Here is a 56,937-nt window from a genome sequence, read left to right as displayed (position 1 = left end):
GACGGAACGTCGGCGTGGTGGTCGATCCCGAGGGCCGTGGACGCGTTGCCCTGCGGGTCCAGGTCGATCACCAGCACCCGGGCACCGTGCAGAGCCAGCGAGGCGGCAAGATTGACGGTCGTCGTCGTCTTGCCCACGCCACCCTTCTGGTTGGCGACCACCATGACGCGGGTCTGCTCCGGTCGCGGCAGACCTTCGCCGGCACGGCCCAGAGCCTCCACGGCCAGTTGGGCCGCACGACCGATGGGGGTGTCGTCCATCGGGGGCGGTGTTTCACGTGAAACATCCGCACCCGTCGACTCGGTTCGGGGACCGGGGACCGGATCGGTCATCGGTCCCGCGATGTTGGCGTCGGACCGCAAGGATTCACTCTCCTCGACTTCAGGCTCGCAATGAACAGAGCCTCCCATGCCTTCGGGGTCGTGAACCAGCGAGGCCGGGTCTTCTGTGGAGAAATCCACCTCTGTGGACAACTCCGTGCCCCTTGCGGGGGCCGGAGCCGGTCTGACAGAAGAGCCCGAGCCTCCTCCGAGAGAACCGAGGGGCTTCCGGTCGCGGGGTTCGGCCGCGCGGCCGCGACTGATGATGCCGTGCAACAGTGAGCGACGTTTCACGTGAAACAACGATGCACAGCACCGGCGACCGGGTCCTCGCGACACTCCGTCGTACGTGGGCGGGCAGCTTGTGGGAGTACGGCCAGTCGGCTCAGCGGCGCCGGCGGGCCCGGCCCGTGCGCGCGGCCTTCGCCCGCTTGGCGGCGAAGCGCACCCCGCCGGGGCTCTCCCCGACCTCGACCCGGACCACCGTCGACAGCGGGTCCACGATGCCCTCGCCCACATGGAGGATCGAGGTCTCCACCGCACCGAGCTTGCTCAGCGCGGTGGCCGATGCCTTCAGCTCCTCCTCGGCGGTGTCGCCCTTGAGGGCCAGCATCTCGCCGTACGGGCGCAGCAGCGGGACCCCCCAGGTGGCCAGGCGGTCCAGCGGGGCCACGGCGCGGGCGGTCACCACATGGACCGGCGCCAGCGTGCCCAGGACCTCCTCGGCACGTCCCCGTACGACGGTGACATGGTCGAGGCCGAGCATCTCGACGACCTCGGTGAGGAAGTTGGTGCGCCGCAGCAGCGGCTCCAGCAGGGTGATGTTGAGGTCCTCACGGACCAGGGCCAGCGGGATGCCCGGCAGCCCGGCGCCGGAGCCGACGTCGCAGACCGTCACTCCCTCGGGAACGGCCTCGGAGAGCACCGCGCAGTTCAGGATGTGCCGCTCCCACAGGCGGGGTACTTCCCGCGGGCCGATCAGACCACGCTGCACACCCGCCTCCGCGAGCAGCTCCGCGTAGCGCACCGCATCGGCGAAGCGATCACCGAATACTTCGCGCGCCTGCTCGGGGGCGGGGGGAAGCGCCGCTGCCTCCGTCACGGGGACCGTCCTTCCGTACAGCGCCGGTGCTTCGCGCACCGGCCACCAGAACTACCAGGCTGACAAAGTTCGGCCCCGCCTGCTCAACAGACGGGGCCGGTGGAACAAAGGGGGGCCGATCAGGCGGGCAGCACGACGACGAACCGCTGCGGTTCCTCGCCCTCGGACTCGCTGCGCAGCCCGGCGGCCTTGACCGCGTCGTGCACGACCTTGCGCTCGAAGGGCGTCATCGGCCGCAGCTTCACGGGCTCGCCGGAGCTCTTCGCATCGGCGGCGGCCTTGGCGCCCAGCTCGGACAGCTCGGTCCGCTTCTGGGCCCGGTACCCGGCGATGTCCAGCATCAGCCGGCTGCGGTCACCGGTCTCCCGGTGCACGGCCAGACGCGTCAGCTCCTGAAGCGCCTCCAGCACCTCGCCGTCCCGGCCGACCAGCTTCTGCAGATCCCGGCCGCCGCTGTCGCTGATGATCGACACGGAGGCCCGATCGGCCTCGACATCCATGTCGATGTCGCCGTCGAGGTCGGCGATGTCCAGCAGACCCTCCAGGTAGTCCGCCGCGATCTCGCCCTCCTGCTCGAGGCGCGAGAGGGTGTCTGCACCCTCGGCAGCGGCGGAGGTGGTGCCTTCCGTCACGGGCTGGGCTCCTTCTTACTTCTTGGACGGGGACTTGGGCCGCTGCGAACCGCCCTTGCGCTGGCCGCTCTGGGCCTTGCTGCGGGCGCCCGAGCCGGGCTTCGAGCCCTGCTGGGCAGCGGCGGACTTGCTGTCCTGCGGCTGGTCGCTCTCCTCCGACGAGCCGGGCTGCTCGGAGGAATCGGAGGTCTCAGAGGAGTCGGACTTCTCCAGGGAGAGGGAGTCGCCCGTCTGCTTGGTCCCGCCGGACTGACGCTGGGCCTTGCTCTGGCGCTTGGGCTGCTGGCGACGCTGGACGGTACCGGCGGCGGTGGTCACACCCTCCTCGGTCCCTTCCTCGGTCTCGGTCGCCACGCTCTTCGCCACGGTGCCGTCCGCCTGAGCGGCGAGGCCGGCCTTGTGCAGGGAGTTGATGAACTTGCGCTCGAACTCGTTGCGCTCGCGGCCCTTGGCGACGATCGCCTTGATGATCGCCTTCTCGCTGCGGCGGCCGACCTTGCCGTGGTGCGTGACGTGCTTGGTCAGGCGCTCCAGGTACGCGGCCTGGGCCTTGGAACCCGGGGTCGGGTTGTTGCGGATGACGTACATCTGCTGGCCCATGGTCCACACGTTGGTGGTCAGCCAGTAGATGAGGACACCGACGGGGAAGCGGATACCGAAGAAGGCGAACATGATCGGGAAGACGTACATCAGCATCTTCTGCTGCTGCATGAACGGCGTCTTCACCGTGGTGTCGACGTTCTTCGTCATCAGCTGGCGCTGCGTGTAGAACTGCGACGCCGACATCAGGACGATCATGATCGCGGTGACGACGCGGACGTCGGTCAGCGAGGCGCCGAGCTTCGCCACCGTGTCGGCGCCGTCCAGGAACTTCGCGGCCAGCGGGGCCCCGAAGATGTGCGCCTGGCGGGCACTGGCGAGCAGATCGGAGTTGATGTAGCCGATCTTGGTGCCCGAGGCGATGCCGTTGAGCACGTGGTACAGGGCGAAGAAGAACGGGGACTGCGCCAGGATGGGAAGGCACGAGGAGAGCGGGTTGGTGCCCGCCTCCTTGTACAGCTTCATCATCTCTTCGGACTGACGCTGCTTGTCGTTCTTGTAGCGCTCCTGGATCTTCTTCATCTCAGGCTGGAGCGTCTGCATCGCACGCGTCGCCTTGATCTGCTTCACGAAGAGCGGGATCAGGCAGATGCGGATCAGGATCACCAGGGACACGATGGACAGGCCCCAGGCCCACCCGGTATCAGGTCCGAAGATCGCCCCGTACACCGTGTGGAACTGGACGATGACCCAGGAGACGGGCCAGGTGATGAAACTGAACAGGCTGGCAATCGTGTCCACTAATCATGCTCCTTGGGCATGGGACGAGTCTCTGCGGCCGGGCTCGGAGGAAGCTCGGAGACAAAGTCCTCGGGCTTCGCTTCGGTGGCCGGTTCGGCGGCGGAGGACCCGCCCCGGCGTGCGCGCCAGGCGTCGCGCAGCATTTCGTGCCACCGCGGACGCTTGCGCGGCGGGACATGGTCCACGCCGCCCAGCGACCACGGATTGCACCGGAGGATGCGCCAGGCGGTGAGTGCCGTGCCCTTGATCGCACCATGCCGGTCGATGGCCGTGTAGCCGTAGTGGGAGCACGACGGGTAGTACTTGCAGACCGGCCCGAGCAATGGACTGATCGTCCACTGGTACAGCTTGATCAGAGCCAGCAGCGGGTACTTCATCGCGTGCCCCCTCCCAGCAGCCGCCGTAGAGCGGCATCCAGGTCTTGGGCCAGCTGTGCATGGTCGGCGTCGCCCGCCCCGGGCAGCGCTCGTACCACTACCAGGCTACCGGGGGGAAAAAGTACGACGCGGTCCCGCATCAGATGACGCAGTCTGCGCTTCACTTTGTTGCGCACGACCGCGCCACCCACGGCCTTGCTGACGACGAAACCCGCACGCGTCGGAGGAGCGCTCTCCCCAGGCGCGTGCGGGTCCGTGGCACCGCTACGAAGGTGGACGACGAGGGTCGGACGACCGGCCCGGCGGCCTCGTCGTACAGCGGTCGCGAAGTCCTCGCGCCGCCTCAGCCGGTTCTCGGTGGGCAGCACGATGTCATGACCTGACCGGGATCAGGCGGACAGACGGGCGCGACCCTTGCTACGGCGGGACGCGAGAATCGCGCGGCCGGCACGGGTGCGCATACGCAGCCGGAAGCCGTGGGTCTTCGCGCGACGACGGTTGTTCGGCTGGAAGGTGCGCTTGCTCACTCGGGGGCTCCAGAAAGAATCGGTAGTGGCGGGGTGCCGTCCTGGCTGTCACCGTGCGCCCACGAGTAGCTCGCGTCACGCCCGATTGCACCGCTTCCCGATCACCTGACGCGATCTGTGCCCATCGGAGGCAGGCGGCAGCAGCCATCGACAACTCGACCTGGTTACGGTACGCGGGGCTACGCCATCCGGTCAAACCGAGTGTCGCTGGGAGACACTGTCCACAGGCTGGGGACAACAACTTGAACCCTACCGGCCGCGCTGACTACCGTGGCTGGACTCCGATTCGTTCTTTTGTCCCCCGCCCCGGCGGGTTTGCCCCGCCGACCACCCGACATTCACCCCCGTGAGAGAGCGTGCCCTGTGGCTGACGTACCTGCCGATCTTGCCGCAGTGTGGCCACGCGTACTGGACCAGCTCCTCGGGGAGGGCCGCGGACAGGGTGTCGAGGTCAAGGACGAGCACTGGATCCGCCGCTGCCAGCCGCTCGCGCTGGTCGCGGACACCGCCCTGCTCGCCGTACCGAACGAATTCGCGAAGAACGTCCTGGAGGGCCGTCTCGCCCCGATCGTCAGCGAGACGCTGAGCCGCGAGTGCGGCCGCCCCATCCGGATCGCGATCACCGTCGACGACTCCGCGGGCGAGCCCCCGGCGCCGAGCGCCCCGCAGCCGGCCCCCTCGCGCTACGAGGAGCCCGAGCTGCCCTCCGGCCCGTCGTACGAGGGCTACGGCCGCCACCGCGCGGACCAGCACCAGGGCGGCGAACCGGCCTCGCGCGGCGACCAGTTGCCCACGGCCCGCCCGGCCTACCCCGCCGAGTACCAGCGCCCGGAGCCCGGCGCCTGGCCGCGCGGCGGACAGGACGACTACGGCTGGCAGCAGCAGCGGCTCGGCTTCCCCGAGCGCGACCCGTACGCCTCGCCGTCCTCCCACGGACGCCCCCAGGACCCCTACGGGCCGCCGGTCCACGACTACCGCCAGCAGGGCATGGACCGGCCGTCGTACGAGCAGCGGGGCGGCGAGTACGACGGCCCGCGCGAGCGCGGGGACCGCAGTGAACGCGGTGAACGGGGCGACCGCAGTGAACGGGGCGAGCGTGGGGAGTACGAGTCCTCGCGCCCCGACTACGACAAGCAGCGCGCCGAGTACGACAAGCCGCGGCCCGACTACGACAAGCCGCGCTCCGAGTACGAGCGGTCCGAGTACGACCGCTCCGACTACGAGCCCTCGCGCACCGAGTACGACCAGCGCGACCCGGTCCGCCGTGAGCTGCCCGAGCAGCCGATGGGCGGCGGTCCCGCGCACCGCGGCGGCACCGGCCGGCCGGACGGCTCCCCGGCGGGGACGCCCGGGCCGCAGGCCGCCAAGCCCGGGCCCCCGAGCGGTCCCGGTGAGCCGACGGCACGGCTGAACCCGAAGTACCTCTTCGACACGTTCGTCATCGGCGCGTCCAACCGGTTCGCGCACGCGGCCGCGGTGGCGGTCGCGGAGGCGCCGGCGAAGGCGTACAACCCCCTGTTCATCTACGGGGAGTCGGGGCTCGGCAAGACCCATCTGCTGCACGCCATCGGGCATTACGCGCGCAGCCTCTACCCGGGCACGCGGGTGCGGTACGTCAGCTCGGAGGAGTTCACCAACGAGTTCATCAACTCCATCCGCGACGGCAAGGGCGACAGCTTCCGCAAGCGGTACCGCGAGATGGACATCCTGCTCGTGGACGACATCCAGTTCCTCGCGGACAAGGAGTCGACGCAGGAGGAGTTCTTCCACACCTTCAACACGCTCCACAACGCCAACAAGCAGATCGTCCTCTCCAGCGACCGGCCGCCCAAACAGCTCGTCACGCTGGAGGACCGGCTGCGCAACCGCTTCGAGTGGGGCCTGATCACCGACGTGCAGCCGCCCGAGCTGGAGACGCGGATCGCGATCCTGCGCAAGAAGGCGGTCCAGGAGCAGCTCAACGCGCCGCCGGAGGTGCTGGAGTTCATCGCGTCCCGGATCTCGCGGAACATCCGTGAGCTGGAGGGCGCGCTGATCCGGGTGACGGCGTTCGCCTCGCTCAACCGGCAGCCGGTGGACCTGGGGCTCACCGAGATCGTGCTCAAGGACCTGATCCCGGGCGGCGAGGACTCCGCGCCGGAGATCACGGCCACGGCGATCATGGGGGCGACCGCGGACTACTTCGGGCTGACCGTCGAGGACCTGTGCGGGACGTCGCGGGGGCGGGCGCTGGTGACGGCGCGGCAGATCGCGATGTACCTGTGCCGGGAGCTGACGGATCTGTCGCTGCCGAAGATCGGGGCGCAGTTCGGGGGCCGGGACCATACGACGGTCATGCACGCCGACCGGAAGATCAGGGCGCTGATGGCGGAGCGGCGGTCGATCTACAACCAGGTGACGGAACTGACGAACCGGATCAAGAACGGCTGACCGCCGCCGGGCCCCGCCGGCCGGCGGTCGAGGGCGTCTTCGGGACCGAGGGTCTCGGGGGCGCCCTTCGTGTGCGCGGGCTTCGTGTGGGCGCCCTTCGTGTGGGCTCCCTTGGTGTGGGCGGCTTCCGGGCGGACGAGGGGCCCCCGGGCCGGGCCCCGTGCGGCGGCGCCGGATCGCTCGGCCCCTCAGCACAGGCCCTGGTCGTCAGAGATCCTGGTCGTCAGAGATCCCGGTCGTCCGTCTCCCAGACGCCCTCGTGGCGGACGCAGCCGCCGTCGGCCACGACCCGTCCCTCGCCGGTGTGCCGGCCGGGGCTCAGCGACAGCGTGACGCCGTGGTCGTCGGTGGTGTGGATCACTTGCCGGCCGGTTGCCCGGCCGCTGACCGGGTCGGTCTCCGGCTCCGTGGTCACCTTCCATCCCCGCTCGGACCACCGTCCGCGGAGCGCGGCGATCGCCGCGCGATACCCGGCGTCGCCGTCCGGGAAGTCCGGGGCCCAGGAGACGGACGGCTGGTCCCGGCTGATCCCGCCGTCGTCGACGCCGAGGTCGTCCACACAGGACGCGGACGACCTGGTTTCGTCCAGGCTCACGGAGTCCGGGTCCGAGCCCAGGAAGCGGACCGTGTCCTCCCCGGCGGCCCGCGTATCGCGCACGTGGGCCAGGAAGTCCGCCTCGGAGCTGACCGGGCCGCCCGCCAGGGCCGTGCAGCCTGCGGCGAAGCACACGAGCAGGAGCGCCACGACGGCCCCGGCGGCGCTCAGCCCCACGGCCTTGGCCCAGGGGCGGGAAGCGGGAGCGGGAACGGCGGGCGGAGTCGGCGTCATGGAGCGATCCAAACGCCGCCGACAGGACCGTCGGCAGCGTCGCCCTACTCAGTTCTCGTACTCAGAACGGCCGGAGCCACCCGGTCACGGCCGCCTTGGTGGTCCGCCGAGCACCCCGCGGTCGTCGCCGGCTGTTCGATTTCTCGTCGGGTTACGGCCGCCCTCCACAGATTCGGCGACTTTCTTTCGTCCACACGGTGGGGATGGTGGAGTTGTCCCGAGGTGTGTCCACAGGCAGGGCGGCGAGATCGCGTCGGTGCAGCTCAGGTGGCTGTGGAATCGTGGACGAAGATGATCCACAGGCTGTGGACGAAGAAATGATCCACAGGGTGTGCATGAAGTTGTCCACCGGCAACCCACAGGCTGGGGGCGGTTGTCCCCAGTGTGACGGGGCTTCTCCACATCGCTGTCCACTGTTCGGCAACGCGACGCACCCTCTCACCGCGTCGAGTGAAAGGCGTCACACAAAGGTGCCGGGTTGGGGTGTGGGAAACCTGGGTATTCCTGGGGACACAGCTGGGGAGAACTGCCCTCGTCCTGTGGGCGAGGTGTGCAGAACTTTCCGTTCTCCACAGATACCCCGGGTTGTCCACCGCCTCCATGCACAGGCCCGGTGGACAAAAAACATGCGCTGAGCTGGGCAAACGTGGTTATCCACGGTATCCACAGGCCCTACTACTACTCCCAACTAGAGAGAGCTCGGCAATCGCTTTGAAGCGGGGGCTGTGCACAACTCGCTGTTTCGAGCCCGACTGCCGCTCGGACCGACTTGACCCCGACGGGCACCTACTGTCAGTGCGGTGCGTCAGACTGGTCCCCGGTGTCCTTCCCTCCGCAGTGGGCGGTGACACCGAGTCGGAGGACTCAGGAAGCAACAGCAGGAGGGCGGCTTACGGTGAAGATCCGGGTGGAACGCGACGTACTGGCGGAGGCAGTGGCCTGGGCGGCACGCAGCCTGCCTGCCCGTCCGCCGGCGCCTGTGCTCGCCGGCCTGCTGCTGAAGGCCGAGGACGGCCAGCTGAGCCTGTCGAGCTTCGACTACGAGGTGTCCGCTCGGGTGAGCGTCGACGCCGAGGTCGAGGAGGACGGCACCGTCCTGGTCTCCGGCCGGCTGCTCGCCGACATCTCGCGTGCGCTGCCCAACCGCCCGGTGGAGATTTCCACAGACGGTGTACGGGCGACCGTGGTCTGTGGATCGTCCCGGTTCACGCTGCACACCCTCCCGGTGGAGGAGTATCCGGCGCTGCCGCAGATGCCGAACGCGACCGGCACCGTGCCCGGCGAGGTCTTCGCCGCCGCCGTGTCCCAGGTGGCCATCGCCGCGGGCCGCGACGACACGCTGCCCGTGCTCACCGGTGTGCGCATCGAGATCGAGGGCGACACGGTGACGCTGGCGTCCACCGACCGCTACCGGTTCGCGGTCCGCGAGTTCCTGTGGAAGCCGGAGAACCCGGAGGCGTCCGCGGTCGCCCTGGTGCCCGCCAAGACGCTGCTGGACACCGCGAAGTCGCTCGGCGCGGGCGACAGCGTGACGCTGGCCCTGTCGGGCTCCGGCGCGGGCGAGGGCCTCATCGGTTTCGAGGGCGCGGGCCGGCGTACGACCACGCGACTGCTCGAGGGCGACCTGCCCAAGTACCGGACGCTGTTCCCGACGGAGTTCAACTCGGTCGCGGTGATCGAGACGGCGCCGTTCGTGGAGGCCGTCAAGCGTGTCGCGCTGGTGGCCGAGCGGAACACCCCGGTGCGGCTGAGCTTCGAGCAGGGCGTGCTGATCCTGGAGGCCGGTTCCAGCGACGACGCACAGGCTGTGGAGCGGGTCGACGCGCAGCTCGAGGGCGACGACATCTCGATCGCCTTCAACCCGACGTTCCTGCTGGACGGCCTGAGCGCGATCGACTCGCCGGTGGCGCAGCTGTCGTTCACCACGTCCACGAAGCCCGCGCTGCTCAGCGGCAGGCCGGCGCTGGACACGGAGGCCGACGAGGCATACAAGTACCTGATCATGCCGGTGCGGCTCAGCGGCTGACCGCAGCCGGCGTCGTCCACAGGTGTGCACAAAGCCGGGCATCCGTGAGGGCGTCCGGCACCTCCGCAGGGTGGCGCCGGATGAGCGCCGGAGCCCACAACTGTGCGTGAACGGGGCCGTCTAGGCTCGGGGCGGCACTCTCGTGCCCCAGACGCCAGCAGCGACCCTAAGGAACACAACTGATGGAGCTCGGTCTCGTCGGCCTCGGCAAAATGGGCGGCAACATGCGCGAGCGGATCCGCCGCGCGGGCCACACCGTCGTCGGATACGACCGCAACCCCGACATCGCGGATGTCCACAGCCTGGAAGAGCTTGTGGGCAAGCTCAGCGCTCCGCGCGTGGTGTGGGTGATGGTCCCGGCCGGCGAGGCCACCCAGTCGACCGTCGACCGGCTCGCCGAGCTGCTGGAGCCGGGCGACGTGGTCGTGGACGGCGGCAACTCCCGCTGGACGGACGACGAGAAGCACGCCGGGGAACTGGCCGCCAAGGGCATAGGTTTCGTGGACTGCGGCGTCTCCGGCGGCGTCTGGGGCCTGGAGAACGGGTACGCGCTGATGTACGGCGGCGACGCCGAGCACGTCGCCCGGGTGCGGCCGGTCTTCGACGCGCTCAAGCCGGAGGGCGACTTCGGCTCGGTGCACGCCGGCAAGGCGGGCGCGGGCCATTTCGCGAAGATGGTCCACAACGGCATCGAGTACGCCATGATGCAGGCGTACGCCGAGGGCTGGGAGCTGCTGGAGAAGGTCGACTCCGTCACGGACGTCCGTGAGGTCTTCCGCTCCTGGCAGGAGGGCACCGTCATCCGCTCCTGGCTGCTCGACCTCGCGGTGAACGCCCTGGACGACGACGAGCACCTGGACGGCCTGCGCGGTTACGCACAGGACTCCGGTGAGGGACGCTGGACGGTGGAGGCCGCGATCGACAACGCGGTGCCGCTGCCGGCGATCACCGCGTCGCTGTTCGCGCGGTTCGCCTCCCGTCAGGAGGACTCGCCGCAGATGAAGATGATCGCCGCGCTGCGCAACCAGTTCGGCGGCCACGCCGTAGAGAAGAAGTAGTCCGAAGCAGTCCGGGGGGCGCCCCGCGATCCACAGCCCGTTCGTCGCGCGGAAGCGGAAGGAGGCCGGCGTACCGCCCATGCACGTCACGCATCTCTCGCTGGCCGACTTCCGCTCGTACGAACGGGCCGAGGTCCCGCTCGACCCGGGCGTCACGGCCTTCGTCGGGCCCAACGGCCAGGGCAAGACCAACCTGGTGGAGGCGGTCGGCTACCTGGCGACCCTGGGCAGCCACCGCGTCGCCTCGGACGCGCCGCTGGTGCGCATGGGCGCCGAGCGGGCCGTGATCAGGGCACAGGTCCGCCAGGGCGACCGGCAGCAGCTGATCGAGCTGGAGCTGAACCCCGGCCGCGCCAACCGCGCCCGCGTCAACCGGTCCTCGCAGGTCAGGCCCCGGGACGTGCTGGGCATCGTACGGACCGTGCTGTTCGCGCCCGAGGACCTCGCCCTGGTGAAGGGGGACCCCGGGGAGCGGCGCAGGTTCCTGGACGAGCTGATCACCGCGCGCTCCCCGCGGATGGCCGGGGTGCGCTCCGACTACGAGCGGGTGCTCAAGCAGCGCAACACGCTCCTGAAGTCCGCGGCGCTCGCGCGCCGGCACGGCGGGCGGACCATGGACCTGTCCACCCTCGACGTGTGGGACCAGCACCTCGCGCACGCCGGTGCCGAGCTGCTCGCCCGGCGGCTCGACCTGATCGCCGCGCTGCGGCCGCTGGCCGACAAGGCGTACGAGCAGCTGGCCCCCGGCGGCGGCCCGCTCGGGCTGGAGTACAAGCCGTCCGCGCCCGGCGAGGCCCACACCCGTGAGGACCTGTACGCGCAGCTGCTCGCCGCCCTGGCCGAGGCGCGCAAGCAGGAGATCGAGCGGGGCGTCACGCTCGTCGGGCCCCATCGCGACGATCTGGTCCTGAAACTCGGCCAGTTGCCCGCCAAGGGGTACGCCTCGCACGGCGAGTCCTGGTCGTACGCCCTCGCCCTGCGCCTCGCCTCGTACGAGCTGCTGCGCGCCGAGGGCAACGAGCCCGTGCTCGTCCTGGACGACGTCTTCGCCGAGCTGGACGCGCGCCGCCGCGAGCGGCTGGCCGAGCTGGTCGCGCCCGGCGAGCAGGTGCTGGTCACCGCCGCCGTGGACGACGACGTCCCGCCCGTACTGGCCGGGGCGCGGTACTCCGTCTCGGGCGGGACGGTGGAACGCGTATGAGCGGCGGGAAGGACGGCGCCGAGAAGAGCGGCGAGCCCTCCGGGGTGGACCTCGCGCGCGTGGCGCTGCGCGCCGCGAAGGAGCAGGCCCGCGCGCGCGGCGACGCGGCCCGGCAGAAGAAGCAGGCCCGGCGGGGCGGCGGGCTGCGGTCCGGGGCGCGGGCCGACGGCCGCGACCCGATGGCACTCGGTTCGGCGATCAACCGGCTGATCACCGAGCGCGGCTGGGAGACCCCGGCGGCCGTGGGCGGCGTGATGGGCCGCTGGCCGCAGATCGTCGGCGAGGACCTGGCCAAGCACTGTGTGCCGCAGCGCTACGACGAGGACGAGCGGGTGCTCGTGGTGGCCTGCGACTCCACGGCCTGGGCGACCCAGCTGCGGCTGCTCGCGCCGGCCCTGGTCGCCCGGCTCAACGAGGATCTCGGCCATGGCACGGTCCGGCTGATCAAGGTGCACGGCCCCGGCGGCCCGGCCCGCCGCTACGGCCCGCTGCGGGCTCCGGGAAGCATGGGTCCGGGCGACACCTACGGGTGACGTACCTCACGTCGCGGCATCGCGTCACACCCCTCTGGCCTGCGGGTTCGCCCCGCGCACGGCCGTCGCCGCACGGGCGCGGGACGCGTACCGACCCTGGAGTAGCCAAGGGTTGACGGCCCGAAGCTCTGAGTGCCGCTGTGAGGCTCTTGGAGCCCCCTTCCGTATATCGGTACCCGGCGGAGACCGGTTCAGGGCGGCACATGGGGACTCAGGTACCCGCAAACCCCCATCGATGTCAGCGCTACCGGTAGACTGGAAGCCAATCCCGCCCCAACGTGGGGACCGCCCGGGAAAAGCTGAGCAACGCTGATTCAAGGCTTACCAACGCAACATGCCGCAGCCGCTCCGGCGACCTTCCCCCGAGGGGATGCCCCCAGGAGCCCGGCTCGTGCTGTGCCAGTGCCAGAAAGGGCGCTTCGTGGCCGATTCCGGCAACCCCAACGAGAACATCCCGTCCACCGACGCCGGCGTGAACGCCGAGGTCCCCGCCCCGACGGCCTCGTACGACGCCAGCGCCATCACCGTGCTCGAAGGGCTGGACGCGGTCCGCAAGCGGCCCGGCATGTACATCGGCTCCACGGGCGAGCGCGGACTGCACCACCTGGTGTACGAGGTCGTCGACAACTCGGTCGACGAGGCGCTGGCCGGTTACGCGACCCTCATCGACGTGACGATCCTCGCCGACGGCGGCGTCCGCGTCGTCGACAACGGCCGCGGCATCCCGGTCGGCATCGTGCCGTCCGAGGGCAAGCCGGCCCTGGAGGTCGTGCTGACCGTGCTGCACGCGGGCGGCAAGTTCGGCGGCGGCGGCTACGCCGTCTCCGGCGGTCTGCACGGTGTCGGCGTGTCCGTGGTGAACGCCCTGTCCGGCAAGGTCTCCGTCGAGGTCAAGACCGACGGGTACCGGTGGACGCAGGACTACAAGATGGGCGTGCCCACCGCCCCGCTGGCCCAGCACGAGGCCACCGAGGAGACCGGTACGTCGGTCACCTTCTGGGCCGACCCGGAGATCTTCGAGACCACCGAGTACTCCTTCGAGACGCTGTCCCGGCGCTTCCAGGAGATGGCCTTCCTCAACAAGGGCCTGAACATCAGGCTCACCGACGAGCGCGAGTCGGCGAAGGCGACCAGCGGTGCGGACGAGGCGGGCGCGGACGAGAAGGCCGAGGTCAAGTCGGTCACGTACCACTACGAGGGCGGCATCGTCGACTTCGTGAAGTACCTCAACTCCCGCAAGGGAGAGGCGGTGCACCCCACGATCATCGACCTGGAGGCGGAGGACAAGGACAAGAGCCTGTCCCTCGAGGTCGCGATGCAGTGGAACAGCGGCTACAGCGAGGGCGTGTACTCCTTCGCCAACATCATCCACACGCACGAGGGCGGCACCCACGAGGAGGGCTTCCGCGCCGCGCTGACGTCGCTGATCAACAAGTACGCGCGCGACAAGAAGCTGCTCCGGGAGAAGGACGACAACCTCACCGGTGACGACATCCGCGAGGGTCTGACCGCGATCATCTCGGTCAAGCTCAGCGAGCCGCAGTTCGAGGGCCAGACCAAGACCAAGCTGGGCAACACGGAGGCCAAGACCTTCGTGCAGAAGGCGGTCTACGAGCACCTGAACGACTGGCTGGACCGCAACCCGAACGAGGCCGCGGACATCATCCGCAAGGGCATCCAGGCCGCCACCGCGCGTGTCGCCGCCCGCAAGGCCCGTGACCTCACGCGGCGCAAGGGCCTGCTGGAGTCGGCCTCCCTGCCGGGCAAGCTGTCCGACTGCCAGTCGAACGACCCCATCAAGTGCGAGATCTTCATCGTCGAGGGTGACTCCGCCGGCGGTTCGGCCAAGTCCGGCCGCAACCCGCAGTACCAGGCGATCCTCCCGATCCGCGGCAAGATCCTCAACGTCGAGAAGGCCAGGATCGACAAGATCCTGCAGAACCAGGAGATCCAGGCGCTGATCTCCGCCTTCGGCACGGGTGTGCACGAGGACTTCGACATCGAGAAGCTCCGCTATCACAAGATCATCCTGATGGCGGACGCCGACGTCGACGGACAGCACATCAGCACCCTGCTGCTGACCTTCCTGTTCCGCTTCATGCGGCCGCTGGTCGAGGCCGGGCACGTGTACCTCTCCCGTCCGCCGCTGTACAAGATCAAGTGGGGCCGGGACGACATCGAGTACGCCTACTCGGACCGCGAGCGCGACGCGCTGCTGGAGATGGGGCGCCAGCGCGGCAAGCGCGTCCGCGAGGACTCCATCCAGCGCTTCAAGGGCCTCGGCGAGATGAACGCCGAGGAACTGCGGGTGACCACGATGGACCAGGAGCACCGCGTGCTCGGCCAGGTCACCCTGGACGACGCCGCCCAGGCCGACGACCTGTTCTCGGTGCTGATGGGCGAGGACGTCGAGGCGCGCCGCCAGTTCATCCAGCGCAACGCCAAGGACGTCCGCTTCCTCGACATCTGAGTCGGTCTCAGCTGACCGCACAGGGAAGGATCTTCACCAGCAATGGCCGACGAGAACACTCCAGTCACCCCCGAAGAGGGCGGCGAACTCGCCATGCGTGTCGAGCCCGTCGGGCTCGAGACCGAGATGCAGCGCTCGTACCTCGACTACGCGATGTCCGTCATCGTCTCCCGCGCGCTGCCCGACGTCCGGGACGGCCTCAAGCCCGTCCACCGGCGCGTGCTGTACGCGATGTACGACGGCGGCTACCGCCCCGAGCGCGGCTTCTACAAGTGCGCCCGTGTCGTCGGTGACGTCATGGGCAACTACCACCCGCACGGCGACTCCTCCATCTACGACGCCCTGGTGCGCCTCGCCCAGCCGTGGTCGATGCGGATGCCGCTGGTGGACTCCAACGGCAACTTCGGCTCCCCGGGCAACGACCCGGCCGCGGCGATGCGCTACACCGAGTGCAAGCTGGCGCAGCTGTCGATGGAGATGGTCCGCGACATCGACGAGGAGACCGTCGACTTCACGGACAACTACGACGGCCGCTCCCAGGAGCCGACCGTCCTGCCGTCCCGCTTCCCGAACCTGCTGATCAACGGCTCGGCCGGCATCGCGGTCGGCATGGCGACCAACATCCCGCCGCACAACCTGCGCGAGGTCGCGGCCGGCGCCCAGTGGAGCCTGGAGAACCCCGAGGCATCGCACGAGGAGCTGCTCGACGCGCTCATGGAGCGCATCAAGGGCCCCGACTTCCCGACCGGCGCCCTGGTGGTGGGCCGCAAGGGCATCGAGGAGGCGTACCGCACCGGGCGCGGCTCGATCACGATGCGCGCGGTGGTCGAGGTCGAGGAGATCCAGGGCCGGCAGTGCCTGGTGGTGACCGAGCTGCCGTACCAGGTGAACCCGGACAACCTGGCGCAGAAGATCGCCGACCTGGTGAAGGACGGCAAGATCGGCGGCATCGCGGACGTCCGTGACGAGACGTCCTCGCGCACCGGCCAGCGTCTGGTGATCGTCCTGAAGCGGGACGCGGTCGCCAAGGTCGTGCTGAACAACCTGTACAAGCACACCGACCTCCAGACGAACTTCGGCGCCAACATGCTGGCGCTGGTCGACGGTGTGCCGCGCACGCTGTCCCTGGACGCGTTCATCCGGCACTGGGTGACGCACCAGATCGAGGTCATCGTGCGCCGGACCCGGTTCCGGCTGCGCAAGGCCGAGGAGCGCGCGCACATCCTGCGCGGTCTGCTGAAGGCCCTGGACGCCATCGACGAGGTCATCGCGCTGATCCGGCGCAGCGAGACCGTCGATGTCGCGCGCACCGGCCTGATGGGCCTCCTGGAGATCGACGAGATCCAGGCCAACGCGATCCTGGAGATGCAGCTGCGGCGCCTGGCGGCCCTGGAGCGGCAGAAGATCGTCCAGGAGCACGACGAGCTCCAGGCGAAGATCCACGAGTACAACCAGATCCTGGCCTCCCCGGAGCGTCAGCGCGGCATCGTCAGCGAGGAGCTGGCCGCGATCGTCGAGAAGTACGGCGACGACCGCAAGACCAAGCTGATCCCGTACGAGGGCGACATGTCCATCGAGGACCTGATCGCCGAGGAGGACATCGTCGTCACCGTCTCGCGCGGCGGTTACGTCAAGCGGACCAAGACGGACGACTACCGGGCGCAGAAGCGCGGCGGGAAGGGCGTGCGGGGGACGAAGCTGAAGGAGGACGACATCGTCGACCACTTCTTCGTCTCCACCACGCACCACTGGCTGCTGTTCTTCACCAACAAGGGCCGGGTGTACCGGGCCAAGGCGTACGAGCTGCCCGAGGCGGGCCGGGAGGCGCGCGGCCAGCACGTGGCGAACCTGCTCGCCTTCCAGCCGGACGAGGCGATCGCCGAGATCCTCGCCATCCGGGACTACGAGGCGGCGCCGTACCTGGTGCTGGCCACCAAGTCCGGCCTGGTCAAGAAGACGCCTCTGAAGGATTACGATTCGCCCCGCTCCGGCGGCGTGATCGCGATCAATCTGCGGGAGCGCGAGGACGGCGGCGACGACGAGCTGATCGGCGCCGAGCTGGTCTCGGCCGACGACGACCTGCTGCTGATCAGCAAGAAGGCGCAGTCGATCCGCTTCACCGCCACGGACGAGTCCCTGCGCCCGATGGGCCGCGCCACCTCCGGCGTCAAGGGGATGAGTTTCCGCGAGGGCGACGAGCTTCTCTCGATGAATGTGGTGCGACCCGGTACGTTCGTGTTCACTGCCACCGACGGCGGGTACGCGAAGCGGACTCTCGTCGACGAGTACCGCGTCCAGGGCCGCGGCGGCCTCGGCATCAAGGCCGCCAAGATCGTGGAGGACCGCGGTTCGCTCGTCGGGGCGCTGGTCGTGGAGGAGACCGACGAGATCCTCGCGATCACTTTGTCCGGTGGTGTGATTCGCACGCGAGTCAACGAGGTCAGGGAGACGGGCCGTGACACCATGGGCGTCCAACTGATCAACCTGGGCAAGCGCGATGCCGTGGTAGGTATCGCACGTAACGCCGAGGCGGGGCGCGAGGCGGAGGAGGTCGACGGCGGGGACGCCGACGACATCACCGCCGAGGAGACCCAGGCCACCGGCACGGACGAGGGTGAGGCGCCCTCGGCCGAGTAGCACGAGGAGTGAGTCATCGTGAGCGGAGCCACGGGCGCCGGATCGGCCGGTACCTCCACGGGTACGGAGACGGACGGCGGCGGCCGTGGCTCCGCCGCGCATGCGGGGACGGCCACCGACCCGCAGACGACCAACCTGAAGCCGGTGCGGCCGTCCGCGGCGGACGCACCCGGCACGTCTGCACCCCAGGGGGGAACTGTGACGGACACCCGAGGCCCGGCCGCGGCCGGCGAGGCGCAGTCGGCGTCCCCGCTGCCCGGGGAGCGGCGCCCCGAGCAGCCCGGCGGTCCGTACCACCCGCCGCAGGCGTACCCGGCGCAGCAGGCGTCCGGCGGGGTACGGCGTCCCCGCACCGGGGTGCGCACCGCGCCGCGCACCCGTAAGGCGCGGCTGCGGGTGGCCAAGGCCGACCCGTGGTCGGTGATGAAGGTCAGCTTCCTGCTCTCCATCGCGCTCGGCATCTGCACCATCGTCGCCTCGGCGGTGCTGTGGATGGTCATGGACGCGATGGGGGTGTTCTCCACGGTCGGCGGGACGATCTCGGAGGCGACCGGCTCGAACGAGGCGAACGGCTTCGACCTCCAGTCCTTCCTCTCGCTGCCGCACGTCCTGATGTTCACGACGATCATCGCGGCCATCGACGTCGTCCTGGCCACCGCGCTGGCCACGCTCGCGGCCTTCATCTACAACCTCTCCGCGGGCTTCGTCGGCGGCGTCGAGCTGACCCTCGCCGAGGACGAGTGACGCTCTCCGGCAACCGATTTTGGGACTGACGTGGTCGTGCGCTAATCTTCAGGAGTCAGCGCGCGGGACATACACCGCACAGCGCGGCGGGGCTATAGCTCAGTTGGTTAGAGCGCATCCCTGATAAGGATGAGGCCACAGGTTCAAATCCTGTTAGCCCCACCAGCACGAAAACCCCCAGCTCTCAACGGCTGGGGGTTTTCGGCATGTCAGGGTGGTCCATCGGGGGTCCTGTGGAGATCGTGGAGCGGGAGCTGGCCGAGCCCTGGGAGGGGTTGCTGGTCTCGCCCGTCGGGGGCGGTGCGGCCGGGGTGCTGGTGCTGGCCGGGTCCAGTGGGCGGATCATGCGGGAGCGGGCCCGCCTGCTCGCCCGGCAGGGGATCACCGCGCTCGCCATCCGCTGGTTCGGGGGGAGCGGGCAGCCGCCCGGGATCTGCGAGGTCCCGCTGGAGACCTTCACCGACGCCGTCGGTCTGCTGCGCGACACGGGGGCCCGGCGGATCGGCGTGCTCGGGGTGTCCAAGGGGGCCGAGGCGGCCCTGCTCACGGCCGTCCGCGACGACCGGGTGGACGTGGTGGCCGCCCTCTCGCCCAGCTCGCTGGTCTGGTGCAATGTCGGGCCCGGCCGGGACGGCGCCGACCGCCCGTACCGCTCGTGCTGGACGTGGCGGGGCCGGCCGCTGCCCTTCGTGCCGATGGACGGCTCCTGGACGCGGGCCGAGCCGGAGGGCGAACCCGTCGCCGTCCGGGGCTGGTACGAGCGCAGCGAGCGGACCTTCGCCGGTCTGCTCCCGGCGGCGGAGATCCCCGTCGAGGCGGCGCGGGCCGAACTGATCCTGGTCGCGGGCGGCGACGACGCGATGTGGCCCTCGGAGCCCTACGCCGAGCGGCTGGCCGAGCGCCGGCGCGCGGCCGGGGCGGGCGTCCGCCTGATCACCCGCGCCGACGCCGGCCACCGCCCCTTCTTTCCCGGTGAACTCCCCTCGCCGCCGTCCCCGGTCTTCCGGTACGGCGGTACACCGGAGGCCGACGCGCTGCTCGGCGCGGCCGCCTGGCCGCACCTCTTGGACGCGCTGCGGGGCTGAGGGGTTACTCGGTCACCTCCGCGGACTCGTAGGCGGTCTGGCCGGGGGCCGCGCAGACGAACCAGTTGGCGGTGGGGAAGCCGCGGACGGACCGGATGACCGAGTCCGAGGAGCGGACCGGGGTATCGGCGGGCGCGAGACCGGCCGTGGTCGCGCTGCCGTCCTTCCAGTGGCAGGTGACCTGGCGTGCCGTGGTGGCCACCATGCCGACGACCAGGTTCTGGGTGCCGGAGCCGGGGGTGAGGGCCTTGGTGAAGACGTGGATCTCGGTGCCCTTCGGGTGGGGCAGGCCGGCGACGGTGTCGGAGGCCACCAGCCCGAAGGTGGGGGCGCCGGCGCCCTTCTGGAAGCTGCGGAAGATGAAGTAGCTCGTCCTGCCGATCAGGTCGGAGGGGCTGCCCGAGGTCACCGGCGTGAGGCCCCAGTCCGCCATGGCCCTCATCTGCCGGACGGCCTCGCTCCGGTCGCGGGGCGCCGGCCACACCTTGGCGTTCACGTTCCATGTCGTGCCGTCGCGGGTGCCCTCACCCACCGTCGACATCACCGGCTCGTCCACCAGTTGCCCGCCGACCCCGGTATCCGCCGGTGAGGCCGACCCACGGTCGGGCAGCACCCGCACCGCCCCCGCCGTGCCCCCCGCCACCACCGCGGCCGCGACCGCCGTCACCGCCCACCGCCGTGCCCGGAGCCGCCGGCCGCCCTGTACGACCGCCGCGACGGGCGCCGGGCCGGTCTCGATCTCCCGCGCCGCGTCCGCGAGGAGGAGGGCGATCCTGTCCTGTGCCATGCCGTGCCCGTTCCCGTCCGTGTGCGTCATGCCCGCCCTCCCTGCGGGACCGCGTCGGCCAGCGCCGGGATCAGGCGCAGCTTCGCTATCCCCTTGGCCGTGTTGCTCTTGACCGTGCCGACGGAGCAGCCCATCGCCTGTGCGGTCTGGGTCTCCGTCAGGTCCTCCCAGTAGCGCAGGACCACCGCCTGGCGCTGTCGCGCGGGCAGCTGGGCGAGCGCCCGGAGCAGCACCTCGCGGTCGACGGCCTGGGTGATCCGGTCGCCGCGGTCGGCCTCCTCCCGCACCAGGCCGGAATCGTCCTTCGGCGCCAGGAACTCCTTGAGCCTGCGCCGGTGCCTGCGGGCGTGCAGGTTGATCATCACGCGCCGGACATAGGCGTCCGGGTCGTCCGCCGTGCCGACCCTGCGCCAGGCCGTGTAGGCCCGCTCCAGCGTGGACTGGGCGAGATCCTCGGCGGAGTGCCGTTCCCCGGTGAGGAGAAAGGCCGTGCGCAGCAGCCGTGACCAGCGGGCGGTCATGAATCTGCCGAACTCTTCGTCCCGGTCCTGTTTTCCGTCCTCCATGGACACCTCCTGAACACCCGGAGGAGTCCATGGGCGGGGCAGACCGTTGCCTCGGGCCTCGCGCACGAAAAGACCCGATCGCTGGCGACGGGGGATGCACCAGCGATCGGGCTATGGCCAAGGGTAACAAGGTTGTCGGTCGTGTGGAGCCAAGTCGGAGGGAAAAAAAGGAAGTTGGCCGATCAGTGGTCACACGGCGGGTCGTAGGACAGGCGCGGGAGGTACTCCTGCCACTTGGCGGGGGTCAGGACGTCCCGGGTGACGGAGCAGATGTGGTCGATGGCCGTGGCGGCGTCCAGGTCCCACAGGCGGACCGTGTCGGGGCCGCTGGAGACGCCGAGGACGCGGCTGCCGGGGCTGAAGGACAGGAAGGTGCCGGTCTTGGCGTTGGGCGTCATGGACTGGCCGATCGGCCGCGCGGCGGTGGGGTCGGTGACGTTCCACAGCCGGACCGTGTTGTCGTCGCCGCCGCTGGCCAGCGTGTTGCCGTCCGCGTCGAAGGTCAGCGAGGTGACCGCCTCGGTGTGGCCGGTGAGCGGGTCGCCCAGCGGTCTGGCCGAGGCCGGGTCGGCGACGTCCCACAGCCGGACCGTGTCGTCGTCGCTGCCGCTGGCCAGTGCCTTGCCGTCCGGGGTGTAGGCCAGCGCGTTGACCGGGCCGGTGTGCCGGGTGAGCGGGGCGCCCAGCGGTTCTACGGCGCCGGGGCCGGTGAGGTTCCACAGCCGGATGGTGCTGTCCGCGCTGCCGCTGGCCAGGGTGTGCCCGTCCGGGCTGAAGACGAGCGCGTTGATGTAGCCGTGGTGGCCGGCGAGCGGCGCGCCCAGCGGGGCGGGGCGGGCCGGGTCGGACACGTTCCACAGCCGTATGGTCCGGTCGTCGTTGGCCGTGGCCAGGGTCTTCCCGTCGGGGCTGAAGGCGAGGGCGTTGGGCCCCATGAAGCGGGTCCGCAGCGGCAGCGGCGGGCCGGGCAGGAAGGGGTGGGACGGGTCGGAGACGTTCCACAGGTACACCTTCTGCTCGCCCGTGAGGACGGCCAGGGTGCGGCCGTTGGGCGAGAAGACGAGGGTGTCGGCGCCGTTGCCGCTCATGAACGGCGGGCCCAGCCGCACCGGCCGCCCCGGGTGCGCCACGTTCCACAGCCGCACCCGCCCGTCGCGCGCGGTCGTGGCCAGTATCCGCCCGTTGGGGCCGAACGCCCCGCTGCGGCCGATCATGTCCGAGGTGGGGATCGACCACAGGCGCACCTTGGCGTCCCCGCTGCCGGTGGCGAGGGTGCGCCCGTCCGGGCTGAAGCCCAGCGCGTACATCTCGCCGCTGCTGCCCGCGAGGGGCTCGCCGATCTGCGAGGGGGAGTCCGGGTCGCTGACGTTCCACAGGCTGGCCGTGCTGTCCGCGCTCGCGGCGGCGAGCCGCCCGCCGTCGGGGCTGAACGCCACCGACCAGACGGGCCCGGTGTGCCCGGTCAGGGGCGCGCCGAGCGGTTTCGCCGCGGCCGGGTCGGCGATGTCCCACAGCCGTACGGTGTCGTCCGCGCTGCCGCTGGCCAGGGTGTGCCCGTCCGGGCTGAACGCGACCGAGTGCACGATGTCGGTGTGGCCGCGCAGCACGCCGAGCGGGGCCGGCCGGCGCGGGTCGGTCACCTTCCACAGCCGGATCGTCCGGTCGTCGCCGCCCGCCGCGAGGGTGTGCCCGTCGGGGCTGAAGGCGACGCTGCGCACGGCCGCGGTGGGCCCGTGCAGCACGGCGAGCGCGGTGGGGTGCGCGGGATCGGCGACGTTCCACAGCCGTACCGTGCCGTCCTCGCCCGCGGAGGCGAGGGTGCGTCCGTCGGAGCTGAAGGCGACCAGGTAGATGGTGCCCGAGTGGCCGGCCAGGGGCGCGCCGAGCGTGGTCGGGCGGGCGGGGTCGGCGACGTTCCACAGCCGGATCGTGCCGTCGTCGCCCGCGCTGGCCAGCACCCGTCCGTCGGGGCGGAACACCGCGCTGCTCACCCAGCTGGAGTGCCCGGTCAGGGGCCCGCCGAGGGGGCGCGGCCGGGTCGGGTCGGATACGTTCCACAGCCGTACGGTCCGGTCGTAGCTGGCCGTGGCCAGGGTGTGGCCGTCGGGGCTGAAGGAGGTCAGGTAGACGGCGCCGGTGTGGCCGGACAGCGGGGTGGCCAGCGGCGCGTTCACGATGGAGATCAGCCTGCTGTACGTCCCCTTGTCGTCGGGGCGCAGCTGATGGGCGACCAGGTCCAGCTGGGCGGCGAGGGAGGGGTCGGTGCGCTGCACCCGGTCCGCCTCGGCGAGCACCTGTTCGAACACGGCGTCGTCGCGCTGCTGCCAGGCGATCACCGCGGAGCCGCCCGCGACCAGCGCGAGCACCACCAGGGCGGCCACCGCCGCCCGGCTCAGCCACACCGTGCGCTTGCGCAGCCGTACCGAGGCGGCCAGGAACTCCACCGCGCTGCGGGTCAGATACGTGTCACCCGCCGAGCGCGCCCAGGCACGGGCCTGTTCGAGCCGGGAGCCCCGGTACAGCAGCGAGCTGTCCCGCTCCGAGTCCTCCCAGGACCGGCCGTCCTCCTCCAGGCGCTGGCGCAGCAGATGGTCGTTGCGGTTGTCGTCGATCCAGTGCCGCAGCCGGGGCCAGGCGTGCAGCAGCGCCTCGTGGGTGATCTCCACGGTCTCCGCGTCCAGCGTCACCAGCCGGGCCCGGACCAGCGCCTCCAGGGACTCCTCGGTCTTGCCGGGGTCCGCCGATTCCTGGGCCAGCTGCCGCCGGGTGCCGCGCCGCCGGGTGGCCACGGTGTCCTCGCCGAGCCGCACCAGGCGCAGCAGGAGCAGCCGGGCGGCCGTACGGGCGGCGGGATCGAGCCCCGACCAGGCGCGTTCGGCGGTCGCGGCGACGGCGCCCTGGATGCCGCCCGCCGCGCGGTAGCCGGCCAGCGTCAGCTTCCCGGCCTTGCGGCGCTGCCAGGTGGCCAGCAGGGCGTGCGAGAGCAGCGGGAGCACGCCCGCGTCGTGCGCCCCGCGCGGGCCGTCGGCGCTCACCTCGCGCACGATCAGCTCGGCGAGGCCGGGCTCCAGTTCCAGGCCGACCGCCTTGGCCGGACCGGTCACCGCGTCCCGCAGCTCGCCGCTGGTCAGCGGGGAGAGCACCATGTGCCGGTGCTGGAGCGCGTCGGCCAGTTCCGGGTAGCCGAGGCACTGTTCGTAGAAGTCGGCGCGTATGCCGAGCACGACCAGGACCGGGGCGGGCCCGGACGCGCCGAAGGGCGGGGTGCAGGAGGCGTGCAGCAACTGGATGAAGGTACGGCGGTCCGCCTCGTCCGGGCAGAGGGTGAACGCCTCCTCGAACTGGTCCACGATGATCACCGGCCGGACCCCCGGCGGCGCCTCCCGGCGCGCCCACTCCGTGACCGCGGCCCGGGCGCCGCGCACGATCCGGGGTGTCTCGGCCCCCATCGTCACGGCGCCCTCGGCGGCCTCCTGCCGGGCCGTGGCCGCCCGCTCGGCCGCGCGCGCCTCGGCGGCCACGGGCGCGAGATCGGGGATACGGCGGATCAGCTCGGCGAGCGGATCGGCTCCGGGCACCAGCTGGACGACGAGGGCGCGCTGCCCGGGCTCGCCGTCCGGCCGCGGGGGGTGATCCGCGTCGGCCAGGGCGCCGCCCGCGATCGCCGGGACCAGGCCGGCGTTCAGCAGCGAGGACTTGCCCGCGCCCGAGGCGCCGACGAGCATCACCAGGCCGCCGGTACCGCCCGCCGTGCGCAGCTGGGCGATGATCGCGTCGGTGCTGCGCTCCCGGCCGAAGAACCAGCGCGCGTCCTCCTGCCGGTAGGGCGCGAGACCCCGGTAGGGGCACACCCCGCCGGTGATGGGCGGGGCCTGGGCGGGCGGGCGGCCGTTCTCCTCGGCGGGCGAGGCGGCCGGCGCGGCGCGGTCGCCCACCGGGTCGGCCAGCGCGCGCTCCCACTGGCGCTGCCAGTGGGCGAGGTCGTACAGGCCCGTGGAGACCGGATGCGGACGGGCGCGGCGCGCCTCCGGGATCAGGATCTGGAGCACCGCGGCGAGGGCGGTGAACTGGGCCGGCACGTTCTTGGCCCGTCGCCAGTCGCTGATCCGCTGCGCGGACACGCGGACCGGACGGCCGCGTTCGTCGACCCGCTGTAGCCGGCCGACCGCCTCGGCGACGCTTTTCAGGGGCGGGTTTCCGGCCTCCTTGTAGAGCAGCGCGAGGCGCTCGGCGAAAGCTGTGCGTGCCCCTGAGTCGGAACCCAAGGTCCCACCCCTCACTTCCCCCCGCCTGCGTACGTCCGGACCGGAAAACTCACCTTATACGGCTGACCTGCGGAGAAGCCGCGCTCCGGAGACCAGGATCTCCTCCCCGGTGGCCACAACTGGCAGGATCGCAACCCCGGTAGCGGAACCGTCACACACCGTCCGGACAGGCCAACGGCCCGGCGCTCGGAGAGACACCCCATGGCGTTGCACATTTTCGGTCGACTTCCATCGAAACCCGCGAGCGGTCAACGATCCCGCGTCTGATCCGCCCGCCCCCGGCCGACCTACCCCCACCCCCCACTCCCACACCCCCACGACCTTCCCGCTCGCGCCGCTTCCCGCCTCTTCGTCGTCTGTCATCACCTTTCATGCTTCGATCCGCGCCCTCACGCCGACGAGGCGCGGATCGACGTCCCGCACCGCCCGGCACCGGTCCCCACGAGGGGAGGGACCGGTGCCGGCGGGCAGGGGACATTTCCGTCGCGGTACACCTGGATAACTGACGGGCCGTCAGTTACGGTCGCGGGCACCGGCTCTTCCCGAAGGGGTGCGCGCCATGCCCGAACCTTCCCCGTGCCCGCCTCCGTCCGGCGCTCCGCGCTGGGTCGCGATGGTCCGCGGCACCGCCCGGGACTCCTGGGTCCCGGCCGCTCAGTCCCCGTACCGGACACCCGTGCTGTACGCCGTCGGCGAGATGACCCGGACCGTCCGGGCCCGCGGCGAGGAGCTGACGCTCGCGCTGTGGGGGCCGGACGGCGGGGGCTGGCGGCTGTACGACGCCCCGGAGGAGAAGGCGGCGGCCGTCGTGCGGCCGGCCGCACGGGAGGAACCGGCCGAACCGGCCGAGTCACGCGAGTCGCACGAGCCGTCTGGGTCGCGCGCAGCACCGGAAACCCCCGAACCGGACAAGCTCGCCGAACGCATGACGAACCGTCGTCACCAGGTGCTCACCGCCGCGCTGAGCCGGGCCGGCCTGTACGACCTCGCGCCCGAGGACGGCGCGGCCGTGCGGGCGCTGGCCGCCCGGCTGGACGAGCCCACGGTCCGCCGGGTCGCCCACTGGCTCACGGCCGCGGCCGGTGCCGGGGCCGCCGGTTGAGCGCCCGCCCGGCCGGGCAGTGACGTCCTGGAACTCGAAGTGCCCAGGGCTGGAGGACGTATGAAGGTCACCGTCGACCGCGCCGCGTGTTACGGCTCCGCGGAGTGCGCGTTCCGGGCACCGGCCGTGTTCGCCTTCGAGGACGGCTACGGCGTGGTGCTCCCCGGCAAGGAGGACGCCGCCGGCGAACCGGGGGTCCGCGAGGCGGCGGAGCGGTGCCCCTCGCAGGCGATCGTGCTCGGGGAGTAGGCGGGCCCCGCAGGCGTACGACGGCTACGGCGCCGGATACGTCCAGCCGAGGCCGGCCAGCGCGCGCGCCCTGGCCTCCGCGACCGCCGCGCGGGCCGTGCGCTCGGCGGGCTCGGTGTGCGAGGACTGGCCGGTGACCTGCCCCTCCCACTTGCGGTAGAGCAGCCCGGCCTCGGCCGAGAACCAGCCGCGGCTCACCGCGTCCAGCGCCAGCAGCAGCCCCGTGTCCTCGGAGGCGGGCAGCGCCATCCAGCCGCCGAGCGCGGTCAGCAGCTCCCGGCGCACGCACAGGGTCGCCGGATGGACCGGGGGCCGGAAGTCGTTCGCCTTCCAGTGCCGCAGCACGGTGCCGCGCTCCAGCGGACCCTCGGCCGGGTCGCCGGGGAAACCGGCCGTGGAGCCGTCGGGCAGCAGGTCGAGGACCCGGCAGGTGGTCCAGCCGAGGCCGGGACGCGCCTCCAGCACGGCGAGATCGCGGGCGAGCGCGCCCGGGGTGAGCCGGTCGTCGGCGTCCAGGACCTTCACGTACGCGCCCCGCGCGTGCGCCAGCGCGATCGTGCGGGCGACCCCCGGACCACCGGGTCTGCCCTGGTGGAAGACGACGCGCGGGTCCTCGGGGACGTACGGGCGGACCTCGTCCGTCGTGCCGTCCTCCTGGATCACCCACTCCCAGCGCGCGCCGCCGGGCAGCTCCTGCTCGCGCAGGGACGCCCATGCCTCCGGCAGGAACCGGGCCGAGGGGGCGTGCACGGCGGTGACGACGGTGACAACGGTGGCGCGCCGGGTCACGGCAGCACTCACCACCTCTCCAAGACCTCTCCGGGATGTCGCGGCCATCGTCTCAGGCCCCGCCGGGGGTGGTTTCGGCACCCGGGAGAACGCGCGAGACCCCCGGCCGTGTGGCCGGGGGTCCTTCCGTGTCGACCGTGCGTACGCAAGTCGCCGAGTTGTCGAGACGTCGCGGTGCCGAGGGGGAGAGGAGGGGCGGTTCAGCAGTCGAGCGACGCGGAGGGCTCTCTGGCCTCTGTCTCCTGTGTGCGTTCCGTCTCCTGCGCCTCGCGGGCCTTCTGTGTCTCGCGGCCCTCCGGTGTCGCCTCGCTGTCATCGAGGGCTCGGTGCCGGCAGCTGGGGGATTTCCCGTGGGCCTCGGCCCGGATCCGCTGTTTCATCGTGGGGGGCAGGGCCTTGGTGGAGGACCAGGACCAATGCCGTGGTGCCGGGATCGCCGGGGCCGTGCGGTGCGCGGTCTCGGTGCGGGGGCTCTCGGTGTGCGGCGCGGCGGCCGCGGGGGCGGTGGCGGCGCTCACGAGTCCGAGCGTCGTGCACAGCGCGAGAAAGGCGGTGACGATGGCAGTCCACAGCTTCATGACCTTGTTCCGGTCCATGGCCCCTCACTTTCGGGTTGGGCGATTTGCGTACTTTCCTCATGATGTGTATGTGGACCGCGAAGTGGTGGACCGACGCCCGTGGCGCGGCATTGTTCTGATGAACACCACCCGGATGGCCGTAAGAAGGTCGGAAAACCCCTAAATCGCGGTCAGCGTGCGCGAAGGGGGAGCAAAGTGACCGTCCGTGGAGGTGTGATCACCCTCCGATCGGAACGGCCTCCGACCTGGGCTATTGCGCTGACAGGGACCGGAGTTGGGGCCGGACGCAGGTCACCGATCGATATCGGCCGGTGTGTATAGTCGGGCGCCAGAGGTCCCCTACGTCAAGGAAAGACGAGGTCGCGCGGTGAAGAAGCTGCTCCTGGTCGCACTGGCCGCCATCGGCGGGCTCCTCGTGTACCGCCAGATTCAGGCGGATCGCGCCGAGCAGGACCTGTGGACGGAGGCGACTGACTCCGTGCCCACGGGTTCGTGAGTCCGATTCCCGATTTTCAGCAGGCCCCGGTCGCACCAAGCGGCCGGGGTCTTTGCTTGCTGTTGCGCGGTCTTTGGGGGTGCGATAGGCGGGGCCGCCACCGGCCGGCCGGGGCGGGGTCTTTCGGCCGGTCCCGCGCATTGCCCTGAGGGCACGGCGGCCGCCGGGGCAGGATGGGCCGCGAGGACGTGACGTCATAGGGGGTGCGCGTGCGGCGCAGGCACGGGGCGTGGGACCACGGGCGTACGGCGTGGATACGGGGCCGCGGGCGCCCGGCCGCCGCGCTGCTGGCACTGGGACTGTGCGGAACGGGCCTGCTCCCGGCCGCCACCGCGTCGGCCGCCACCGGCCCCGGGGCCTACGCCTTCGCCCCCGGCGCCCGCACCGTCGAGGGCACGGCCTCCGCCACCGGCGCCCCGCTTCTCGACCCCGGCCGCGTCTACCGCGGCTCGCTGCCCGCGCACGGCCGGCTCACCTACCGCCTCGACCTCGCCGACGCCACGGCCACGGCGTACGTCCCCGTCACCGCCGTACCGCCCGCGCACACCGGCGTCACCTCCACCGACGGCATCCGGGTCACCGTCCGGGACACGCACGGCACGGCCTGCTCCTTCGCCACCGCCCGCTTCGGCGCCGGACTCAGCCCGCGTCCGGTCACCGCGCTCGGCAGGCGCGAGGCGGGCAGGGCGCTGTGCCGGGGCGCGGGGACGTACTCCGTGCTGGTCGAACGCCTCGACACCCAGGGGACGTCCGCGCCCTGGGACCTGGAGCTGGCACCCGTCACGGAACCCCGGCTGGCCTCCCCCGGCCCCGGCGACGCGCCCCGGAGCTGGGACTCCGCCTCGCCCGAGCCGGTCACCGGCGCGGCCCGCGAACGGGCCGGCGGGGCGGGCTTCACGGCGGCCCGGGTGCTGGGGCCGGGGGTCTGGCGGACCACCCTGGTGCCCGGCCGGACCGTGTTCTACAAGGTGCCGCTCGACTGGGGCCGCCGGCTCCGGGCATCCGCCGAACTGGGCGGCGCGGCGGGGCACGGGTACGTCGGCGGCGCCCTCGACCTCTCCTTGTACGACCCCGTGCGGGGCCTCGCCGACGATGTCTCCCTCGGCTACACCGGCGTCCGCAAGCCCGTCGCCCTCGCACCGCTGCCGCCCGTCGAGTACGCCAACCGCTACGCGGCCCCCGCCGCCGTCGGCGCCCTGCGCTTCGCCGGTGACTACTACCTGGTGCTGCACCTCAGCGACCAGCTCGCCGGCCCGTTCGGGCAGGGGCCGTACGAGGTGACGCTGCGGGTCGGCGTGGACGGCCGGGCGCACGCCGGGCCCGGGTACGCCGGGCGCCCGACGCCGGACGGGGTCTTCACGCCGACGGCGCAGGACGGGGCGGCGATGCCGTTCGGTGACGGCGGTGACGGCGGGGGCACCGGGGGCGGCGGCTCACTGGAGATGGAGGCCCTCGCGGCCGGCGGGATCGGGCTGGGGACCGCGCTGCTGCTGGTGCTCGGCGGATGGACGCTGGCGGCCCGGCGGGCTCAGACGCGGGTCAGCGCCCAGAAGCCCACGGCGTAGCAGGCCAGCGCCAGCAGCAGGATCGGGACGACGGCCCTGGCCGGGGGGCCGGGACGGCGGCGGGCACGGCGGCCGTGGGTGGCCGGGGTGCGGGGGGCCGTGGCTGGGGAAGCAGGGGAAGCCAGGGAGGCCGGGGGAGCCTGAGGGGTTTGGGAGGCCGGGGCGGTGTAAGCGGCGGTGATGCTGTCGCCGGGCCGCGGGGGTGCGGGGTGCGCCTGCTGTGCGAGGTGCGCGGGGTGCGCGGGCGGTGGGGCCAGGAGCCGTAGGACGGTGTGGGAGTGGGGGGTGTGGAAGGGGGCGGCGGTACGGCCGGCGGGGGCGGCGCGGGGTCGGCGGCCGGGGGCGGGAGGCGGAAGCTTCCGGTGTCCGACAGGGAGCCGGTGTCCGGTGCGGAGCCGGTGTCCGCGTCCGGCGGCGGGAGGGTGCCGGGCCGCCGCGCGCTCTTCAGCGGACCGTTCGGACCAAAACCCGGGGGCAGGGGCGGAAGTTGGTCGAAGATCTCGATCGGCTCGTCGTCCAGACACGGCTCCGGCAGGAGTTCGATGACCGGGGCGAGCGACTTGCGGGCGCCCGTGGCGGAGCGGTACCGGGCCTCCGGATCGGGCTGGAGCAGGGTGGCGACGACCTCCCACAGCGGCCCGGGGATGCCCTTGGGCGCGCCCGGGGTGCCGTGCTCGGTGAAGTACCGCACGAGTTCCCCGGCGTCGGGTTTGGCGCCCTCGAGCAGATACACGGCGACGAGGCCCACCGCGAACAGGTCGGCGGTGAAGTGGGGCTCGGCGCCCTCGAGTTGCTCCGGGGCGAGATAGCCGGGCGTGCCCACCACGAGGTTGGTCTCGGTCAGGCGCGGCTCGCCGAACCGCATGGCGATGCCGAAGTCCCCGAGCCGCAGCCGGGGCCTGCCGGTACCGGTCGCCTCCAGCAGGATGTTGGCGGGCTTGATGTCCCGGTGCACGACGCTCTCCGCGTGCACGGCGGCGAGTCCGGACAGCAGCTGGTCGAGCAGGACGCAGACGAACGCCGGCGGCAGGGGGCCGTAGTCGTTGACGAGGCGCACGAGGGAGCCGCCCGCGACCAGGTCCATGGTGAACAGCACCTGGTCGTCGTCGGCGGCCCAGCTGGCCGGGGCGAGCACATGGGGATGGTCGATGCGCAGGGCCTGTTCCCGCACGAAGCGCAGGAGGGAGTGGGCGTCGCGCTGCTGGAGCACCTTGGCGGCCACATAGCGCCTGCGCCGGTGGTCCCAGACGCGCCATACGTCGCCCGCGCCGCCGCGCCCGATCGGGTCGGCCAGTTCGTACCGGCCGTTGAACATCTCACCCATGACTGCCGCAGCTCCTCCCCCTCGGGCCCCTGCCCCTCCCGGCTTTCCCCGGCGCCGGGCGGGCGCTCAGTTCTGGTGCGACTGGTAGTGCGCGACCGCGTCGGAGGTGCGGCCGGCACCGTAGACCCGCAGGAACTCGGCGAGTTCGGGCTGGGTCGGGGCGAGCGCGTCCGCGGCCTCGATGATGTCGCCGGCGGCGGCCACCGAGCGCAGCAGCGACTGGATCTCGCGGACGACCCGCTTGACGGTGGGCGCGCCCGAACCGTTCGTCGTGTGCGTGGTGTTGCTCAGCACCGAGCCTCCCTGGGACTTCTTGATCTCGTCCATCCGCTCGGTCGCCTCGGCCGCGCTGACGCTGCCGTCCGCCACCTGTGCCGCCAACTCCTGGAGCAGCTGCACCCGCTGGACCACCGCGGGGTTGCCGATCTTGGCGCGCTGACCGCTCATCAGCTGCGAGAGCATCGGGGCGGACAGCCCCAGAACCGCCGCGAGCCGGGCCTGGTTGAGCCCGAGATCGTCGATCAGCTTACGGAAGAGCGCCCCCAGCGGCTCCCCGTACCAGTTCCGCTGAAGCTCTCTCGCTCTTGCGGTGGCTTCCTGCTGTGCGGCGTCCATTGCGTCTCCCCATCGCTTCCCCTGAATACCGCGGTTCGCTGTAGCGAACCACGGTTGAGCATCTTACGGAGCGTGGTCATCCGGGGGGACCCCCAATCTTTTTGCGGGATACGGGGGGTGACCCGGTACTCTTGTCCTCGGCACCGGCGGGAAGACCCCCTCCGGAGGCCACCCCTTCCCGGGGCCTTAGCTCAGTTGGTAGAGCGCCGTCTTTGCATGGCGGATGTCAGGGGTTCGACTCCCCTAGGCTCCACTCCTTGAGATGCCCCCTGACCTGCGGAAACGCGAGTCAGGGGGCATCTCCGTGTTCCGATCAGGACCCGGACACCGCCGCGAGCCGGGCCCGCGAGGCAGGACACCGGGCGTGCCGTACGGGGGATGCCCCCGCGCGGGTGTGTGCCGGGGGCATCCGGTGTCAGGTGCTGGTGGCCGGGTTCACGTCGGGTGGACCAGGGTCTCCTGGGTGCCGAGGTGGGTGGTGCTCGTGTCGGCGTACATCGTGGTCTCGCCGTCGGACCAGCGGATGACGAGGTCGTCGGTGCGACCGTTTCCGGTGAAGTCACCGGTCGTCATGGCCGAGTCGTGCTTCCAGAGATCGCCGGGGTCCAGGACGCGCTGCTCCTGGCCGAGGCCCGACGCGGTGGTGCCGACGTAGTTGTCGAGTTCGCCGTCGGTCCAGCGGACCATGAGGTCCCACTTCTGGTTGCCGGAGAACTCGCCGCTGGTCAGCAGGGTGGCGTCCCTCCATGTGTCGTCGCGGTCCTTGAGCTTGTGCTCCTGGCCGAAGCCGCCCGCGCCCACGCCGGTGTAGAGGGTCACTTCGCCGTCGATCCAGCGCACGACCAGGTCGGTGACGTACCGGGAGGCGCTGAAGCGGCCCGCCGCGATCTGGACGGCGTTCTTCCAGAGGTCGTTCGGCTTGATCATCTGGGTGCCGGCCCCGTCGAGGCCCTTGGTGCCCACATCGCCGTAGAGGGTGACCTCGCCGTCGGACCAGCGCACCAGCAGGTCGAACCGGTCCGACCCGGTGAAGTCGCCCGCGGTGATGGTCATCGCGTGCTTCCAGGTGTCGTTCTTGGCCAGCAGTTGCCGCTCGCCGGTGAAGTGGCCGTCGCCGTCGCCGTCGTAGAGGGTGGTCTCGCCGTCGTCCCACACCACGATCATGTCCGCGTGGCCCTTGCCGCCGAAGTCACCGGAGGCCATCAGCCTGGCGTGCTTCCAGGTCGACCCGGAGCCCATGGAGTAGGGAAGGGGCGGCTGCCGGTACGGGCCGTAGTCGGGGTTGCGGCCCTCCTGGGCGTCGGCGTAGAGCCGGAAGAAGCGGTCGCCGTACAGCGGGCTGTAGGTGATCTCGTTGTACCGCGGATCCGTGTGGTCCCGCACGTCCGGGCCGCCCTGGAGGAACCCGCCCACATTGCCGATGATCGTTCCGCTGTCGCCGGAGGCGTCGAACGCGGAGAAGAACGGCCCGCCGGAGACCCCGCCCCACATGCCGCCGCAGAAGATCTGCATCTGGTAGTAGCCGGACAGTGCCGTCGTGCGGACGTCGGGGCAGCGGACCGCCGTGTCCTCGGGGTTGTGCCCGGTCATCGGGTAGCCGACGACCGTCACCTTGTTGGCATAGCCGGGCGTACGCGCCAGGGTGTTGGCTCCGCCCACCACGTCCTGGACGTTCTTGCCGCCGTTCGGCTTCAGGCTCGCGAAGGCGTAGTCCAGGTCGGAGTTCTTGGACTTGTCCGACGCGTACTGCTTGTCGCGGAACCACTCGTCGACCGCCCACACCCCGTAGCGCTGCTGCGCCGCCGTCCCGGTGTGGTCGTACATCGGCACGAACATGGACCTCGAGCCGACACAGTGCCCGGCGGTGAGGATCAGGTCGTGCCCCCCGCTGCGCACCACGCTGGCCGTACAGCGGTGGCCTTGGAGGCCCTTGTCGGTGCTGAAGATCGTGCCGACGGTCTTGATGCCCTGGAAGTGCTGGGCGGTCAGCCCGGCGGCGGAGCGCTGCCTCCTTGGCGTCGCGAAGCCCTTCGGTGGGGCGGTGGCGCGGCCCGAGGGGTCGGTGGCGGAGGCCATGCGCTCGGGGGTCCAGAAGCTGATGGCGGCCTCGGCCGTCCAGCCGGCGTCCGGGGCCGGCACCGGCGTGTCCGCGGCCGAGGGGCCGGCCGGGAGCGTGGGCGTGGCCGGCGGCCGCGGAGCGGGGCCGGTGCTCCGCGGGAGCCCCGACGCGGCCGGCGTGGGCGTGCCGGGTGCGAGGGGCGCGGTGCCGGCCTGTGCCACCGCGGCGTTGCCCAGCAGCAACGCGGCACTCAGCGCCACGACGGCCCCGAGGCGTATTCGTGTATCGGGCAAGTCAGGTTCTCCAACCGTGGCAGGCCGGACGGCGACACGAGGAGCCCGAGGACATGCCGCCGCGGCGGAGCGGCAGGCGCCGCGCTGCTACGGAGTCCGCAGTGTGGTCTTCCGCCGGCGGCCCGCGCCGCGCGCACGGCGCACCACAGCACCTTTGGCGCGATTCCCCCCGTGCCGCCGTGCGGCGGCTGTCAACCGACCGTGGTCAGCGGTCGCAGCCGTCATGATCGCACGACGGCCGCGCGCGTGCCCCCGTTGAACGCGCGTGCTCCCCGTCGAACCAGGGGCGTGCTCAGTGCAGTTGGGGCGCGCCCAGCAGCGGGACGCCGGGGCCGCACACCTGCGCCCGCACATGGTGCCCCCGCGGGTCGGTCAGCCGCACGAGGGAGCCGTAGTCGTGCGCGGCGGGGTGCGGTGGCGTCACGGAGATGCGGGGGTCGTTCTCCGCCAGGATGTCGCAGCTCTCCGACGGGGAGCCGACCGCGTCGTAGAAGACCGGGAACCCGATGCGGTGGCCCGGGTTCAGGACCAGGTGGACCGGCGCGGACTTCTCGGGCTTCGCGTCGGCCGACGGTCCCTTGCCGACCCAGAATTCGAGCCCCGGGTAACCGTCGAAGGCGCAGGGCTTTGATCCCTTGTGCGCGGCGCTGAGCATCGCCGTCGGCGTATGGCGCGGCCTGCCCGGCAGCAGGGTCATCTTCCAGCCCAGCTGGGACGATCCGCACGCGGCGGGGCGAGCGTCCGAAGGGCCCCCGGACGACCGGGTGGCGGTGTGGTGCTGCTGGGTGCCGCAGGAAGCGGCGCCCAGCAGCACCACCAGGCTGAGAGCGGAGACCGCACGTGTCCGCCGTGCCACGAGACTTCCCCCTGGTGCGGACATTCCTGCGGGACCCCGTGTCACCGCTCCTGCCTCACCGCACAGAGAGATGCGGCCCCTCCCGGAGAGGTTCCCGGAGCCCCGGTCAGCTCCCCGTCCGTGCGCGTGGTGCCGTCATGGCCGGGCCGTCGACCCGCCGGCGGAGGGGGACGCCTCGGTCGCCTGGTGTGCGGCCGTCCAGGAGGCCACCCCCGCGGGCCCCGCCTCGGCCGGGGCCCGCAGTGGTGGCCGCTACGCCTGCAACTCGTCGGCCGCCCGCCATGCCTGGTCGGCGAAGCGCGCGGCCTGGGGGTGGGCGCCGTGGGACGGGTGGGCGAGATAGGCGGGCACGGCGGGGGCGCCCGTCAGCGGGACGAGCCGCACGGCGGGGTGGGTGTAGCGGCGGGCGGCGGAGACCGGCGCGGTGCCCACGCCGAGGCCGACGGCCACCTGCTCCAGCCATTCGTCGAAGTTGCGGCACTCGGCGCCGACGGACGGTTGCCGGCCGGCGGGCCACATGTCGGGGAAGGTGGTGCCGCTGACGGTGTTGATGATCAACGGGAAGTCGGTGAGTTCCGCCCAGTCGAGCTCGGTGCGTTCGGCCAGCCGCCAGCTCGCGGGGACGGCCGCGATGCGCTCCTCCTCGTACAGGCGCAGACCGCGCAGCCCCTTCGGCACCGACGCGGTGCGCAGCAGGCCCAGGTCCGCCTCGCCGGTGTCGAGTCCGGCCTGGGGGGTGTCGCAGCGGATGAATTCGACACCGACCCCGGTCTCCTCGCCGAACCGGGCGGCGAGCCGGGACAGCCCCTCGGGAAGTCCCCAGCTGAACCCTATGCGCAGTTTCTCCCCCTTCTGTAAATCGCGCAGCGTCGAATCGAGCTGGCGCAGCAGGGGGGCGAGAGCTTCCTGGAGGGTCTTCCCTTTCTCGGTCAGCTCCGTTCTGCGCGTGCTGCGCTCGAAGAGCTTCACACCCAGGGATTGCTCCAGTGCCCTGATGTTGCGGGTCAGGGTGGGCTGGGTGAGATGCAGACGGCGACCGGCAGCCGTGAATCCCCCTTCCTCCGCCACGGTCAGAAAGCATCGCAGGTGGCGCAGATCGATGTTCATTCCTCGAGTGTATAGGTGATGCATCAATGTTATTTCTCCACCCCGGGTGCAGTGTCTAGTCTTCTTGGTGTCGCCGAGCGGGCGGGTGCCGGATAAGCGTGGTCACCTGGTCGCCGGTGTGTAGTCGAACTTTCAACGGGGGTTGATATGCGAGGAGCGTTCGTGCGCGCCGTGGACCGGCCAGGCACTGGAACGGCCAAGAGAAAGTAAAGCGACGCGTGGTCGACCGGACTGTCCGTATGGTGTCCGTGGCCCGAAATCCGCTTCTTTGCGGCCCTTGAGGGCCTTTCCTGCAACAGCAGTCTGCCGCGCTGCCCATCGGTGGCGTGGAACGTCCGCATGGGCATTCCGGCATTAAGTGATACGTCGGCTGTCATGCGCTGTGCCGGCCCTGCGCCATTTTTTCACTGCCGTTCAGGCAGTTATCACCTTCATTGTCTCCGCTGCCGAGATTCCGGTGCGCCGATCGACTTTTCCCTGCCCTGCGGCAGGTCCGTCGTGCGGTGCTGCCCGTATGGGCTCCAACGGAATTCTCGTTCTGCTGCCGTAGATCACTGAGAAGGATTTTCGCTGTGCCTGTAATCGATACGAGCAATGGTCCGCTCGAACACGTCCTCATCGACGGCGACCCGGACCTCGCGCCGCTGGTCTTCCTGCACGGCGGACTCGGCTGCCTCGCGGCCTGGGGCCGCTTTCCCGCCCTGCTGGCGGAGGCCACCGGGCGCCGCGCCCTGGTCTACTCCCGCCACGGCAGCGGCGGCAGCGGTCCCGACCCGCTGCCCCGCACCCCCCGCTATATGCACGAGCACGCCCGGACCGTGCTGCCCGAACTGCTGGCCGCGCTGGGCCTGCACCGTCCCGTCCTGGTCGGCCACAGCGACGGCGCCTCCATCTCCCTGCTGCACGCCTCGGCGCACCCGGTCGAAGCGGTCGTCGGGATGGGCCCGCACATGTACTTCGAGGACGAGAACCGCGTCGGCATCGAGAACGCCCGCGCCGCCTACGAGGCCGGCCCGCTCGCCCGCAAGATGGCCATGGTGCACGACGACCCGCAGGGCGTCTTCGACCGCTGGAGCGGCGTCTGGCTGTCGCCCGCCTTCCGCGACTGGTCCATCGAGGACGACCTCGACGTCACCGCCCCCGTGCTGATGATCCAGGGCGACGCGGACGAGTACGGCTCGCTGGCCCAGGTCGACGCCGTCGAGCGCGCGGTCGGCGGCCCGTTCAGGCGGCTGGTGCCCGAGGGCTGCGACCACTACCCCCACCTGGTGTGCCCGGACCTCGTCGTCGAGACCGTCCGCGGCTTCCTCGCCGAGCACGCTGGGCACGCCGGGCACGCCGAGCCCGCCCGGTCCGCGGAGGCCGTCCGATGACCGCGGGAACACCGGTACGCCTCGACGCCCTGCTGACCCGCTCCGCCCGCCGCCACCCCGACCGCACCGCCCTGGAGGGGGCCGGCGAGCAGTGGTCGTACGCCCGGCTCGACCGCGCCGTCGACGCGTTGGCGCACCGGCTGCTCGCCACCGGCGTGGCACCCGGCGACCGGATCGGCGTGTACGCGCCCAAGACCCCGGCCGCGGTCATCGCCCTGTACGCGGTGCTGCGGGCCGGCGCGGTCGCCGCGCCCCTCGACACGGCCGACCCGCCGGAGCGCACCGCGCGCATGATCCGCAACGCCGGGCTGTCCCTGCTGCTGACCTGCGATCGTGCCCTGGCCGGGGCCCACCGCGCCGCCGCCCGTGCCCGCGAGGGCGTGCCGGGCGCCGAGATCCCCTTCGAGCACGGCCTGCACGGGCTGCGGATCCTCGACGCCCAGGAGCGGCCCGCGCCGCTGCCCCCGCCCACCGATGCCGGCGGCTACATCCTCTTCACCTCGGGCAGCACCGGCTGGCCCAAGGGCGTGCTGCTGTCGCACGAGAACGTCGCGCACTACGCGCTGTGGGCCGCCGGGGAGTTCGGCCTCACCCCCGAGGACAGGATCGGCTCGCAGGCCGCCCTCACCTTCGACCTGACGACCTTCGACCTGTTCAGCGCCGCCGCCGCGGGGGCCTGCACGGTCCTGATGCCGGACGTGCTGCGCGCCTTCCCGCGCGACGTCGTCGGCTGGCTCACCGAGCAGCGCATCACGGCCTTCATGGCGGTGCCGTCCCTGTACCACAACATGCTTCAGCAGGGCGGCATCGCCGACGCCCCGCCGCCCGAGCTGCGGATCGCGGCCTTCGGCGGCGAGGCGTTCGCCCCCGACCTGCTGGAAAGGTATCTGCGGCTGCTGGACGGCGTGCCCTTCTACAACCTGTACGGGCCCACCGAGACCAACGCCTGCACCTACCACCGGGTGCCGGCCGACTGGACCGCGGACCGCGAACTGCCCATCGGGCGCGGCATCGACGGTGTGCACATCGAGGTGCTCGACCCGGCGGGCCGGCCCACCGACGGGGAGGGTGAGATCCACATCGCCGGGCCGGTCGTCTTTCAGGGGTATCTGCGCGGCGGCGCGCCCGACGACCCCACCGTCACCGTCACCTGCCGGGACGGCGTGGCCCGCCGGGCCTACCCCAGCGGCGACATCGGCCGGGTCACCTCCGACGGCGTGGTCTTCCTGCGCGGACGGCGCGACAACCAGGTCAAGCGGCGGGGCCACCGCATCGACCTGATGGACGTCGAGAACGCCGTCCTGGAGCTGCCGCACGTGACCACCGCCGCGGTCGTCGCCAAGGAAGACCCCCACTCGGGCCAGATCTGGGCCTACGCGCAGACCGACGCGACCGAGCGGGAGGTCCTGTCCGCCCTGCGCGACGTACTGCCCAAGCGGATGCTCCCCGACCGGGTCGTCCCGCTCACCGCCCTGCCCACCACCAGCAGCGGCAAGGTCGACCGCCGCGCCCTCGGCGCCGCCGGCCACACCGCCGCCCCCGCACTCCTGGAGGAGATCACCGCATGAACAGCGTCGACGAACTCTGCACCCTCATCGGCAGCCGCATCACCTGGGGACGCGGCCAGGACGCCCGGTCCCTCGACGCCGACACCCCGCTGCTGGAGATGGGGCTCGTGGACTCGCTGGCGATCATGGAGATCGTCACCGCGCTGCACAAGGAAGCCGGCATCGTGCTGCCCGACACCGCGATCGTGGCGGCCAACTTCCGCAGTCCCAAGGCCCTGTGGGCGGCCATCGAGAACCTCTCCGGCGAGGACCGCAAGTGAGTGCGGCGGCCCTCGCGGCGCTGCGCACCGGGGCGCCGGAGACCGAACGGCTCGTCGACAGCTGCCGCGACCTCGCCCTGCCGGTGGTCGAGCGGATCGCGGACGAGGACTTCACCACCCAGTGGCAGGCCATGGCCGACCTCGGTGTGCTGCGGCTCGCCGCGCCCGGGACGGCGGCTCCGGGCCCGGTCACCCGCTCGCTCGCCATGATCGAGGGCATCGGTCTCGCCGGTGCCGATCCGGGGCTGGTCTACGCGCTGGCCTCGCAGGTCTTCGGGATGCAGTTCCCGCTGCGGGACGCCCTCGGCGCGGACGCCTGGCGCCCGGTCGCCGACGTCCAGGAGGGCGGGAAGCTGCTCTGCCACGCGCTGACCGAACGCGGCGGCGGCAGCGACCCGTTCTCCATGGGCACCCGGGCCCGGCGCGAGGGCGACGGCTTCGTGCTGGACGGCGCCAAGACGTTCATCACCGCCGCCCCGGTGGCCGACTGGGCGATCGTCTTCGCCCGCACCACCGAGGGACGCTCGCCGTTCGCACTGTCCGCGTTCCTCTTTCCGCTCGACCTGCCGGGGATCCGCCGGGGCGAGACCTTCGCCAAGACCGCGCTGCCCACCGTGCCGATGGGTGAACTCCTCTTCGAAAACGTCCGGTTGCCGGGCGGCGCGCTGCTCGGCGAGGAGGGCTCCGGCCTCGCGGTGATGGCCTCCACCACCGCCTGGGAGCGCTCGGTCATCCTCGGCTACGCCCTCGGCCCGATGCAGCGCCTGCTGGCCCGCACCGCCGACTGGGCCGCCGGCCGCGAGCACTTCGGCCGCCGGATGGGGGCGAGCCATCAGGTCGCCGCCCGGATCAGCGACATGGCCATGGCGCTGCACCGCTCCCGTCTCCAGCTCTACGCGATGGCCGCCCGGCTCGATGCCGGTGTCCCCGCCCGGCAGCTGGCGACCGAGGCGGCCCTCACCAAGATCTCCGTCTCCGAGGACTACGTACGGATGACCGAGCACGCCACCGCGCTGTCCGGCGTCCGCGCCTTCCTCCCCGGTTTCGACCTCGCCGCCGACCTGGCCGGCCCCATGGCGGCCCTCACCTACGCGGGTCCGAACGACCTGCTGCGGGTGGGCGTGGCACGGCAACTCGGTCTGCCGGTCGAGAACTGACCGGTGGAGACCCGGCCGACCGAGACCGGACAGGCCGAGACCCGGCCGGCCAAGACCGGACAGGCCGCGAACCGGCCGACCGAGACCCGACAGGCCGCGAACCGACAGGCCGACCACCGACCCGAAGGACTTCGATGACGACCCCCACCCCGACCTCCGCCCCACTCGACAGCCTGCTCAAACTCGCGGCAAGCACCGGTGAGCGGATCGCCCCGCTCGCGGCCGGCACCGACGCCGGCCACGACAACGGCCACGAGGCGTACCGCGTCCTGCGCGAGTCCGGACTGCTCGCCCTGCTCGTGCCGCGCGAAGCGGGCGGCGCCGGCCTGGGCTTCGGCGACTACTGGCGGGTGCTGGCCGAACTCGGCGCGCACCACGGCGCCGCCGCCCTCGGCCTCAACATGCACCACGTCGTCATCGGCGCGCTCGCCGACGCCGCGGGCACCCGGCTGCCCCCGGCCGCCGAGACGTTCCGCGCCTGGATGCTGGACGAGGTCGTAGGCGGCCGCAAGCTGTTCGCCTCCGCCACCTCCGAGGCCGGCCGCGGCGCCAAGCTCCGCGGGATGCGGACCCGCTACCGGCTGTCCGACGACGGCACGCACTACATCCTCAACGGCACCAAGCACTTCGTGTCGCTGGCCGGCGCCGCCGACTACTACGTCGTCGCGGCGGCGGCCGACAACGGCGACGAGGAGACCGGCGAGGCATCGCACTTCGTCGTCGCCGCCGACGACCCGGGCGTCGGCTTCGGCACCGCGCACCACATGTCGGCGATGTACGGCACCAGCACCGCCCCGATGACACTGGACGAGGTCCGGGTGCCCCGCTCCCGCCTCTACCTCGGCGTCGAGGGCATGTCCCTGTTCAAGGTCGTGCGCGAACCGCACTGGATGATCGCCGGCTACACCGGTGCCTACCTCGGGATCGCCGAGGCCCTCTTCCGGCACACCGTCGACCATGTCACCGCCTCCCCCGCCCGCGCCGACTCGCCCGTCGTCCAGCAGGAGCTGGGCCGGATGTCCGCCCGGCTGCGGGCCGCCCGCGCCCTGGTGCACGAGGCCGGTGACCTCGTCACCGCCGAGCGCGGCAGCCTGGAGGCCAATGCCATGGTGCACGCCGCCAAGTACGTGGTCGGCGAGGTCGGTCCGCGGCTCGCCCAGGACGCGCTCAGGCTGTGCGGCTCGGCCGCCGTCAGCCGCAGCCATCCGCTGGAACGGCTGATCCGCGAGGCCCAGTTCGCCCACGTGATGCCGGCCAAGCCGCAGGAATGCCTGGAATACCTGGGCAAGGCCGCGGTCGGCGTCAACCTCTACGACGCCCGGGCGTTCGCATGGTGACCCCCGTCCAGGACGACCGCGCCGTCACCGACCGTGCCGTCACCCAGGACGCCTTCCGGGCCCTGATGGGCTCCCACCCCAGCGGCGTCGCCGTCATCACCACCGCCGACGCGCAGGGCACGCCGTACGGCTTCACCTGCACCGCCCTGTGCTCGCTCTCCCTCGACCCGCCGCAACTGCTGGTCTGCGCGGCCAACGGCGGGAGCACGCTGCCGGTCCTCACCGCGCGCGGTGCCTTCACCGTCAACCTCCTGCACGGCAGCGGGCGGCGCGCCGCCGAGGCGTTCGCCGGACCGGCCGCCGACCGGTTCCGCACCGTCCCGTGGCGGCCGGCGCCCGCCACCGGCCTGCCGGCACTGACCGAGGACGCGCACGCCACCGCCGAGTGCCGCGTCGCCCGGCTCGTCCCGGCCGGCGACCACACCATCGTGATCGGCGAGGTGCTGGACATCCAGACCCACGCTCCGGCCGCCGAAGCGGCGCCGCTGCTGTACGGCAGGCGCCGCTACGCCACCTGGCCGGCCTGACCAGAACCCGCGCCACCGGCCGGCCCGTCCGCGGCCGCGCCCACCCCACCCCCCATGTGAGGAATCAGCATGTACCGCACCCTGATGAAGTCGAAGATCCACCGTGCCACCGTCACCCAGGCCGACCTGCACTACGTCGGCTCGGTGACCGTCGACGCCGACCTGATGAGGGCCGCCGACCTGATGCCGGGCGAGAAGGTCGACATCGTCGACATCGACAACGGCGCCCGGCTGTCCACGTACGTCATCGAGGGCCCGGCCGGCTCCGGCGTCATCGGGATCAACGGCGCCGCCGCCCGGCTCATCAGCCCCGGCGACCTCGTCATCCTCATCGCCTACGCCTCCATGACGGACGCCGAGGCCGCCTCCTTCGTCCCCCACGTCGTCTTCGTCGACGAGCACAACGGCATCTCCGGTGTGGGCGGCGACCCGGCCGAGGTGCCCGAGGGCTCGGGCCTCAAGCGCGGCGACCTCGTCGCCGGCTGATGGCCGGCGCACGCCCCGCGAAGGGGACACCATGACGGTCTCCGTGGTGAGCGGCGGCACCCGCGGCATCGGACGGACGCTGAGCCTGCGCCTCGCGGCCCTCGGCCACCGGGTGATCGCCCTCTACCGGGGCGACGAGGCCGCGGCACAGGACATCGCGAAGGCGGGCGAGGGCCGGATCGAGCCGCTGCGCTGCGACCTCGCCCGGCCCGCGGAGATCCGGACCGTCTGCGACCGGATCACCGGCACGTACGGCGCCCCGTCCGTGCTGGTCAACAACGCCGGGGTGAACCGCGACCGGCCGTTCTCCGCGATGACCGACGAGGACTGGGACACGGTGCTGGCCACCAACCTCTCCGGCCCCTTCCACCTCACCAGGGCGCTGGCGCCCGCAATGGTCCGGGCGGGCGGCGGCAGCATCGTCAACGTCGCCTCCACCACGGCGATCCGGCCCCGCCGCAACGGCGCCAACTACTGCGCGAGCAAGGCGGGCCTGCTCCAGCTCACCAAGTGCCTGGCCCTCGAACTCGCCCCGCAGATCCGGGTGAACGCCCTGCTGCCCGGATTCACCGACACCGAAGAGGTCACCGAGCGCTACCGCCTCGACGACCCGGAGCGGCTGACCGACGTCCTGGACGCCATCCCCGGTGGCCGGCTCGGCACGGCCGAGGACATGGCCGACGCCCTCGAATTCCTGGTGACCGCGCGCAGCGGCTACGTCACCGGACAGCAACTGGTCGTCGACGGAGGCCACTTCATGGGCTGACCCCCCGCCCGGCCCGGCCGGCGGATCCCCCACCTCTTCCCGCACCTCTCAGGAGAAGACGCGCATGCGACTGACCCAGCAACAGGCCGACCAGTACCACGAGCAGGGATTCCTGCTGCTCGACTCGCTCCTCGCACCGCAGGAGGTGGAGTCGCTGCGCGCCGCCTTCGAGCGCGACGCGCGCACGCCCGGTCCGCAGGTGGTGACCGAGGACGGCGGCACGGAGGTGCGTGCGGTGTACTCCTCGCACCAGCGGCAGCCGGAGTACGCCGGTCTGATCCGCGACCCGCGCCTGCTGGAGCCCGTCCGGCAGCTGCTCACCGAGGACGTCTACGTCTACCAGTTCAAGATCAACGCCAAGCCGGCGTTCGGCGGCGACAAGTGGGCCTGGCACCAGGACTTCCTCGCCTGGCGGCTCGCCGACAACCTGCCCGCTCCGCGCCAGGTCAACATCGGTGTCTTCCTCGACGACGTGAACGAGTTCAACGGCCCGGTCATCTTCCTGCCCGGCTCGCACCGCGAGGGGCTCGTCCACGAGGGCCGCTCCGCCGCCACCCGCTCCGAACAGCACCTCGACCCCGACGACATCTCGCTGTCGCCGCGCCAGCTCGCCGAGCACGTCGACCGGCACGGCATGACCAGCCCCAAGGGGCCGGCCGGTTCCGTGGTGCTGTTCTCCCCGGAGATCGTGCACGGTTCGTCGCCCAACATGTCGCCGTACGCCCGCCGGCTGCTGATCGTCACCTACAACGACACCGCCAACCCGCCGCGGCCCACCGGCGAGCCCCGCCCGGACTACGTGGTGTGCCGCGACACCGAGCCGCTGCGTCCGCTGGCCGCCCCGTTCTCCCGGACCCTGAGCGGGGTGACGGCATGAGCGGGCGCACCGGACGCGCGGTCGTCCTGGAGGAGTTCGGGGAGCCGCTGCGGCTGCGGGAGTTCCCGCTGCCCGCGGCGCCCGCCGGCGGCATGGTCGTCGCCTGCGGATACGGCGGTGTGTGCGGCACGGACCTGCATCTGCGCGAGGGCCACCTGGACATCCCCGTCCCGCTCGTCCTCGGCCACGAAGGGCTCGGCGTCGTACGGGAGCTGGGCGAGGGCAGCCACCAGGACGCCACCGGGGCACCGCTCACGGCGGGCGACACGGTGATGTGGGCCTCCTCCATCGCCTGCGGAGTCTGCCCGCCCTGCCGGCTGCACCGCGAGCCGACCCTGTGCGAGCGGCGCCGCACCTACGGCGTCAACCGGGCCCTCGCCGACGGCCCGGAACTCTCCGGGGCGTGGGCCGACCACATCGTGCTGCAACCCGGCACCACCGTGATCAAGGTCCCGGACGGCACCGACCCGCTCGCCGCGATGTCGCTGGCCTGCGCCGGGCCCACCGTGGCGCACGCGCTGTACGAGCGGCGGCCGGTGCGGCTGGGCGAGACCGTGGTGGTGCAGGGCAGCGGCCCGGTCGGGCTGGCGGCGGCCGCGTTCGCGCAACTGGCCGGTGCCGCCAGGGTCGTGATCGTCGGCGGCCCGGCCGCCCGGCTGGAACGGGCCGCCGCGGCCGGCATCGGCGACGTCCATCTGGACATCGCCGGCGCCGCCGACCCCGCCGAGGTCCTGCGGGCGGCCCGGGCCGCGGTCGGCGGGGACGGTGCCGACCTGGTGATCGAGTGTGCGGGCGTCCCGGCCGCCGTCGGACAGGGCCTCACCCTGGCCCGCCGGGGCGGCAGTTACCTGGTCATCGGCCAGTACACCGACGCGGGAGACACCCTGATCAACCCGCACCAGATCGTCCACCGGCAGCTCGACGTCGTCGGCTCCTGGGCGTTCACCGGCGCCCATCTCGTCGAGTACGTCCGCCTGTTGCCGACCCTCACCGCCCGGTTCGACCTGGCGAGCCTGGTGACGCCGTTCCCGCTGGAGCGCCACGCCGACGCACTCGCCGCGGTCGCCGACGGATCGGTGATGAAGGCGGTGCTCACGTCCTGACCAGGGCGATGCGCACATCCTGACGCGGGGCACGTCCTGACCCTGCGCGCCCGCCCGCTCACCGTCCCCGCCGCCCCGCGCGGTGCGCCGGGGACGGTGAGCGGCGCCGGTTCACCCGGTGAGCGTCTTCAGCGCGTCCTGCGTCGCCCGGTCGTCCGGCAGATAGGCCAGCAGGTGGTGGCCCGGCTCGTCCACCGCGGCGAGCTTCACGTACCGCAGCCGGAGGTCCCCGGCCTCCGGGTGCCGGAAATGGCGTACGGCGGGGTGGAACGCCGAGGTCTCCCGGCGGCCGTACCAGCGGGCCGCGTCCGGATCGGCCAGCAGCTCCTCGGTGATCTCCGCGTACCGGGCGTCCTCCGGGTGCCGGGCGGCCTTCGCCCGGAACTGGCCGAGCAGACTGCGCGCCTCCTGCTCCCAACTGGCCAGCAGCTGTCGGCTCGGCGGCCAGCGGAACACCAGCCACAGCAGATTGCGCTGCTTGGGCGCCAGCCGCGCCAGATCGGTGAGCAGCGCCGTGTACCCCGCGTTCCAGGCCAGCAGGTCCCAGTGCGGGTCGAGCACCGCGGCCGGGTTCGGCGCCAGCGACTCCACCAGCGACAGCAGGTTCCGCGACACCCATCCGGGCGGCCGCTCGGCCGGCCCCGGGTGCTCCACGAACGACAGCACGTGCGCGGTCTCGTCCGCGTTCAGCCGCAGCGCCCGGGCCACGGACCGCAGCACCTGCTCCGAGGTGCGGACCCGGCCCTGCTCCAGCCACGCGTACCAGGACCGGCTGACCCCGGCCAGCGCGGCGACCTCCTCGCGCCGCAGCCCCGGCGTACGGCGCCGCGGCGAGCCGGGCAGCCCCACCTCGGCGGGCTTCAGCCGCTCACGGCGGGAGCGCAGGAAAGCGCCCAGTTCCCGGCGTGGTCCCTCGGGTCCGCTGCCGTGCACGCCCCCGCACCTCCCCGCGCCGCTCCCAGGCTGTGAGCAAGGGTAATCGGCTACGGCGTCGTCCCGGCCGGCCGCGGTGGTGAGCTGGATCGTGCCCGACCACACCGGCGGGCACGGCACAAGGAGCCCCATGGAGACCGCCGATTCACCCCGCACCCCCACGCGCCCCGCGCCCGGCGCCGATGGCGACCCGGCCGCGCGGGCGATACCCGCTGCCTCGTTACGCCTGCTGCGCACGGCCGGCTTCGTCAGCAACTTCGACCGCTTCTGCATCACCCCGATGCTGCTGCTCATCGGCAACCGGCTCGGTGTCCCGCTGACCACGGCGATGCTCGCGGCCAGCGGCTACTTCCTCGCCTACGGCCTGATGCAGCCGGTCTGGGGCCTGGCGAGCGACCGGCTGGGCCGGGTGCGGGTCATGCGGATCTCGCTGGTCGGGGCCGCCGTCGCCGCGTTCGGGTCGGTGCTCGCGCCCGACGCGACGGTGCTGATCGTGGCGCGCGTCGCGGCCGGCGCGTGCTTCGCCGCGTCCATCGCCGCGTCCATCACGTACGTCGGGGACACCGTGCCCGCCGCGGTCCGCCAGCGCCCGCTGAGCGAGCTGATGACCGCGTTCGCGCTGGGCACCGCCGTGGCCACCGTCGTCGCCGGGGCGCTCGCGCACTACGTCGGCTGGCGGCTGGTCTTCGCCCTCCCCGGTGTGATCGCCGTCTACCTGGTCGTCGCCCTGCGCCGGCTGCCGGAACCGCCGCGCGCGGCGCCCGGCGCGCTGCTCGCCCCGTTCAAGGTGGTGCTGAGCTCCCGCTGGCAGTGGTACGTCATGGCCGTCGCGATGCTCGAAGGGGCCGTCCTGCTGGGCTTCCTGACGTACATCGCGCCCGCGCTGGAGGCCCGGGGCGCCTCGGCGACGCTGGCCGGGGCGGTGTCCGCGCTGTACGGCGTGGGGTCGATGTCGGCGGCGCAGATGGTCAAGCGGCTGGTGGGGCGCTGGACGCCGGTGCGGCTGATCGTGGTCGGCGGGGCGCAGATGGCGGTGGCGTTCGGCCTGGCCGCGGCCAGCCTGTCGGTGCCGGCGCTGGTGGGCTGCGCGCTGCTGCTCGGCGGCGGCTGGTCCTTCATGCACTCCACGATCCAGTCCTGGGCCACCGCCCTGTCCCCGGCCGCCCGGGCCACCGGCGTCGCGATGTTCGGCGTGGCCCTCTACGTCGGCAGCGCCCTGGCCAGCGCCCTCGCCGCCGGGGCCGCGGAACGCCACGCCTACCAGGGCATGTTCCTGACGGCCGCGCTCCTCAGCGTCCCGCTGACCGTGGCCGCCGCCGTGGGCCGCGCACGGTACCGGAACTGACCGGTCCGCGCCCGCCGGGTTCCGCCGACCGGGGGGCTCGGCGGGGGTGGCACGGGGTGTCGGCCGCGGGGAGACGCGCGCCATCCCTTAGCAAGGGGTCGTGAGATTTTCTTCGGATGCGATGAGAGCACGACCGCGGGGCCGCGTCGGTGCCGTGCTGACGGCGCTGCTGGCGGCCCTGTTCGCCGCTTTCCGCCCGGCCGTTCTCGCCGCCCTGTCCGTGCGTGCCGCCGCACCGGCCCGGAACACCGGCCGCCGGGGGCGGCGCGCCGGCTCCCTCCGAATCGGCGCCGGCACCAGCGGCGGCACCTCGGCCGGGGCGCTCGCGCCCGACCGGCGTGTCCTCGCCTCGCCGCCCCGGTCGCGGTCGCCGTCGGGCGGGGCCCCCTCCCCGGTCGCAGGGCGGGCGGATTGCGGTGATCCTGTCAGGGAGAGCGTGGCTGGCTCCGCACGGCCGCTGTGCGTCGCCGGCCGTTCCGTACAGGAAGGCGGCGCCCATGGCGATGGCATCCGACAAGACGCAGCACGGGCACGGGGAGCCCGGTGCCGGTCGTACGGCCGACAGCGCTTCCCTGGCAGCCGGGATCATGCTGATGCTCAGCGGGCCGCTCAGCATCCTCATGGGCGCGGCGGGCATCGCGAACGACAGGCTGTTCACCACGTCGACCGGATACGCCTACAACTTCGGCCTGACGCCCTGGGGCGTCATCCACCTCGTCATCGGCATGGTGCTCGTCGTCGCGGGCTTCGGTCTGCTCGCGGGCATGAGCTGGGGCCGCGGGCTCGGCGTGGTGGCGGCGGGCGTCAGCCTGATCACCCAGTTCATGTTCGTGCCGTACTACCCGGCGTGGGCGATCCCCGTCATGGCCCTGGACCTGCTGATCCTGTTCGCCCTGACCAGGTCGCACATCGAGCGCGCCCGGTAAGGGCGAGTCCACGGACCAGGAGTACGGCTGCGTGACCGCCAGCGCATCGACTGACCGGCCGGCCGCGGCGTCGACCGACCCGCGGCGACGGACGTTTCACGTGAAACGGGCCCCCTTCGCCGGAAGGGAGCCCGTTCCCGGGTGAATGATCAGGGCTGGTCCTCGTCGCTGCCGTCCACCGGACCGAGGCCGCCCGGCTCGGGGACCTCCGTCGCGGCCGGCGGCTCCACCAGCCACTCGGGGTTGGCCTGGCGCTCCCACCACTTCCATGCCGCGAAGGCGCCGCCCGCCACCACGGCCGCCAGCGCCACCATCTTCGCGGCCCGGCCGGCCCGGCCCCGGCGCGCGTTGCGCCGGGCGAGCTTCTGGATGTCCCGCGCGGAGACCTGGCCGCGCAGCGCGGCCACGGCAGCCGCGCCCCGGGCCGCGGCCTCGTCCGCCACCGGTCCGGCGACGGCCACCGCGTGCTCGATCCGGGGGCGCGAGTAGTCGGCCGCCTGCCGGGCGGCCTTGCGGGTGCGGCAGGCGGCCTCGTGTGCGGCGAGGTCCACCTTCGGCGGGACATAGGTGCGGCGGGCCTGTTCCAGGCGCGGGGCCAGCTGGGCGTGGTACTGCTCGCGGGCCTGCTCTGCGGCCTGCGACACCACGGGCGCGAGCCGTACGCGTGCCTCCTGCGCGTAGAAGGCGGCACGCTCCTTGGCCGTGTCGGCGTAGGGCGCCACCACTTCCGCGGCGTGCAGCACGCTGTCCTTCGCCGATCCGGTCGCGGCGCGCACGCTGTCAATGCGGGTCACGGGTTTCCTCCTCCTCGGTGGCGTACGGATTTCGACTTTCCACCCTTTTACGGATCATGCCTGCCGACCGTCCTCGCGGCGCGCGCGGACGGGCATTTGGGTGCCGCGAACTCCTTCGGTTGGCCGACTGGCGCCGAGCGGGGCCACCCATGCGAGGATCGGAGGTCGCAGGAAGACGACATAGGACGACGGAAGGCAGATCGTGGCTGAGCAGCTTTACGCCACCCTGAAGACCAACCACGGCGACATCGAGGTCCGGCTGTTCCCGAACCACGCGCCGAAGACGGTCAGGAACTTTGTCGAGCTGGCCAAGGGCGAGCGCGAGTGGACCCACCCCGGGTCCGGCAAGAAGAGCAACGACCCGCTGTACGACGGCACGATCTTCCACCGTGTCATCAGCGGCTTCATGATCCAGGGCGGCGACCCGCTGGGCTCCGGCATCGGCGGCCCGGGTTACAAGTTCGAGGACGAGTTCCACCCCGACCTGTCCTTCAACAAGCCCTACCTGCTGGCCATGGCCAACGCCGGTCCGGGCACCAACGGCTCGCAGTTCTTCATCACCGTCGCGCCGACCACCTGGCTGACCGGCAAGCACACCATCTTCGGCGAGGTCACCGACCCGGCCGGCCAGAAGATCGTGGACGAGATCGCGGCCGTGAAGACCGGTCGCAACGACCGTCCGGCCCAGGACGTCGTGATCGAGTCGGTCGTCGTCGAGACCCGCGAGGGCTGACACGACGCCCCACGGGGAACCAAACGCCCCGCTCGTCCGTAAGGATGGGCGGGGCGGGGTATGTGCCGGGGGAGTGCCAGAAAGAGCGAGGGGATCATGGACCACGTCGCAAGCAGCGCGCCGGACGCCCGGAGCGTGCCCGTGTGCTACCGGCACCCGGACCGTGAGACCGGGGTGCGCTGCACCCGCTGTGAGCGCCCCATCTGCCCCGCGTGCATGGTCAGCGCCTCCGTCGGCTTCCAGTGCCCCGAGTGCGTCCACGGGGGTGGACCCGCCCACCCGCACGCACCGGGCGGCGGGGGCGCCGGACGCACCATGGCCGCGGCCCGCCCGCGCACCATGGCCGGCGGCACCATGACGGCCGATCCCCGGCTGGTCACCAAGGTGCTGATCGGGATCAACATCGCCCTGTTCCTGGTGCAGCTGGCCGTCGGCGAGAGCTTCACCCAGCGCTTCGAGGTGATCGGGCAGGCGTACACGCCCCTGATCCCCGGGGTGCAGGGCATCGCCCAGGGGCAGTACTACCGGCTGCTGACCGCGATGTTCCTGCATGCCGGGTTCACGCATCTGCTGTTCAACATGCTCAGCCTGTGGTGGATCGGCGGTCCCCTGGAGGCGGCGCTCGGCCGCGCCCGCTATCTCGCCCTGTACGCCGTCTCCGGTCTCGCGGGCAGCGCGCTCACCTATCTGCTCGCCGCCCCGAACGCGCCCTCGCTCGGCGCCTCCGGAGCGATCTTCGGCCTCTTCGGCGCCACCGGTGTGCTGATGCGGCGGCTCAACTACGACATGCGGCCGCTGTTCGCCCTGCTGGTGATCAACCTCATCATCACCTTCACCCCGGGCTTCAACATCGCCTGGCAGGCGCACGTCGGCGGCCTGGTCGCGGGCGTCGTCACCGGCTACGCCATGGTGCACGCCCCGCGCCGTCACCGGGCGCTCATCCAGTACGGCACCTGTGCGCTGGTGCTCGTGGTGGTGGCGGTTCTCACCCTGGTCAGGACGGGCCAGCTCACTTGATACCGAACCGTTGTCCACAGCGGGTGCCGGATCTTGTGCACACGGTGCGGTATCAGCTGGGCCTGTTACCGCTCGGATGTGTTTTCGCAGGTCGCCCTGGGTGCGAACGGGTGTGTGACCACCGGTACGGCAGTCGTACTGGCGTCAACGCCCGATGAGTTATCCACAGATCGTAGTCTTTTCCCCAGGGTGCTGTGGAAATCCTCGGTCCTGTGGATAACTCAGGGGAGCCGCGTCACTTCCACTGCGTGGAGACACCAAAACCGGCGGCGATGAAGCCGAAGCCGACCACGATGTTCCAGTTGTCCAGCGCGTCGATGGGCAGCGAGCCGTCGGTCACATAGAAGACGACGATCCAGGCCAGGCCGATGACGAACATGGCCAGCATGACCGGCGCGACCCAGCCGTGGTTGTTCAGCTTGATCGCCGCGGCCTGCTTCGCCGGCGGCGGCGTGAAGTCGGCCTTCTTGCGGATACGTGACTTCGGCACGAGGGTCTCTCCTGTCGATGCGCTGCGTGGCCGCGCAGGTAACTGGTCGGGCTCGGGCAGCGTACAAGTGGCCAACATGACGACTCTGTGTGCTCCCCCGGGCGTCCGTTAGCGTAGTGCTTCCGTGGCGCCGAAGGAGAGCAAGGGTACGTTGAGCAATTCTGCCGACTCCCCCGGTACGGGAGCAATGGGTTCCGGCTCCCGTCGCGGTCCGCGGGTGCGCCCGGTGCGGATGCTCACCGCGGCCGTCTTCGCGCTCGCCGGCCTGATCTTCTTCACCAGCTTCGACACGGCCAAGGGCACCGACATCCGCCAGGACGGCTCCCTGCTGAAGCTGTCCGACCTGATCCAGCAGCGCAGCCGCAAGAACAAGGACCTGGACGAGTCCAACGCCTCCCTGCGCGACGGCGTGGAGTCCCTGGCGAAGAGCGACGGCGGCAGCACCAAGGCCCAGGACCGGCGGCTGACCGGCCTGGAGAAGAGCGCGGGCACCCAGGAGCTCACCGGCAAGGCGGTCACCGTCACCCTGAACGACGCCCCGCCCAACGCCACCGCCAAGCTCCCCGGCTACCCCCCGCCGCAGCCCGACTACCTGGTCATCCACCAGCAGGACCTCCAGGCCGTGGTGAACGCCCTGTGGCAGGGCGGCGCCAAGGGCATCAAGGTCATGGACCAGCGGCTGATCTCCACCAGCGCGGTCCGCTGCGTCGGCAACACGCTGATCCTCCAGGGGCGCGTCTACTCACCGCCGTACAAGATCACGGCGATCGGGGACCCGGGGCGGCTCCAGCAGTCGCTCGCGGACAGCAAGGCGATCCAGACCTACATGGTCTACGTCAACGTCTACGGCCTCGGCTGGAAAGTCACCGACGACGGCACGGTGACTCTTCCGGGTTACTCCGGCACAGTGGACCTGCACTACGCGAAGCCCGTGCAGTAGCCGCCCGCCCAGGAGCCGCCGGTGCGCCTGATCGTGAGGACCCTCAGCGAGCTGTGCGTCACCGCGGGCACCCTGATCGTGCTCTTCGTCGCCTACGTCCTCTTCTGGACCGGCGTACGCGCCGACGGCGCCATGGACGACCAGATCGACCAGCTGCACCGGCAGTGGTCGACGGGCAGCGTGCCGGCCGCGACGGCCACCGCGGCTCCGGCGGACCCCGCCGCCGCGCCCCCGCCCCCGGCGCCGTACCACTACGGCAGGCCCTTCGCGATCATGTACATCCCCCGGCTCGGTTCCACGTGGAACAAGCCCGTCCTCGAAGGCACCGGCCGGGACGTGCTCGCGAAGGGGCTCGCGCACTACGGCGGCACCGCCCGGCTCGGCCAGGTGGGCAATTTCGCGGTGGCCGGGCACCGGCGCACGTACGGCGATCCGCTCAAGGACTTCCCCCGGCTGCGGCCCGGGGACGCGGTGGTGCTCACCGACGGGACCACCTGGTTCACGTATCGGATCGACAAAGGGCCCTACAAAACCGTCCCGACGGACATCGGCGTCATCGACCCTGTGCCAGAGAAGTCCGGTTACCCGCGTCCGGGCCGCTATCTGACCCTGACCACGTGCGATCCCGAGTGGGGCCACAGTCACCGGCTGATCGTCTGGGCGCATCTGGACTCCACCCGGCCCGTGGAGTCAGGCGAACCGGACGCGCTGCGCCGCTAGTCTGGTGACGTACGGCGTGTGTCTGGTGCCGTAGGGATACGGAAGGGACGGCAAGGACGGCATGTACGGCTGGTTCTGGCGGCATCTGCCGGGAAACGTGTGGGTGAAGTTGCTGGTCTCCGTCGTCCTGGTCCTGGCGGTGGTCTACGTCCTGTTCCAGTACGTCTTCCCGTGGGCCGAGCCGCTGCTGCCCTTCAACGATGTGACGGTGGACAACCAGTGAGCGCGCGCATTCTCGTCGTGGACAACTACGACAGCTTCGTCTTCAACCTCGTCCAGTACCTGTACCAGCTGGGCGCCGAGTGCGAGGTGCTGCGCAACGACGAGGTGTCGACCGCCCACGCGCAGGACGGCTTCGACGGCGTCCTGCTCTCCCCCGGGCCCGGCGCCCCCGAGCAGGCCGGCGTCTGCGTGGACATGGTCCGGCACTGCGCGGCCACCGGGGTGCCGGTCTTCGGCGTGTGCCTGGGCATGCAGTCGATGCAGGTGGCGTACGGCGGCGTGGTGGACCGGGCGCCCGAGCTGCTGCACGGCAAGACCTCCCCGGTCGAGCACCGGGGCAAGGGCGTTTTCGCCGGGCTGCCCTCCCCCTTCATCGCGACCCGCTACCACTCCCTGGCCGCCGAGCCCGCGACGGTCCCGGCCGAGCTGGAGGTCACGGCCCGTACGCACGACGGCATCATCATGGGCCTGCGCCACCGTGAGCTGCCCGTCGAGGGTGTGCAGTTCCACCCGGAGTCGGTGCTGACCGAGCACGGGCACCGGATGCTGGCCAACTGGCTGGCGGAGTGCGGCGACCAGGGTGCCGTGGCGAGGTCGGCGGGGCTCGCCCCGGTGGTGGGCAGGGCCACGGCGTGACCGCCCTGCGCCCCGAGCGCGAGGACGTGTACGGCGGCGGGGAACCGCACGCGTCCCCCGGCGGTGCGCCCTGCGAACCTCCCTCCGACGCGGAGACGATGGCCCTGCGGGTCGCCGATCCGTCGTCCGCGGGGCCCGCAGGGGCCTCTGGAGCCCCGGCGGACCCCTCCGGCCCCGTCCCCGCCCCCGGCGGCCGTGCGGCCCGCAGAAAGGCCGCCAAGCGGCGCGGCGGGCGCCGTGGCGGCCGGCAGGACCCGGTGGCCGCGCGTACGGTCTCCGGTGCGCCCGCGGCCGGGGACCCCCGGCCTGGGCCGAGGACGATCCGGACCGGCCGCTGACCCGCGTCGAGGCCCGGCGGCGGGCGCGGCTGGCCAAGCCGGGGCCCGGCGTGATCGCGAGCCGCGCGATCGGCGAGGTGTTCATCACCACCGGTGTGCTGATGCTGCTGTTCGTCACCTACCAGCTGTGGTGGACCAACGTCCGCGCGCACGCGCAGGCCGGCAGCGAGGCCCATCACCTCCAGGACGACTGGGCGAACGGCAAGCGCAATCCGGGGGTCTTCGCGCCCGGACAGGGCTTCGCCATCCTGCACATACCCAAGCTGGACGTGGTGGCGCCGATCGCGGAGGGCGTCAGTACCACCAAGGTCCTCGACAAGGGCATGGTCGGGCACTACGGCGAGGCGCCGCTGAAGACGGCGATGCCGGACGCCAGGACCGGTAACTTCGGGCTCGCGGCACACCGCAACACCCATGGGGAGCCCTTCCGTTACATCAACAGGCTCACCCCCGGCGACCCCGTGGTGGTGGAGACCCAGGACACGTACTACGTCTACAAGGTGACGTCGACCCTCCCGGTCACCTCGCCGTCCAACACCAGCGTGCTGGACCCGGTCCCGCCGGGCTCGGGCTTCACCAAGGCCGGCCGCTACATCACCCTGACCACCTGTACACCGGAGTTCACCAGCAAGTACCGGCTGATCGTCTGGGGCAAGATGGTCGAGGTACGCCCCCGCAGCAAGGGCAAGCCGGACGCGCTCATCGAGTAAGGGCTAGGAACCACTGTGGCAGCGACCGCCGACGAGACCGAAGAACACACTGCCGCGCCCGACCCGGAGCCCGCCGGACGGCGACGTCCGGGCAGGATCGCGCAGGCCGTCAGCGTCTTCGGTGAACTGCTCATCACCGTGGGCGTGTTGCTCGGCCTCTTCGTCGTCTACTCGCTGTGGTGGACGAACGTGCTGGCGGACCGCAAGGCCGACCGGGAGGCCGACAAGGTGCGCGAGCACTGGGCGCAGAGCCCGGACCCCGGGCCCGGCGCCCTGGACACCAAGGACGGCATCGGCTTCCTGCACGTGCCCGCGATGGACAACGGCTCGGTCCTGGTCGAGAAGGGCACCAGCACCGACGTCCTCAACAACGGTGTCGCCGGCTACTACACCGACCCGGTCAAGTCGATGCTCCCGATGACCGGCAAGAAGGGGAACTTCACCCTGGCCGCCCACCGCGACGGCCACGGCGCGAAGTTCCACAACATCGACAAGCTCGAGAAGGGCGACCCGATCGTCTTCGAGACCCGGGACGACTGGTACGTGTACAAGGTCGCCTCGATCCTCCCGGAGACCTCGAAGTACGACGTCGGCGTCGTCGACGCGGTGCCCAAGGAGTCCGGCTGGAAGAAGCCCGGCCACTACATCACGCTGACCACCTGCACCCCCGTCTACACCTCGCGCTACCGCTACGTCGTGTGGGGCGAACTGGTCCGGGTGCAGAAGGTCGACAGCAAGCGGACGCCCCCGGCGGAGCTGCGCTGAGCGCACCCCGGGAACACGAGTGGGCCCCCGCCGGAATCCTCCGGCGGGGGCCCGCTCGCTCGTACGGCCGGGTCAGCCGTCCATGCCACCGAAGAGGTTGCCCCCGCCGTTGTCCCCGTTGTTGCCCTGGTTGCCCCCGCCGATGGTGGTCACATCGATGGCCTGGCCCTGGTTGACCTGGGTGCCGGGCGGCGGGTTGGAGTTGATGACCAGCGCGTTGTCGTCGTTCGAACCCGTGACGTTGCCGAGCGACAGGCCCGCCTGGGAGAGCATCTGCTTCACCTGGCCGAGCTTCTTGCCCTGGATGCCCGGGACCTGGACCTGGCCGCTCTGCGCCTTGCCCACGTTGATCGCGATCGGCGTGTTCTTGGCGACCTGCTGGCCCGCCGGCGGGTTGGTCGCGAGGACCTTGCCGTCGTCGTCCTGGTTGTCGGTCGGCTGGTCGTTGCAGGTCGGCACCAGGCCCATGCCCTGGAGCTCGGCCTTGGCGTCGGCACAGGACTTGCCGATGACATCGCCCGGGATGGTCACCTTCTCCTCCGCCTTGGCGACGGTGAGGGTGACCGTGGCGCCCTTCTCGACCTCCGTGCCGAGGTCCGGGCTCTGCCTGATGACCGTGCCGGCCGGCTGGGTGGAGACCTCGTCCTTGCGGTTGACCTTGAACTGGTACTTGTCCACGGTCAGGGCCGACTGGGCGGCGTCGAAGGTCTGGCCCAGGACGTTCGGCACGGCGACCTTGGGCGCGCCCGTGGAGATCACCAGGCCGACGGTGGTGTTCTTGTCGACCTTCGTGCCCTTCGCCGGGTCCTGCGCGCACACCATGCCCTTGGGCTCGTTCTCGCAGCGCTTGCGGTCGGAGACGGTGACCTTCAGGTCCACGTTCGCCGCGGTGTTGCGGGCGTCCTTCTCGGACATGCCGACGAAGCTGGGCACCGTGGGCTTCTCGTTGAC

The 56,937-nt window shown here is 71.7% G+C and carries 54 protein-coding genes, 2 tRNA genes and 1 pseudogene (2 of these 57 only partly in view); 35 read left to right on the top strand and 22 right to left on the bottom strand.

Features of this window, described 5'->3' with window-relative positions; all coding sequences use genetic code 11:
* From GHR20_RS18270 to rpmH, 7 genes are all read right to left on the bottom strand, one after another.
* On the bottom strand, positions 1–410 hold the beginning of the coding sequence (locus GHR20_RS18270) for a ParA family protein (RefSeq protein ID WP_111583414.1). It extends 664 nt beyond the left edge of the window; 410 of the gene's 1,074 nt are visible here — the first part of the coding sequence; its start codon is at positions 408–410; its stop codon lies off the left edge, out of view.
* A gap of 295 nt (positions 411–705) precedes the next feature.
* Complete coding sequence (rsmG, locus tag GHR20_RS18265) at positions 706–1,422, bottom strand: 16S rRNA (guanine(527)-N(7))-methyltransferase RsmG (protein ID WP_111583370.1); 717 nt, start codon at positions 1,420–1,422, stop codon at positions 706–708.
* Between the two features lie 119 nt (positions 1,423–1,541).
* Positions 1,542–2,054, bottom strand: a complete 513-nt coding sequence (locus GHR20_RS18260; protein ID WP_111583369.1) for a R3H domain-containing nucleic acid-binding protein — start codon at positions 2,052–2,054, stop codon at positions 1,542–1,544.
* 15 nt (positions 2,055–2,069) lie between these two features.
* Positions 2,070–3,395: a membrane protein insertase YidC gene (yidC, locus tag GHR20_RS18255; RefSeq protein ID WP_153813778.1), complete on the bottom strand. Its 1,326-nt coding sequence runs from the start codon at positions 3,393–3,395 to the stop codon at positions 2,070–2,072.
* Positions 3,395–3,772 carry a membrane protein insertion efficiency factor YidD gene (gene yidD, locus GHR20_RS18250; RefSeq protein ID WP_111583367.1) on the bottom strand — a complete coding sequence of 126 codons (378 nt, stop codon included), beginning with the start codon at positions 3,770–3,772 and terminating at the stop codon, positions 3,395–3,397. Before yidD ends, yidC begins: the two co-directional genes overlap by 1 nt.
* Complete coding sequence (rnpA, locus tag GHR20_RS18245) at positions 3,769–4,140, bottom strand: ribonuclease P protein component (RefSeq protein ID WP_111583366.1); 372 nt, start codon at positions 4,138–4,140, stop codon at positions 3,769–3,771. The genes yidD and rnpA overlap by 4 nt, the downstream gene beginning before the upstream one ends.
* 21 nt (positions 4,141–4,161) lie before the next feature.
* On the bottom strand, positions 4,162–4,299 hold the full coding sequence (gene rpmH / locus GHR20_RS18240; RefSeq protein ID WP_003956500.1) for a 50S ribosomal protein L34: 138 nt from the start codon (positions 4,297–4,299) through the stop codon (positions 4,162–4,164).
* A 363-nt stretch (positions 4,300–4,662) separates the two neighbouring features.
* On the opposite strand from rpmH, the gene dnaA reads away from it, so the two are divergent.
* Positions 4,663–6,729 carry a chromosomal replication initiator protein DnaA gene (dnaA, locus tag GHR20_RS18235; RefSeq protein WP_153813777.1) on the top strand — a complete coding sequence of 689 codons (2,067 nt, stop codon included), beginning with the start codon at positions 4,663–4,665 and terminating at the stop codon, positions 6,727–6,729.
* 223 nt (positions 6,730–6,952) lie between these two features.
* On the opposite strand, the gene GHR20_RS18230 is transcribed toward dnaA, so the two are convergent.
* Positions 6,953–7,558 carry a hypothetical protein gene (locus GHR20_RS18230; protein ID WP_153813776.1) on the bottom strand — a complete coding sequence of 202 codons (606 nt, stop codon included), beginning with the start codon at positions 7,556–7,558 and terminating at the stop codon, positions 6,953–6,955.
* Between the two features lie 895 nt (positions 7,559–8,453).
* On the opposite strand from GHR20_RS18230, the gene dnaN reads away from it, so the two are divergent.
* From dnaN to GHR20_RS18185, 9 genes are all read left to right on the top strand, one after another.
* Complete coding sequence (gene dnaN, locus GHR20_RS18225) at positions 8,454–9,584, top strand: DNA polymerase III subunit beta (RefSeq protein WP_148024332.1); 1,131 nt, start codon at positions 8,454–8,456, stop codon at positions 9,582–9,584.
* Positions 9,585–9,766: 182 nt separating this feature from the next.
* Positions 9,767–10,642 carry a phosphogluconate dehydrogenase (NAD(+)-dependent, decarboxylating) gene (gene gnd, locus GHR20_RS18220; protein WP_111583361.1) on the top strand — a complete coding sequence of 292 codons (876 nt, stop codon included), beginning with the start codon at positions 9,767–9,769 and terminating at the stop codon, positions 10,640–10,642.
* Positions 10,643–10,721: 79 nt separating this feature from the next.
* Complete coding sequence (recF, locus tag GHR20_RS18215) at positions 10,722–11,843, top strand: DNA replication/repair protein RecF (protein WP_111583360.1); 1,122 nt, start codon at positions 10,722–10,724, stop codon at positions 11,841–11,843.
* Positions 11,840–12,376, top strand: coding sequence for a DciA family protein (locus GHR20_RS18210; RefSeq protein WP_111583359.1), 537 nt, complete (start codon positions 11,840–11,842; stop codon positions 12,374–12,376). Before recF ends, GHR20_RS18210 begins: the two co-directional genes overlap by 4 nt.
* 370 nt (positions 12,377–12,746) lie before the next feature.
* Complete coding sequence (gene gyrB / locus GHR20_RS18205; RefSeq protein WP_153816034.1) at positions 12,747–14,846, top strand: DNA topoisomerase (ATP-hydrolyzing) subunit B; 2,100 nt, start codon at positions 12,747–12,749, stop codon at positions 14,844–14,846.
* Positions 14,847–14,888: 42 nt separating this feature from the next.
* The gene (gene gyrA / locus GHR20_RS18200; RefSeq protein ID WP_153813775.1) at positions 14,889–17,483 is read left to right on the top strand and encodes a DNA gyrase subunit A; all 2,595 of its coding nucleotides are present in this window, start codon (positions 14,889–14,891) and stop codon (positions 17,481–17,483) included.
* Between the two features lie 18 nt (positions 17,484–17,501).
* Positions 17,502–18,227 carry a DUF3566 domain-containing protein gene (locus tag GHR20_RS18195; protein ID WP_153813774.1) on the top strand — a complete coding sequence of 242 codons (726 nt, stop codon included), beginning with the start codon at positions 17,502–17,504 and terminating at the stop codon, positions 18,225–18,227.
* Between the two features lie 88 nt (positions 18,228–18,315).
* Positions 18,316–18,392: transfer RNA gene (locus GHR20_RS18190), tRNA-Ile, on the top strand.
* Positions 18,393–18,433: 41 nt separating this feature from the next.
* Positions 18,434–19,312, top strand: coding sequence for an acyl-CoA thioester hydrolase/BAAT C-terminal domain-containing protein (locus GHR20_RS18185; protein WP_194858914.1), 879 nt, complete (start codon positions 18,434–18,436; stop codon positions 19,310–19,312).
* 4 nt (positions 19,313–19,316) lie between these two features.
* Here GHR20_RS18185 and GHR20_RS18180 read toward each other — a convergent pair whose 3' ends face one another.
* From GHR20_RS18180 to GHR20_RS18170, 3 genes are all read right to left on the bottom strand, one after another.
* A complete protein-coding gene (locus GHR20_RS18180; protein ID WP_153813773.1) occupies positions 19,317–20,129 on the bottom strand; it encodes a hypothetical protein in 813 nt (270 codons plus the stop codon).
* Entirely contained in the window at positions 20,126–20,665 is a 540-nt protein-coding gene (locus GHR20_RS18175; RefSeq protein ID WP_153813772.1) for a SigE family RNA polymerase sigma factor, read from the bottom strand. Before GHR20_RS18175 ends, GHR20_RS18180 begins: the two co-directional genes overlap by 4 nt.
* A gap of 182 nt (positions 20,666–20,847) precedes the next feature.
* Complete coding sequence (locus GHR20_RS18170; RefSeq protein WP_153813771.1) at positions 20,848–24,930, bottom strand: AAA family ATPase; 4,083 nt, start codon at positions 24,928–24,930, stop codon at positions 20,848–20,850.
* A 559-nt stretch (positions 24,931–25,489) separates the two neighbouring features.
* Between GHR20_RS18170 and GHR20_RS18165 the strand changes: the two genes are divergently transcribed.
* Complete coding sequence (locus tag GHR20_RS18165) at positions 25,490–26,032, top strand: hypothetical protein (protein ID WP_153813770.1); 543 nt, start codon at positions 25,490–25,492, stop codon at positions 26,030–26,032.
* 60 nt (positions 26,033–26,092) lie between these two features.
* Entirely contained in the window at positions 26,093–26,281 is a 189-nt protein-coding gene (locus tag GHR20_RS18160; RefSeq protein ID WP_111583350.1) for a ferredoxin, read from the top strand.
* 24 nt (positions 26,282–26,305) lie between these two features.
* On the opposite strand, the gene GHR20_RS18155 is transcribed toward GHR20_RS18160, so the two are convergent.
* A complete protein-coding gene (locus GHR20_RS18155) occupies positions 26,306–27,082 on the bottom strand; it encodes a glycosyltransferase (protein WP_243878069.1) in 777 nt (258 codons plus the stop codon).
* A gap of 188 nt (positions 27,083–27,270) precedes the next feature.
* Positions 27,271–27,666, bottom strand: a complete 396-nt coding sequence (locus tag GHR20_RS18150) for a DUF6344 domain-containing protein (protein WP_220093223.1) — start codon at positions 27,664–27,666, stop codon at positions 27,271–27,273.
* Between the two features lie 349 nt (positions 27,667–28,015).
* Here GHR20_RS18150 and GHR20_RS37570 point away from each other — a divergent pair, with 349 nt between their 5' ends.
* Both GHR20_RS37570 and GHR20_RS37115 read left to right on the top strand, forming a co-directional pair.
* Positions 28,016–28,144 (top strand): DLW-39 family protein, encoded by a 129-nt coding sequence (locus GHR20_RS37570; protein WP_003999697.1) that lies wholly within the window; start codon positions 28,016–28,018, stop codon positions 28,142–28,144.
* Between the two features lie 209 nt (positions 28,145–28,353).
* Positions 28,354–29,709 (top strand): hypothetical protein, encoded by a 1,356-nt coding sequence (locus GHR20_RS37115; RefSeq protein ID WP_243878068.1) that lies wholly within the window; start codon positions 28,354–28,356, stop codon positions 29,707–29,709.
* Here the strand turns inward: GHR20_RS37115 and GHR20_RS18135 are convergent.
* Positions 29,684–31,033: a serine/threonine-protein kinase gene (locus GHR20_RS18135; RefSeq protein WP_153813768.1), complete on the bottom strand. Its 1,350-nt coding sequence runs from the start codon at positions 31,031–31,033 to the stop codon at positions 29,684–29,686. The two genes, GHR20_RS37115 and GHR20_RS18135, sit on opposite strands and share 26 nt — an antisense overlap.
* Before the next feature lie 66 nt (positions 31,034–31,099).
* Positions 31,100–31,648, bottom strand: coding sequence for a DNA-binding protein (locus tag GHR20_RS18130; RefSeq protein WP_111583345.1), 549 nt, complete (start codon positions 31,646–31,648; stop codon positions 31,100–31,102).
* Positions 31,649–31,828: 180 nt separating this feature from the next.
* Between GHR20_RS18130 and GHR20_RS18125 the strand changes: the two genes are divergently transcribed.
* Positions 31,829–31,901 (top strand) — tRNA-Ala (locus tag GHR20_RS18125).
* A gap of 182 nt (positions 31,902–32,083) precedes the next feature.
* Here the strand turns inward: GHR20_RS18125 and GHR20_RS18120 are convergent.
* The 3 genes from GHR20_RS18120 to GHR20_RS18110 all read right to left on the bottom strand — a co-directional run bounded on the left by GHR20_RS18120 (position 32,084) and on the right by GHR20_RS18110 (position 35,963).
* Entirely contained in the window at positions 32,084–34,000 is a 1,917-nt protein-coding gene (locus tag GHR20_RS18120) for a trypsin-like serine protease (protein WP_243878067.1), read from the bottom strand.
* 292 nt (positions 34,001–34,292) lie between these two features.
* Complete coding sequence (locus GHR20_RS18115) at positions 34,293–34,856, bottom strand: DUF4232 domain-containing protein (protein ID WP_194858913.1); 564 nt, start codon at positions 34,854–34,856, stop codon at positions 34,293–34,295.
* A 252-nt stretch (positions 34,857–35,108) separates the two neighbouring features.
* Positions 35,109–35,963 carry a LysR family transcriptional regulator gene (locus GHR20_RS18110; protein WP_243878066.1) on the bottom strand — a complete coding sequence of 285 codons (855 nt, stop codon included), beginning with the start codon at positions 35,961–35,963 and terminating at the stop codon, positions 35,109–35,111.
* 572 nt (positions 35,964–36,535) lie between these two features.
* On the opposite strand from GHR20_RS18110, the gene GHR20_RS18105 reads away from it, so the two are divergent.
* The 10 genes from GHR20_RS18105 (at position 36,536) to GHR20_RS18060 (ending at position 45,417) form a co-directional block, all read left to right on the top strand.
* On the top strand, positions 36,536–37,336 hold the full coding sequence (locus GHR20_RS18105) for an alpha/beta hydrolase (protein WP_194858912.1): 801 nt from the start codon (positions 36,536–36,538) through the stop codon (positions 37,334–37,336).
* On the top strand, positions 37,333–38,904 hold the full coding sequence (locus GHR20_RS18100) for an amino acid adenylation domain-containing protein (RefSeq protein WP_153813764.1): 1,572 nt from the start codon (positions 37,333–37,335) through the stop codon (positions 38,902–38,904). The genes GHR20_RS18105 and GHR20_RS18100 overlap by 4 nt, the downstream gene beginning before the upstream one ends.
* Complete coding sequence (locus tag GHR20_RS18095; RefSeq protein WP_153813763.1) at positions 38,901–39,164, top strand: acyl carrier protein; 264 nt, start codon at positions 38,901–38,903, stop codon at positions 39,162–39,164. The genes GHR20_RS18100 and GHR20_RS18095 overlap by 4 nt, the downstream gene beginning before the upstream one ends.
* The gene (locus tag GHR20_RS18090) at positions 39,161–40,321 is read left to right on the top strand and encodes an acyl-CoA dehydrogenase (RefSeq protein ID WP_243878065.1); all 1,161 of its coding nucleotides are present in this window, start codon (positions 39,161–39,163) and stop codon (positions 40,319–40,321) included. The genes GHR20_RS18095 and GHR20_RS18090 overlap by 4 nt, the downstream gene beginning before the upstream one ends.
* Positions 40,322–40,455: 134 nt before the next feature.
* Positions 40,456–41,658 carry an acyl-CoA dehydrogenase family protein gene (locus GHR20_RS18085; protein ID WP_153813762.1) on the top strand — a complete coding sequence of 401 codons (1,203 nt, stop codon included), beginning with the start codon at positions 40,456–40,458 and terminating at the stop codon, positions 41,656–41,658.
* Complete coding sequence (locus GHR20_RS18080) at positions 41,652–42,185, top strand: flavin reductase family protein (protein ID WP_111583338.1); 534 nt, start codon at positions 41,652–41,654, stop codon at positions 42,183–42,185. The genes GHR20_RS18085 and GHR20_RS18080 overlap by 7 nt, the downstream gene beginning before the upstream one ends.
* A gap of 69 nt (positions 42,186–42,254) precedes the next feature.
* Entirely contained in the window at positions 42,255–42,671 is a 417-nt protein-coding gene (gene panD / locus GHR20_RS18075) for an aspartate 1-decarboxylase (RefSeq protein WP_111583337.1), read from the top strand.
* Positions 42,672–42,702: 31 nt separating this feature from the next.
* Complete coding sequence (locus tag GHR20_RS18070) at positions 42,703–43,437, top strand: SDR family oxidoreductase (protein ID WP_153813761.1); 735 nt, start codon at positions 42,703–42,705, stop codon at positions 43,435–43,437.
* 64 nt (positions 43,438–43,501) lie between these two features.
* The gene (locus tag GHR20_RS18065; protein ID WP_153813760.1) at positions 43,502–44,314 is read left to right on the top strand and encodes a phytanoyl-CoA dioxygenase family protein; all 813 of its coding nucleotides are present in this window, start codon (positions 43,502–43,504) and stop codon (positions 44,312–44,314) included.
* On the top strand, positions 44,311–45,417 hold the full coding sequence (locus GHR20_RS18060) for an alcohol dehydrogenase catalytic domain-containing protein (protein ID WP_153813759.1): 1,107 nt from the start codon (positions 44,311–44,313) through the stop codon (positions 45,415–45,417). The genes GHR20_RS18065 and GHR20_RS18060 overlap by 4 nt, the downstream gene beginning before the upstream one ends.
* Before the next feature lie 111 nt (positions 45,418–45,528).
* On the opposite strand, the gene GHR20_RS18055 is transcribed toward GHR20_RS18060, so the two are convergent.
* A complete protein-coding gene (locus tag GHR20_RS18055) occupies positions 45,529–46,350 on the bottom strand; it encodes a helix-turn-helix transcriptional regulator (protein ID WP_161214718.1) in 822 nt (273 codons plus the stop codon).
* 130 nt (positions 46,351–46,480) lie between these two features.
* On the opposite strand from GHR20_RS18055, the gene GHR20_RS18050 reads away from it, so the two are divergent.
* Positions 46,481–47,695, top strand: coding sequence for an MFS transporter (locus GHR20_RS18050; RefSeq protein WP_153813757.1), 1,215 nt, complete (start codon positions 46,481–46,483; stop codon positions 47,693–47,695).
* Positions 47,696–48,192: 497 nt separating this feature from the next.
* Entirely contained in the window at positions 48,193–48,621 is a 429-nt protein-coding gene (locus GHR20_RS18045) for a hypothetical protein (RefSeq protein WP_243878064.1), read from the top strand.
* A 149-nt stretch (positions 48,622–48,770) separates the two neighbouring features.
* On the opposite strand, the gene GHR20_RS18040 is transcribed toward GHR20_RS18045, so the two are convergent.
* Positions 48,771–49,415 (bottom strand): DUF5324 family protein, encoded by a 645-nt coding sequence (locus tag GHR20_RS18040; protein WP_153813756.1) that lies wholly within the window; start codon positions 49,413–49,415, stop codon positions 48,771–48,773.
* 202 nt (positions 49,416–49,617) lie between these two features.
* On the opposite strand from GHR20_RS18040, the gene GHR20_RS18035 reads away from it, so the two are divergent.
* Both GHR20_RS18035 and GHR20_RS18030 read left to right on the top strand, forming a co-directional pair.
* Positions 49,618–50,148 carry a peptidylprolyl isomerase gene (locus GHR20_RS18035; protein WP_111583330.1) on the top strand — a complete coding sequence of 177 codons (531 nt, stop codon included), beginning with the start codon at positions 49,618–49,620 and terminating at the stop codon, positions 50,146–50,148.
* Between the two features lie 96 nt (positions 50,149–50,244).
* Positions 50,245–51,165, top strand: a complete 921-nt coding sequence (locus GHR20_RS18030) for a rhomboid family intramembrane serine protease (RefSeq protein WP_153813755.1) — start codon at positions 50,245–50,247, stop codon at positions 51,163–51,165.
* A gap of 235 nt (positions 51,166–51,400) precedes the next feature.
* On the opposite strand, the gene crgA is transcribed toward GHR20_RS18030, so the two are convergent.
* Positions 51,401–51,655 carry a cell division protein CrgA gene (crgA, locus tag GHR20_RS18025; RefSeq protein WP_037650339.1) on the bottom strand — a complete coding sequence of 85 codons (255 nt, stop codon included), beginning with the start codon at positions 51,653–51,655 and terminating at the stop codon, positions 51,401–51,403.
* A gap of 151 nt (positions 51,656–51,806) precedes the next feature.
* Between crgA and GHR20_RS18020 the strand changes: the two genes are divergently transcribed.
* The 6 genes and pseudogenes from GHR20_RS18020 (at position 51,807) to GHR20_RS17995 (ending at position 55,986) form a co-directional block, all read left to right on the top strand.
* Positions 51,807–52,595, top strand: coding sequence for a DUF881 domain-containing protein (locus GHR20_RS18020; RefSeq protein ID WP_153813754.1), 789 nt, complete (start codon positions 51,807–51,809; stop codon positions 52,593–52,595).
* Between the two features lie 21 nt (positions 52,596–52,616).
* Positions 52,617–53,315: a class E sortase gene (locus tag GHR20_RS18015; protein ID WP_153813753.1), complete on the top strand. Its 699-nt coding sequence runs from the start codon at positions 52,617–52,619 to the stop codon at positions 53,313–53,315.
* 61 nt (positions 53,316–53,376) lie between these two features.
* Positions 53,377–53,538: a hypothetical protein gene (locus tag GHR20_RS18010; protein WP_046423650.1), complete on the top strand. Its 162-nt coding sequence runs from the start codon at positions 53,377–53,379 to the stop codon at positions 53,536–53,538.
* Positions 53,535–54,173 (top strand): aminodeoxychorismate/anthranilate synthase component II, encoded by a 639-nt coding sequence (locus GHR20_RS18005; RefSeq protein WP_111583326.1) that lies wholly within the window; start codon positions 53,535–53,537, stop codon positions 54,171–54,173. The genes GHR20_RS18010 and GHR20_RS18005 overlap by 4 nt, the downstream gene beginning before the upstream one ends.
* A pseudogene (locus GHR20_RS36810) lies at positions 54,170–55,221 on the top strand (class E sortase). The gene GHR20_RS18005 and the pseudogene GHR20_RS36810 overlap by 4 nt, the downstream one beginning before the upstream one ends.
* Before the next feature lie 15 nt (positions 55,222–55,236).
* Positions 55,237–55,986 (top strand): class E sortase, encoded by a 750-nt coding sequence (locus GHR20_RS17995; protein ID WP_111583324.1) that lies wholly within the window; start codon positions 55,237–55,239, stop codon positions 55,984–55,986.
* Positions 55,987–56,058: 72 nt separating this feature from the next.
* On the opposite strand, the gene pknB is transcribed toward GHR20_RS17995, so the two are convergent.
* Positions 56,059–56,937, bottom strand: partial view of a Stk1 family PASTA domain-containing Ser/Thr kinase gene (pknB, locus tag GHR20_RS17990; RefSeq protein ID WP_111583323.1) — the end only. It continues 1,119 nt past the right edge of the window; only the last 879 of its 1,998 coding nucleotides appear in the window; the start codon falls outside the window, past its right edge — the gene reads right to left on this strand; its stop codon occupies positions 56,059–56,061.

This window comes from Streptomyces sp. SUK 48 (assembly GCF_009650765.1).
Taxonomy (GTDB): domain Bacteria; phylum Actinomycetota; class Actinomycetes; order Streptomycetales; family Streptomycetaceae; genus Streptomyces.
The sequence above is the reverse complement of the archived record's forward strand: the minus strand, read 5'-3'. Positions and strand labels throughout refer to the sequence as shown.

Bases quoted from the DNA above. Each gene is read 5' to 3' on its own strand.
- GHR20_RS18130 (WP_111583345.1), bottom strand. From the start codon at position 31,648: ATGGACGCCGCACAGCAGGAAGCCACCGCAAGAGCGAGAGAGCTTCAG.
- GHR20_RS18060 (WP_153813759.1), top strand. From the start codon at position 44,311: ATGAGCGGGCGCACCGGACGCGCGGTCGTCCTGGAGGAGTTCGGGGAG.
- GHR20_RS18080 (WP_111583338.1), top strand. From the start codon at position 41,652: ATGGTGACCCCCGTCCAGGACGACCGCGCCGTCACCGACCGTGCCGTC.
- GHR20_RS18050 (WP_153813757.1), top strand. From the start codon at position 46,481: ATGGAGACCGCCGATTCACCCCGCACCCCCACGCGCCCCGCGCCCGGC.
- GHR20_RS18085 (WP_153813762.1), top strand. From the start codon at position 40,456: ATGACGACCCCCACCCCGACCTCCGCCCCACTCGACAGCCTGCTCAAA.
- GHR20_RS18010 (WP_046423650.1), top strand. From the start codon at position 53,377: ATGTACGGCTGGTTCTGGCGGCATCTGCCGGGAAACGTGTGGGTGAAG.
- GHR20_RS18045 (WP_243878064.1), top strand. From the start codon at position 48,193: ATGGCGATGGCATCCGACAAGACGCAGCACGGGCACGGGGAGCCCGGT.
- GHR20_RS18160 (WP_111583350.1), top strand. From the start codon at position 26,093: ATGAAGGTCACCGTCGACCGCGCCGCGTGTTACGGCTCCGCGGAGTGC.
- gyrA (WP_153813775.1), top strand. From the start codon at position 14,889: ATGGCCGACGAGAACACTCCAGTCACCCCCGAAGAGGGCGGCGAACTC.
- GHR20_RS18185 (WP_194858914.1), top strand. From the start codon at position 18,434: ATGTCAGGGTGGTCCATCGGGGGTCCTGTGGAGATCGTGGAGCGGGAG.
- GHR20_RS18065 (WP_153813760.1), top strand. From the start codon at position 43,502: ATGCGACTGACCCAGCAACAGGCCGACCAGTACCACGAGCAGGGATTC.
- GHR20_RS18100 (WP_153813764.1), top strand. From the start codon at position 37,333: ATGACCGCGGGAACACCGGTACGCCTCGACGCCCTGCTGACCCGCTCC.
- GHR20_RS18180 (WP_153813773.1), bottom strand. From the start codon at position 20,129: ATGACGCACACGGACGGGAACGGGCACGGCATGGCACAGGACAGGATC.
- GHR20_RS18230 (WP_153813776.1), bottom strand. From the start codon at position 7,558: ATGACGCCGACTCCGCCCGCCGTTCCCGCTCCCGCTTCCCGCCCCTGG.
- GHR20_RS18110 (WP_243878066.1), bottom strand. From the start codon at position 35,963: ATGAACATCGATCTGCGCCACCTGCGATGCTTTCTGACCGTGGCGGAG.
- gnd (WP_111583361.1), top strand. From the start codon at position 9,767: ATGGAGCTCGGTCTCGTCGGCCTCGGCAAAATGGGCGGCAACATGCGC.
- recF (WP_111583360.1), top strand. From the start codon at position 10,722: ATGCACGTCACGCATCTCTCGCTGGCCGACTTCCGCTCGTACGAACGG.
- yidD (WP_111583367.1), bottom strand. From the start codon at position 3,772: ATGAAGTACCCGCTGCTGGCTCTGATCAAGCTGTACCAGTGGACGATC.
- panD (WP_111583337.1), top strand. From the start codon at position 42,255: ATGTACCGCACCCTGATGAAGTCGAAGATCCACCGTGCCACCGTCACC.
- GHR20_RS18095 (WP_153813763.1), top strand. From the start codon at position 38,901: ATGAACAGCGTCGACGAACTCTGCACCCTCATCGGCAGCCGCATCACC.
- GHR20_RS18210 (WP_111583359.1), top strand. From the start codon at position 11,840: ATGAGCGGCGGGAAGGACGGCGCCGAGAAGAGCGGCGAGCCCTCCGGG.
- GHR20_RS18030 (WP_153813755.1), top strand. From the start codon at position 50,245: ATGGACCACGTCGCAAGCAGCGCGCCGGACGCCCGGAGCGTGCCCGTG.
- GHR20_RS18150 (WP_220093223.1), bottom strand. From the start codon at position 27,666: ATGGACCGGAACAAGGTCATGAAGCTGTGGACTGCCATCGTCACCGCC.
- GHR20_RS18165 (WP_153813770.1), top strand. From the start codon at position 25,490: ATGCCCGAACCTTCCCCGTGCCCGCCTCCGTCCGGCGCTCCGCGCTGG.
- gyrB (WP_153816034.1), top strand. From the start codon at position 12,747: ATGCCCCCAGGAGCCCGGCTCGTGCTGTGCCAGTGCCAGAAAGGGCGC.
- GHR20_RS18070 (WP_153813761.1), top strand. From the start codon at position 42,703: ATGACGGTCTCCGTGGTGAGCGGCGGCACCCGCGGCATCGGACGGACG.
- GHR20_RS18135 (WP_153813768.1), bottom strand. From the start codon at position 31,033: ATGGGTGAGATGTTCAACGGCCGGTACGAACTGGCCGACCCGATCGGG.
- GHR20_RS18175 (WP_153813772.1), bottom strand. From the start codon at position 20,665: ATGGAGGACGGAAAACAGGACCGGGACGAAGAGTTCGGCAGATTCATG.